Consider the following 57,257-nt stretch of genomic DNA (forward strand, 5'->3'; position numbering starts at 1 on the left):
CGCAGGTAAGGCCGTTGTTAACAAATTGTATCTGGAAAATAGACAGGTGAACGTAGCCAGAAAGGTATGAGACTGTTAAGTTGCAGGTCCTAACTTTCCGTGGTTTGGCTTGAGAACCTGTTTAATGAGTTGTTTAGAAGCTCTAGCAGCTGAGAAGAAGCAAATAGTCGCCCGTTATTCCAAAAAATGTAATGTTAAAGCTGCAGGTCAGCTTTTGACGACGTTTGTCCCCTATATAGCGTTTTGGTACCTGGCTGTCGCGAGCATTTCGGTGTCCTACTGGTTAACTGCGTTGTGTATTGGGGCATTGAGCCTGTTCTTGCTCAGGGTTTTCGTGTTGATGCATGAATGTGGTCACAACTCCCTGTTCGCCACCGCGAAGTACAACAAGGTTGCTGGGTTTTCCCTCGGAGTGCTGTGCGGCATGCCTCAATACGTATGGGGTAAAAACCACGCGTTTCACCACGCCACTAACGGCAATTGGGATGAATACCGGGGTCCGTTGGCCACTCTCTCACTGGCTGAGTTCAATGCGCTTTCCCCAAAGCAGCAGCGGATATACCGGCTGACGCGAAATATTGCATTTGCCCCGATTGGCGGCTTTCTTTACCTGATTTTCAACCCACGTTTGACCTGGATCAAGGGCAATATCGCTCTGCTTGGTTACCTGTTTAAAGAAAAACTCGCAAATCCTGAAGTGTCACTTCGTTCGCTTGCCGCCGGATTTGAGTGTCGCTATTGGAAGTCCGCGGCCGAGTACCGCCACATGACAGCCAACAACCTGGTGCTGCTGTCGCTCTGGGCCATTATGTGTTTCGCGGTTGGGCCAGCCGTCTTTTTCACCATCTATCTGATCAGCCTGTCCCTGGCTGGCGCAGGCGGTATTATCCTGTTTGCGGTTCAGCACAACTTCGAGGATGCCTGGGCGGCTGATAAGACCAGTTGGGATTACAACCGGGCGGCGGTTGAGGGCACCAGTTTCCTGGTACTTCCTGCGTGGCTTAACTGGCTCACCGCCGATATTGCTTACCATCATATCCACCACCTCTCTGCCTCTATTCCCAACTACAATCTTGCGGAATGCCACCATGCCAATGCCCATCACTTTACCGGGGTCACTCGCATTCGCCTGAGAGAAATACCTGCTGCGCTGAGAAACACAATCTGGGATGTTGAGAACCATCGCATCACGGCCATTCCGTCCAACTGATTTGTGGATTAAGGTAGAGATGTTCAAGGCGTTCTGACTTATGGCAGGTGGTTATGACGAAAACACAGACCAATACAGGCAAGCTTGACCGGTTACTGGAAGAGCAGCGCCAGTACATTGCCCAACGTGAAAAAGGCTATCGGGAGAAAGCTCTCAAGCTCTATCCGTGGATTTGCGGGCGCTGTGCGCGCGAATTTGACCGCAGAAACCTGAGTGAGCTCACCGTTCACCACGTTAACCATGACCACGACTACAATCCGCCCGATGGCAGTAACTGGGAGTTGCTCTGTATTTATTGCCACGACGAGGAACACAGCAAGTTCGAGGCATTCGTACGCTATGGGGGCGGTGCAGACTCCAGAACGGAGGCCGCGACGTTTAATCCTTTTGCGGGACTGAAAGACGCCATGAATAACAAGAAGTGAGCTTGTAACACCGCCCGCCGGACGGTTCGATCCATGAACGCGGGCTGGCGGTATTGATGAATTCTGATGCTCAGCTTTGTGAGTCTTTCTTCTCCCGCTTTGCCACTTTTTTCTCTTTTTGCGTTAATGCAGGCTTCTTCTTTGTCTCTTTGATACGCTTCTGTTCTTTGCTCATGTTCAGTACTCCAACCAAATCGGTAGCACACTACACGCAGTCGCGTGTCCTACCCCCCAGAGAGGCCGTTGCTGCCAAGTCAGCGCAGCGACCGGATTCGTATGGAAGGAGAGCCGATATTACCACGAACGTTGCATTGCCATAGCGGGATAAATACGGATGCTTGAACCCTACCTTTACCAGGAAAGCGATTGTTCAGATGACTAAGCCTTTCGCTCCTCACAGTTCCTCGACGGCCAGATCCCCCACTCCCATAGGCCTGTACCTGGTGCCGGTACTGTTTGTCTGGCTTTGGAGTACCGGTTTTATCGGCGCCAAGTACGGTCTGCCATACGCTGAACCATTCACTCTGTTGCTACTGCGGATGCTGTTTACGCTCGCCGTTCTGGCTGTATTGATTAAGATAATGAAAGCCAACTGGCCTTCCTGGCAAGGGGTGGCCCATACAGCAGTGACCGGTATTCTGGTCCACGGCTGTTATCTCGGTGGCGTCTACTACGCCATTCAGGGGGGGATGCCAGCGGGCATCATATCGCTGATCGTTGGTTTGCAACCCCTGGTCACGGCGGTGGCAGCGGTGATTATATTGCGTGAGCCCGTGGCTTTGCGGCAGTGGCTGGGCCTGTCACTCGGCCTTGTCGGCATTGCGCTGGTGTTGGTCGAACAACTTGGCGGTGGAGCGGGCATGGCGGGCTTCCCGTTGTGGACCCTGTGGTGGGCAGCACTGTCGCTGATGGGCATATCCGTAGGCACGGTTTACCAGAAGCGCCATGGTGAGCGAACCGACCTGTTGACCGGCACCTTCATCCAGTATTGTGCAGCGTCTGTGCTATTTGCCATCGGCGCCTTTATGTTGGAGACCCGGGTGGTGATCTGGGATATTCAGCTAGTACTGTCCATGGTCTGGTTGGTATTCGGAGTGTCCATAGGCGCCATTCTGTTGCTTATGCTGCTGATCCGTCGGGGCGCTGCGTCCCAGGTCGCAAGTCTGTTTTACCTGGTGCCACCAGTAACGGCGCTTGAAGCCTACATACTGTTTGACGAACGCCTGGGATTGTTAGCGATGTTCGGTGGAATAGTGTCTATCACCGGTGTGGCGCTGGTCGTCATTAAGCGGAAAGAATAAGTGGCTTGAGCCGGGAGTTCAGGGTGGCAAAACGTTCATTGGTCAGGCGTGGTCTTGGAATACTGGCATGGAGCTTCGCGGGGCTGCTGCTTTTAATGATCGCGGTTCTGGTAGTTTTTCGCTTCGCCAACCCACCTACCACGGCGTTTATCATTGCCCACCAGTGGGAGTATTCCGGCGATAATGTTCGGCAAAAGTGGGTCCGGCTGTCTGATATTTCCCCCTGGATGCCGCTTGCCGTGGTCGCCAGTGAAGATCAGCGTTTTCCCGAACATTGGGGCGTAGACGTCAATGCGATCAAGACGGCTGTTGCTGACTTTCGCCAGGGTGATGGCTTGCGCGGCGCCAGTACCATTACCCAGCAAACTGCCAAGAATCTGTTCCTCTGGAATGATCGTAGTTTTGTCCGTAAGGCGCTGGAGGCGGGGCTGGCAGTTTCGCTGGAAGTGGTCTGGCCAAAGCGACGGATTATGGAGGTGTACCTCAATGTGGCCGAATTTGGTCAAGGTATCTACGGCGTAGAAGCCGCCAGCCAGGCCTATTTCGGAACCAGCGCCCGCTACCTGACGTCAGGGCAGGCGGCAAGGCTGGCGGCGGTATTACCGAATCCGAAGGCGTTCAATGCCGGTAATCCGTCTGCCTATGTGTGGCAGCGGGTAAACTGGATTGAAGATCAGATGAAGCAGCTGTCAGGTTTGCGGTATCTTGAGGAAATCCTCTCACAATAACTCATTCTGTGGGCTTTGATTCAACCAGGCTGCGCACATTAATATCCTGCTGGGGAAACGGAATCACCACGCCAGCCTCATCCAATGCCCGTGTGATCGATGCGTGCAGTTCATGGGCCAGTGGCATGTAATCAAGCAGATCTTCGATGAACACCCGCACTTCAAAATCAATGCTACTGTCACCGAGTCCGACACAGAAGACGGCGGGGGCGGGGTCAGCCACCACTCTGTCGTTGTCTTCCGCAACCTTGAGCAGTATGTCCTGCACTGCATCCACATCAGAACCGTAAGCTACCTTCACATACACAATGACCCGGACAATGGGATCAGACAGCGTCCAGTTGGTGAGGTCCTGGGTTACAAACGTTTTGTTAGGGATGATCTGCTCTTTCCGATCCCAGTCCACCAGTGTGGTGGCCCGGATACGAATCCGTGAAACTGTCCCGGTAATACCGCCGATGGTTACCGTATCGCCTACCCGGATAGGTCGTTCAAACAGCAGGATGATCCCGGAAACAAAGTTGGCGACGATTTCCTGCAGTCCGAACCCGAGCCCAACTCCAAGGGCTGCAACCAGCCACTGCAATTTTGACCACTGTACCCCGAGCACGGCCAGCGCAGCCACCACACCGAAGAACACAATCAGGTACTTTACAATGGTTGTGATGGCGTAGCCGGAACCGGGTTCAAGATGCATCCGGCTTAACACCATGACTTCCAGAGTGCCCGGTAAATTGCGGGCAGCCATGATGGTGCCGATGATCACAATTAATCCCAGAATAAAGTCGCCCAGCGTGATGGGTAGGGTTTCTGCCCCTTCAATGCCGGTTGCAATGGTCCATAGAGTGATGTTATCGAATAGCTGCAAAGCGGGTATGACGCTCGCCCAGAGCAACCACAAGCCGGTTGCTGCCAGCACACACGCAAGAATGCGAAACAGTGACTTACTTTGCTGGCTGATATCCTCGAGGTCCATCTCCGGCATATCCAGCGCGGGTGGCAAACCTTCACCGGAATTCTCTGCCGCTTCTTTGGCTTCGGCCTGCTTGCGCTCGGCCGCCCGCTGTTCTCGCAGCCGCTCCAGAGTCAGGCGGCGTTCCCGTACAGACAGGGCTCGCAGGCACAGGTAGTAAAGCAGTACGTTGAACGCCAGCCAGCAAATGCTGATGAAAATGTTGCGTTCCAACTGAACCGCTGTGTAGTGATAACCGAGAAGGGAGCCAATGGTCAGGACAACAGGGGTGGCCACCGCCAGCACATGGAGGGTCCGAAGAATTTTGTGGTTTACAACATCACTTCTGACCGCCGTCATGATGTGTTGGGCAAAGAGTGCCAGTGCAATAGAGGCGATAATAAACAACAGTCGGCCCAGACTGTCACGATGGACAGTCCCACCAGGCGCTTCTAGTGCGCCCGTCAGTATTGAGACTGGCACCAGCACCCAAAGCAGAACCGGGATCTCGCGGCGAATAGCATCCAGTGTAGTGGCGTTCCATTTGAAGTGTCGTTCGCCGAGACTGTCTTTGCGGGCGACCTTATGGACAAAGCTGAGCAAGAGCGTGACAAAAGCAGCAGCGGTAAATCCGCCCGCCAGCGCGGTCAGAAAGTCGTTGCCCTCCATCAGCAGCAACGAACCCAAAGCAAGCGCCATGACAGCCGGGAGTGTCAGCAATACGCTGCATCCCAAGGCATACAGGGTGACCTGAAACCTGTCCTTGCCAACGTTACCCACGGCTTCGCCGCTGGCTACCAGGCTCTCGCGAATTACCCGGCGACGGCTCACGAGAAGGAGCAACAGAGCCACAAGCAGAACAATCTCTATGCGGCGTTCGGCAAAGGAGGTTTTGACCGCATCCACAAGAGTATTCCAGTGTGCGGGGTTGCCCAGCCACACCACTGCTTGAACCAGCTTGCCTGCAGTGTCTGGGCCGACTGTTTCAGCACTGGGTAGCCAGAATAAACGCTGCTGAAGCAGTGTTTGATAGGCGCGGATGCGGGCTTGTAATGTTTCGACGGTATTGAAGTATTCGTTCAGCACGTCGATGTGCTCGGTAATCGCTTTATGGAGCTGCCTGATCAGTGCGGCTCTCTGCCGCCTAAGTTGGTCCCTGGCTTCGTCCGATGCGCCCAGTATGGCTTCGAATTCTTCCAGGCGGAGCTGTTCTTCGCGCGCGTTGGATAGCCGCTCCCGAATGCCGGTAATCAGACTATCGGCAATACTTTGTTTCTCGAGCCGGTCCAGCCTTTGTCGCAGCAGTTGGGCGTAATCTTCCGTAAGGTTGAGGCCTGCTCGCTCAAGCCGTAATTCGAAACTCTCATACTCATCGTTCAGCCGTGCAAGAATGGATTCGCCGTAGGCCAGACGTTCCTTGCTTGATTCGAGGGCTGCGAGCCGCTGGTCCAGGGAGTCTCTCAAACCCTGCAACTGATGACGGATACCAGCGGACGAGGCTGAGGGCAGCTCAACAGTCAGGGGTTTGGAGGCGTTCTCTTCTATCTCGGGTTGCACAGCAGGTTTGGAGGTTTCGGCAGCTTGCTCTTTCGGGGCGCTCTCCTCGGCGTTAGCGGGAAGCGCCGCAAAAAACAGCAGGAAGGTAGCGAGCAGCCAGAGAATACGGGTAAAAAATGGATGTTTCCGGATTCGGTCGGGCATGACTACAGCGTCCTCTGCTTGGGTGCCGCCCTATTCTAACCATATTAACAGGCTAACCATAACCAGTGCCGGATGTGGGCCACCAGAGGGACTTGTTATGATGTGGAATAAGCGGTTATAAATAGCGGCCTATGCGACTTGATCGAATTCTCAGCAACCGCCCTCGCTTCAGCCGCCGGACTGCCAGCCAGGTTATCGCCGATGGGAAAGTAACTGTGGACGGCAAGGTGTGTCGTGATCCGCGAATCGATGTTAGCCGATTTATGTCGGTCAGCCTGGAAAACGAGCTGTTACAGCAACCGGACACGGCTCATTACCTGATGTTGAACAAGCCAGTAGGTTATCTAAGCGCCACGAAAGACCATAACCACCGGACAGTTCTGGACCTGATTGCGCCGGCCTTGAGGTTCGATCTGCATATCGGCGGGCGGCTTGACCGGGCCAGTTCGGGCTTGCTGATTCTGACCAATGACGGCGTCTGGTCGCGACGGCTAACTGAACCGAAAGTCAAAATCCCGAAGGTGTACCGTGTGACCACCGCGCTGCCAATTACTGACGATAGCATTGCGCGATTTGCTGAGGGTATCTGGTTTGCCTACGAGGGTCTTACTACCTCACCTGCAAGCCTGTTACGACTTTCCTGCGATGAAGCTCTGGTGACTATCTATGAGGGACGCTACCATCAGGTTAAGCGCATGTTTCATGCGGTCGGTAATCGGGTGCTGACTCTGCATCGGCAAAGTATGGGGGATATTCGGCTGGATGGGATGCTGGAGCCTGGGCAGTCTCGGAAGCTGACGTCGGATGAGATCGCCTGCAATCACTCAGGGTAGTCCAGTCCCCGTCGTCCCGGTTGGTTGAAGGTCAAAGGTGCTCGCTATGTCAAACCTCTACCAGATAATGGCGGATCTGGTGCTTTTTTTGCACCTCGCAATTGTACTGTTTGTGATGCTGGGGCTTGTGGTGGTCTTTGTGGGCAACGCTTGGGGTTGGCGTTGGGTTAACAATCCCTGGTTCCGTCTCTCCCATCTGGCAGCTATTGGCGTGGTGGTAGCGCAAGTCTGGCTGGATGTTGTGTGCCCGCTGACGACGCTGGAAATGTGGCTGCGAGACCAGACTGGTGGCGCCGTCTATTCCGGAAGCTTTATAGAGCATTGGCTGCATCAATTATTGTATTACGAGGCTCCCGCCTGGGTATTTACGGTAGCTTATACAGTGTTTGGCCTGCTGGTGCTTGCGACCTGGTGGATTTATCCGCCGACCCGTGGTCGGCGATAATCCCGGCATGGCGACCCGAGCTGGTTGAATACACTTCTCCTGTTTAATCTTGCAGGCGTAATGTTTTAAGCCTTTCTATCACTTTGGGCGACGACTAGACTCACGTTGTCAGGGTTAAAATATAAGGTCGCTTGTCATGAGTGTAGTTATCGCAGCGTGGTCTGGAACAATGTTTAAAACTGCCGCCTGTGTCCGTAAACGTTCGCTACTGCTCATGCTGGTGGTGGCGGGGCTGGGGCTTGGCGGTTGCGCCAGTAACCAGTCGCTGAAAGGCCAAGGCCACCATGGCTACGCTACTGATATTCCCGAACATTGGCCCAGCGAAGGGGATTCGACCCTGGTCGATGAGCTTGAGCGGGTGTTTCAGCGTTACGAGGGATCACCTTATCGTTACGGCGGCATGACAGCCGATGGCTTCGATTGTTCCGGCTTTATCCTGACTGCTTACCGTGAGGCGCTGGGTCAGCAACTGCCTCGTACCACCAGCCAGATGCTGGCTGCTGGCCGGGCGGTCAGGCTGGATCAGATTAAACCGGGCGACCTGGTATTTTTCCGGATCGACGGTAAGGAGCAGCACGCCGGCATCTACATGGGCGGCATCCGTTTCATCCACGCGTCTTCCTCGGTCGGAGTGACAGAATCTTCCCTGAGCAGCCACTACTGGCAAAACCGCTTTACTCGGGCCCGCCGTTTCCGCGAATGAGTGGGCGAGTTAAAAACCTCTTCTAAACAAATGTCTGAATGTGCCACTTTCCCGATATCACCATGGTTTCGTAGTCTTCGGTGAACTCACCGATGATCATCAGGATCTTCTTGCCACTCATCTCGATCTCCTTTTGCCTGTTAGTCGTGCATACCGGTGTTGCCGGTTCAACTCAAGGTATCAAGAAGGATATGAAAGCGGGTATGAGAAGGATACATACAGTGTAGGTGGGGCTAATCAGCACTGACTTCGATTACCTTGCCCTGGACCATATGCCCGGGGCGGGCTTTACATCCTGATCCTGCTTCTTGTGGCCGGGCAGCGCTGCCGATTCGCCCGACCGGCCCATGACCAGCCACCGGACCCAGGGCTGCGTGAGCGAGCCATACGCAAAGACCCGATGCGTGACAGACGCCTCTAAACAACGCGCGCTTAGTGAGAACAACGAGACTTAAAAGCTGTTACCCTTTAATTCAGGTTGCCGGTTTGGACTATCAAAGGGTTGTTTATGGAAGATCTGAAGCGCTCGCGGGTAACGATCATTGTTGTAAGCGCCATTGCTCTGTTTTTTTTGATTAACTTTTTCACCCGCTACCTTTTGGGTTTCAGCGGGGTGGTTGTTTCGCTGATTATTGCGGCAGTAATCGCAGCCTATATCAGTTGGTCCGTTGCGCGTGCGCTCGGACGTCTACCAACCAATGATGAACGCTCCCGGGCCTTGTGGTTTTACATCGGGTTTCTGGGAGCGTTGTTCCTGGCGTGGGGGCTTTATGTGTCAATACTGACGGGCTTTGATGGAGCCGCGATTGCGATTCTGTTGCTGCACTTCCTGCCTTATCCTGCGCTGGCGCAGCTTTTTCTCACTGACCGTTTTGTTCGTAAATTTCTCAATAGCAAGGAGACCCCTGGGCGCTAAGCACGCTCAGCCTGTCCGGCCAAACATACGCTCAAAGAAGCCTGACGAGCGGACGTCCGGAATGGGCAGATCGGCTTCCTCTTCCATTGCCCGTCGCCAGAACACCGCAGGGTCATCGAGGTGCGCTGCTTTCACTTTATCCGTCTCTTTAAACGAATTATGGTCACCGGCCAAGCCCAGTTCAATGAGTTCAAGGCTCCACAGGTAAACAGCGGAACGGATAATGCGTAGCATTTTACAGTAAGACACCCGACTGATGGTGATCGCCAGATCTCCGGTCTGATTGATTTGGGACCGAAGCAGAGCCAGCCGCTCTGGGGAGAGGGTAATCTGGTTGCCGGTGCCCTTTTTGCAGTTCATGCAGACACGTTCAGCTACTTTCACACCTTCACTGAGGTCGACACAACCGAAGTCAAGATTCTGCTGTTCATCAACTGGTGCGGGTATCCAGCCGTATTGGGGATACTTGGCCATGATGTGGCCCGGGATCTCGCAGCGGTATGGCGGCAGGGATTCACCTTCGGAGTACCCCTCAAATTCTACCCGAAGCCAGGCGGCCATCTTGCGGTGGCGTAGCATCATAGCCAGAGTGATGGCTGCCGGCATTATTTCCAGAAGAGGGTCGGCCTCGTCTCTGATGCGTTCTTCAAGATGGTTAACTGACGCTGACATCACGCACTCCTCGCATGATCGACATGGCTTTCTGGATAATCCGCGCGGCCATTGAATTTATTATTGGTGAAACCATTTGCTACACGCAGCAAGCGGTTTAGTCTTGAAGGTAGGCCCGCTTATACTTTCGTTCAATTGCAAAATCGTTGCGCTTCGTAACATGCAGTAAAGTGAGGTTAACGTCTGTGAGAGCAAGTCGCCAAAACAAGGTCTTGCCTGAGCGCCTACGGTGTCACATCCCTGCATTGGTGCTCTCAAAGATTTTGTCTGCAGAGGCCGCCACAAAACCGGAATAAAGCTGACCGTCGGGTTTCGGATAACGTCGCGCGAACTCGTAAAAGCAGCTGGGAATGGTCCGGGTCTGATCCCTGAAGGTGACTTCGATCCGGTCCGCCATGGTAGACGATTGCTCCAGTAGTTCTTCAGGTGAGCCTTTCACTTCTCCGCCGGAGCTGTTGATTACGTAGCCCTCACCTTTGAGCACCTCGTTAATCTCTTCAACCGTATGGAAACGGGCCAGTTGGTTAACGCTGACGGTGAAGTGGTTGGCGCGGTAACCCCAAGCCGCCATCCAGGCAGCGTATTCACTCTCGTTCAGCAATTGCTGGTAGGCGTCGTAGTCCACCTGCCAGTGAGTGCCAGAATGGAGAAAGTTATCAGCACTGACCGAAGCTGGCTCTACCTGGTCGACCAGCTTGTGAACAACGGCCTGTAGTTCGGGCGAACATTTCTCCACCAGGAGCTCCGAGATAAACACTTTCGGGGCAGTGGGGTCGTCATGCTCGAAATGCTTGGCGTAGAGTTTCTTCGCTTCAAAGTGATACTCACCACCCTCGGTGTAACCCAGGGCGAGAAAGTGCTCAGCGAGCTTGCTCAGGTTCACCTTCTCAAGGTTGAAGGTGCGAAGCGCTATATGGTCGTTGACAATTTCGCCCCCCTGAGTATCTGCCAGGAGGCGATGGATCTCTTCAGCGGAAGGAGTTACCTGGCGATAGTTATCCCACAGGTGGCGAAACAGGGTTGTTCTGTCTGAGTGCATTCTGTCACTCCTTGATATGAAAGTTAGTGGGCGGAAACTGCCGCGTTGAATGCCATTCCTGACACTGTCGCAGCGTCCGGCAAAGTGCGCGCCACAGTCGCGGATAGCCGAAGGCATCGCGCAGATGCTCCATTCTTCAAGCCGAGAGCAGCCGCCAGCTTTGCCGGTAGTTGTAGCAGGTTATGCTGGGGCAGGTAAGTGGCCTGATCGGTCACTGTCGCCCGGAACTCGCTGGTATGGGTATTCGCAATGGCCAGTAATTCACGTGGGTTTTCAGCTTTTTTGTGCCGGCTTAGCAAGGGAGTACCCGCATTGATGATCTGCACCTGGCATTGAAGTGAATTGGCAACGCTGCTGATCTGGCTGAATTCCGCCTCAACGGTCGGTCCGGCATCAAACAGGTCGACATAGCCTTTATGGCGAAAGCCTTCGCTCTCCAGCATATGGAGTGCTGGCCGGGTGTCCTCATGAACCTGACCGATAACCGCTCGGGCCTCTTTACTGAGTAGCTGAGTGTAAAGGGGGTATTTGGGCATCAGTTCGGCGATAAAACCATTGTTGCCGGTCCCAACCAGTTCGGTCACTGCGGCAAAGTCCAGGTCGATAAAGTGCTCGTTGAGCCAGTTCCAGAAGGGAGAGTGGCCATTTTTGGTTGAGACCCCCCGCATTTCGGCAATGACGGTGTTAGCAAAACGTTCCGGGTGCTGCGCCATAAAAAGGAAGCGGACCTTTGACAACAGTTTGCCTGCATGGATGCGGCGAAATCGTGGACGCAGGAAGAGCGTGCAAACCTCGGTACAACCGGTGTAGTGGTTACACATGTTCAGAACGTCAATGCGTTTGAAGATACCCAACTCGCGGGAATGATGCACCAACTGGCTCTTATGATAATGATAGAGGGGGCTGTCGAGACCCGCGGCGGCCTTGATACCCGAGATTCCCATAACATCGCCGGTCAGCTCATCTTCCAGCACAAACAGATAACTTTGCTGACCGGGGGTTTTCACATCGGTACCGAAGCTGTCGATGGACTGCTGGATTTTTCCGCCCAGATAGTCGATATCGTCCATCAGGGAAGTAAACCCCGGACCGGATTCGATCGCCATTTGATGTAAAGCTGGCAGATCCTGGTGAGCGATAGGTCGAATGATCATGGCTGGCCTCCTCTTGGCGCCAGTATGAGCGGTCTGTATGTCGTTTTGAAGTTACAAATTTAGCGAAATAGTGCGACTATTGTTCAAAATAATCTGAATATTGACCAATATGATAAATCATCAAGACCAAAAGTTACTTATGCTGTTGCGGCAGGATGCCCGCATGAGCGTGTCTGATCTTGCGCGGGCGATGGATATGTCCCGTTCCACGGTGCAAAACCGTATCGCCAGGCTTGAAGCCGCCGGGGTTATTCGGGGCTATGCGGTTGAAGTAGGCGGTGAATACACGGCCAATCAGGTTGAGGCTCACGTTTCTATCAAGGTTCATCAGAAGCTCACAACCCGAACCAATTTGGCACTTGAGCAGATTGGACAGGTAGCTCAGCTCTATTCCGTGAGTGGCGAGTATGATCTTATCGCCATCGTGCAGGCTCAGTCGCTTGAGTCGCTCAGCGCCGTACTGGACGAGATCGGAAACCTGGAAGGGGTAGAGCGGACCAATTCGGCCGTGGTGCTGGAAACTCGATTTCGACGATAGTTTTCAAATCCATTGAAGCACTTTACTCCAACCTGAGCGTGTTAAAACGATTTGGTGGCCGAGTAAACGCCTCAAGCCTTGGAAAAATGCCCGGCAAAGCGCCATACTGTTGGTCTGGATATTAATGACATGGCCAATGGAGACGAACGCATGAGCAGCAACAAAGAGTTGCAGGCATTGAAGGAAAAATACGTCGCCGCTGGTGCAGCAAGCCCGAATGAGCAGTTTGCTGATCACGCGAAGAACGCTGAATTATGGGATGCCGACGGTAAGCGGATGATTGATTTTGCTGGCGGCATAGGCGTACTGAATCTGGGACACCGCCACCCGAAAGTGGTTGAAGCGGTAAAAGCCCAGCTCGATAAAGTCATGCACACCTGCCAGACCGTCATGCCCTATGAGGGCTATGTAAAAGTGGCTGAAAAATTGAGCCAGATAGTACCGGTTCGTGGCCACGCCAAAGTAATGCTGGCGAATTCCGGTGCCGAGGCGCTGGAAAATGCGTTGAAGATTGCCCGTGCCGCCACTGGCCGGACGAACGTGATTTGTTTCGATGGCGGCTATCACGGTCGTACATTCATGACTATGGCCATGAACGGCAAGGTTAATCCGTACCAGACGGATTTTGGCCCGATGCCGGGCACCGTTTTCCGCGCGCCGTATCCGGTGCCTTATCACGGTGTGACCGAAGATGAAGCGCTGCGTGGCCTGAAAATGGTCATGAAAACCGATGCGAATCCGAAAGACACCGCCGCGATCATTATTGAGCCGATTTTGGGCGAGGGCGGTTTCTATGCGGCACCTCATACCTTCCTGAAGGCGATTCGTGAGATCTGTGACGAGCACGGCATCATCATGATTGCGGATGAAGTGCAGAGCGGGTTTGGCCGTACCGGTAAAATGTTTGCGATTGAACACAGTGGTGTTGAGCCGGACATGATGACCATGGCCAAGAGCATGGCCGATGGTATGCCGATATCGGCGATTGTCGGCACTGACAAAATTATGGACAGCTGTGGCCCCAATTCTCTCGGCGGTACCTACACCGGCAGTCCAACGGCTTGCGCTGCAGCATTGGCGGCGATGAAAGTCTTTGAGGATGAAGATATTCTCGGTATGAGTCAGCGTTTGGGTGAGAAGCTTCAAAGCCGGTTTGCCGATTGGCAGGACCGTTTCAGCCATGTCGATAACGCCCGTAACGTTGGGCCAATGGCGGCGTTTGAGCTGGTAACCGACAAGGCCAACCGTGAACCCCGTGCTGATCTGGCCGCTGCCGTCACCAAGAAGGCTAAAGAGAAGGGCCTTATCCTGTTGAGCTGCGGCATGTATGGCAACACCATTCGGTTCCTGATGCCAGTTACGATTGAAGACGATGTGTTGGAGGAAGGCCTGAAAATCGTTGAAGAGGCGCTTAGCGAAGTGTCCTGATCTTGAGCCTACCTAACTATGCTGGCCAGCCGCTCTGTTCTGGTCAGCATAGTGCCCCTTCAGCTTGCCACGTATCGTGACCGAACTTCTCCCAGCATACCGTCAATATCTTCATCCAGATAACACGGATCAAAACCTGCGACCTTTTTCAGCCCCTCCAGATCAAGCAGTTCAATGCCGCCGTGCCCGGGATTGATCAGACCTTCCTCTTTGAGCTCATGAAACGTCCGGTTTACATGGACTGCACTCAGACCCAAGGCGTCTGCGAGCAGCCCCTGGCTCAGAGGTATCTTGTAGTGGTTGCTGATATCGACATTTGTTTTTGCCAGCCGTTGCGATATTTCAACCAGAAAGTGCGCCAGTTTTGCTTTGGCAGATCTCCGACCAAGGTTGACCAGCCGTTCCAGGAGAATCGACTGGTCCCGTGAAGCAATCATGAAAAATATGTTGCTCAACAGCAGCGATTGAGAAAAAACATCTACCATTCGTTTTTTTGGAAACGGGCAGATCTCTGCATCGGTCAAGGCGTTCAGCCCAGAAATTCGTTTTCGAAAAGCGAACTCCCGAAGCCCCACAATATCTCCTGGCACAAAAAGATCGAGTACTTGGCGGGTGCCGTCTTCCATATTCCGGTAGGCGTATACCCACCCTTTGCTGACCGTATAAAAATGCTCGGTTGGAGAGCCTTGCTGCCAAACGGACTCATTTTTGCGCACGGCTCTGGGTGCTTTTTCGAGAGAATCCAATAATTCTTTGTCTCCATCAGAGAGTGGTGAATAGTACTCGAAGTGCTTGATAATACAACTGGAACCCATAAGATTTTCTCTCTCATCCCCATGTTCTGATCGTGGTTTAACCTATGTTATGTCGTCGAACTTGTCATGGTGTTAAATTTCTTTTCACATTATATACACGAATTGTAATGGAACGCTGACGCAATGTTACGAAACATCAAGCTAGGTTCCTCCTTTGGTATACGCCGGGGTAATGGCGTTCTACCGATGAATGTTTTGCCAATACCGAGCGATTAAGCCTCGGGGGAGAATAATCATGCACTCGTTGCAGCTATTTAAAAAGTCCAGAGCCTATCGGGAAGAGTTCGACTTAATCCCCCCTATTGACCAGTCTGCTAATTCGAACTGGCTCGATAGATACTATAACTATCTGTTTTACATTATTGTTATTGGAGTGCCTGTTATTTCGGCTTTGTTTTGGACGAGTTTTGAAAATTTAGGCTTGGCCCCGGCAGAGCCCTGGCTATCACTCTACGTGCCAGCCAGTATTTTTATTGCTGTTATGGCCATGTTGCTAGCGTTTGCAGGCTGGATCTATCGCATGCAGCGAATGACAAGAGCGGGAGCACCGGCGGCACGAATGACGCCCACCATCCCACTGGGAGCGCGTCCAGAAGCAGAACCTTTCCAGCGTAAGGATACCTCAGCCGTCGTAGCACCCAAGTCGCAGAGAGAGGCAGCAGTATCCGACCTAAGGAATGAGGCTCCGCAGTCGATGGGGCAGGAGCCTGCGCGACGTCTTAAAGTTCTGGTGGCGGACGATGATGCCTGTAACCGAATGACGCTACGGAAGCAGTTGTTGCAACTTGGGGTGGAGTCCAAGAGTGCCCAGGACGGCATGGCCGCTGTGGAAGCCGCGATGTATGAGCACTGGGATTTGATTCTTATGGATGGTCAGATGCCTAATATGGACGGTATCGAAGCTGCCAAGCAAATCAGGACGAATTCCCGTGTAAATGCGGATACCGCAATTATCGCAGTGACGAGTAACACCTGCCACGGCTACCGGGAGCGGTGTCTTGCGTCCGGGATGAATGGCTTTTGTAGTAAGCCCCTGAATGCAGATGGTTTGCAGCAACTTATCGAGAATTATGTGAAAAAGGAAGAGTCCTGAGTGGGGGCTCTTCCTTTGTTCTGACTGCAGCAGTGAAGTGGGATGGCGGCACCGGCTGCCACCCACATTCATCTCAGCTCTGAGGGGCCGTTGGGCCTTGCCAGGCCAGTTTGTTACGAAGCTGTCTATAGACGGTTTTCAGGTTTCTGCCGGTAAAATTTACCGCCTGACGTGCAGCTGCCCTTGTGTACTGTGCCCGGACATCCGTGCTGTTGTGCAGGATGCTGGAGGGTACAGTTTGAAGGGTGCTTTGGTTCTGGTAGTTCATGGTGGTTTACCTCCTTTCTCGCTGCATTGAAGTCGTCATCGACTTGTTATGCGTACTTTAAAGGTTTATTTTTGCAGTCTAAATACGTTAAAACTCATACTTAACTTGCAAAAATGCAGCGACAATGGACTGGGATTACCTTCGATACATACATGCTTTAGCCTCCGGCGGCACTCTTGCCCGGGCTGGCGACATTCTTGGTGTTCATCAGACCACCGTGTTGCGCCGCCTTGATCAGATGGAAGAACAACTCGGCGTGCAGTTATTCGAGCGCACCCGGGACGGGGTTCAATTGACGGCGGTGGGAGAGACCGCGTTCAATGAGGCTGAGCGAATGCGTCAGGACATGGACAGCCTGGAGCGAAAGTTGATGGGCCAGGACGCCAGGCCCGCCGGAAAAGTTCGACTGGCAACCACGGATACGCTGCTGAGCTGTCTGATAAATCCGATTCTCAGTGAATTTGTGGCGGTTTATCCGGGTATTCAGTTGGAGGTGACGACCGGCAATGAAGTGCTTAGCCTCAGCCGCCGGGATACCGATATTGCCTTGAGGCCTACGAACGAGCCGCAGGAGACGCTGATTGGCCGCCGAATTGGCGTGATTGAGTCCGCCATATATGCCTCAGCTGATTACATTAATGATCACCCGCCCTTTGATCCCGAAAATCCTGAAGCCGAAGCCTGGGTGGTGCCTGATGACAGTTTCAGTCACCTGGCAACTAACCGTTGGTATCGTAAACACCTGAAAGACACCCAGCCGGTTATTCGTTGCAACAGTTTGTACGGGATGTATTCAATGATCTGTTCTGGCACCGGTGTGGGCGTGATTCCGTGCTATATGGGCGATAGCGCGCCGGGTTTGAAACAGTTGTCGCCGCCGTTAGAAGGTGAGGGAACAGACTTGTGGCTGCTGACCCATCAGGATTTACGGCAAATGGCGCGGGTAAGAATGGTTCTGGAGTTTCTGGCGGATAAATTGCGCGAGCTTCAGCCCTTGCTTGAGGGTCGGGTTCGGGAGGGACACTAGTTCTGCCAGCGTTCCATTATCCGGGCGTAGGTTCCGTTCTCGATGATGATCTCAAAACCCTCCTGAAACAATCTGGCCGCATTTTCCCCCCCAGGGTGTGCCTTGGAGAAAAAAGCGAACAACGGCACTTCACCGATAAGCCCCACAATTTCAAGACGATTCCCCGCCATGGTATTGCCGGACTCGCGAATGATGGTACGGCCAATTTTCTCTGTCACCAGGGCGTAGTCTGATCTTCCCAATGCCAGCATCTTCAGGCTGCTCGCATCCGAGGGGGCTTCAATTTTCCGAACTTCGTCATTGGTGTCGATAGCGTCAGTGTAGAAAAACCCCCTGGTTACCGAGACCTTCTGGCCCTCCATGTCTTTGGCGGTAAGACTTTGTTTGCTGAAGCCCGCTCTGGCCCAGATCGCCAGCCGTACCACACTCAACGGCGTGGAGTGCCAATAGAAGTCAGACTCATTGGACTCATCAATAGCGCCGGTAAAACCGCCGACTACGTCTCCGCTTTCAACCAGGAAAAGCACTCTGGAATAGGGGCCTATCCGGAAATCGACCTCTATACCGACGGCATTGAACGCTGCCAAAGTCACCTCCGGCACCAGTCCGACCAGTTCACCCTCGACCTCAGCGGAGAATGGATAATAATCCTCCTCGGCAGCCAGTGTCAGAGTTTTCGCTGTTGCACTGCCAATCGCCAAAAAGAACACAAGCATACTGCGCAAAATCATGTCTTAGCCCGGATTAGATATTCTGTCAGGGTGATGAATCGAAGTGCTTGCAATCAGATTACACCAGTCTGACATAATTCACATTGCTAACAACTTCGAGGAGCCTGGTATCCGCCAGGGCCCACGCGCTACTATCCTCATCCAGATTATTTCCATGATGAGGTCCCATGGCCCGTTTTAACCAGATAGGTACCGCTAAAATTCCAGGCCAGGGCACCGAACTACGGCTGCTCCAGCGCAATGACGAATTTTCAATCCGGATTGTCGGTGATACCGGTGAGCTGATGAACAGCCGCTTGCACGGCTCAGAAGATGCCCTGGCAACTCTGGCTTGTCAGCGCATTGCCGATATAGCCCGGCCCCGGATCCTGATAGGGGGGCTCGGCATGGGGTTTACACTGGCGGCTGCCCTTCAGGCAGTAGATGATGACGCTGAGGTAACCGTTGCCGAATTGGTACCTGAAGTGGTGGAGTGGAACCGGGGCCCGCTTGGTTCAGCTGCGGGTCATCCGCTATCAGACCCGCGGGCCCGGGTTCATGTCGGTGACGTCGGCGAATTGTTGAAGGCCTCTGCGGGGGCCTGGGACGCTATTTTGCTGGATGTGGATAATGGGCCGGAAGGCCTGACCCGCAAAGAGAACGACTGGCTATACTCGATTCCCGGCCTGACGGCTGCTCAGGCAGCGTTGCGCCCGGACGGTTTGGTGGCGTATTGGTCAGCTGGACAGGATCCTGCCTTTACCGAGCGTTTGCGCAAAATCGGATTTGCAGCCGAGGCCATTACCGTTCGGGCTCATCGTCCCGGTAAGGGCGCCCGACATGTTATTTGGCTGGCCTGGTAGCAAGACGTCTTGTGTTGGCAGGTGTCGGTCTCATACCGCCCCCTGCTGGAAATGATATGCTGGGCGCCCATTTATTTCAGGAGCATTCAGCAAACCCATGAGACTCATCATTCGCTATTTCTTCCGTACCCTTCGTCTGGTCCTGACCCCCTTTATGTTGCTCAGTGAAAAACTCAGCACGCCCAAAGGTGCAGCGCGTTCCGTCGAAGACCAGGCTGAGGTCGACCGTGCCTGTCAAAAACTGGCACTTTACCAATTCAGTGCCTGCCCATTCTGCATCAAGGTCCGTAAGGAAATCGCCCGGCTTGGCTTGAATATAGAAACCCGTGATGCCCAGCATGACAGTAAACACCGCGCTGCGCTGGAGGCTGGCGGTGGACGGATCAAAGTGCCTTGCCTGCTCATTACTCATGAAGAAAGCGAGCCTGAGTGGCTGTACGAATCGGATGCCATCAATACCTGGCTGCAAAACCGCTTTCCGGTTCACGCCTGAATCCAATCGGTAATCCGCGGAATCTCTATCTATGGCAGACCTCGGGTGGTGAATCTGATAGCGCTCTGGCTGGCTCCCGAGCCGGGTTGTGGAAGACATCTCATGGCTGGTCCTTGCCAGCTTTGGGGGGCAGCCTGAGTTATCTCAGCCCTGCTGATTACACTGGGTTTTGCTTCCTGAGTGGAAGGCGTACTCGTGGTCTGTACGAGTTGGCATTAACTGACCTGACCTGATTTGTTTGTTTTTTGTACTGTCTGATGGGCATCGCAGAATTCCTTGTTAGAATAGCCCAGATTTGTGGCTCCTCAGTCTTTAGCCGACAACAACTTCCTCTAGTGGAGACTTAATCATGGCGATCAGGCAGGATTCGATTTGATGATTGATCTGCATCTACCGACGTTATTGATTATGACCGTTGGCGTTAACGGGCTACTCGGTGGGTTCATGTGGATAATTTACCAGCTGCGAAACTACCAGCGGTGCTTCGTCTACTGGTCGCTCTCCTGTGGGATTTTTGCCCTCGGGTGTCTGATGGCGGGAGCTGGGACGGTTATTGATTTGCCGTGGCTGACCGTATTTTCCGCCCATACAGCACTGATGTTGTCGCCGCTGATGATAGTGCTGGGTTTGCGGTCATTTCTGGGGCTCAAGCCGCTCGCGCAACTCATGGTGCCAGCGTTGGCGGTCTGGGTGCTATTCGAAATCCTTATGGTTGCCAGCGCTAACAATGCTGAAGTTGCCCGCTTTCTTACCGCCTTGATAATGGCAGGTTTGCTCTTTTACGGGTTTCATTTATTGGGCAGGGTGGCCGTGCGCTCGAAATGGCCCGTGGGTATTCTACGGGCCTTTATGATGGTCCATGCCTGCCTTATGGTGGTTCAGCTTGGGGTGATGGTCTGGTCTCATGCCATCGGGGTGATCGCTGGCGTCACCGATATTCTTGAGTTTATCCTTGTAAGCCACATCGTGCTTGCCACCAGTACTGCGCTGGCGTTCCCCCTGCTTGCCTTTGTGCAGGCAGAAGAGTCTCTGCGAACGCTGGCGGAATACGATGAGCTCACACAGCTCTATAACCGGCGAATGTTTCTGCATCTTGCTAACATAGCATTTGAGAACTGTCGCCAGAAGAACTTGCCTTTTACCGTGTTGATGATAGATCTCGACTACTTCAAGAAAATCAATGATACCTGGGGCCATGCGACTGGCGACCTGGTATTGCAAGTGGTCAGCGATACCTTGCGTCGGGAACTTCGGGACCAGGATATTATTGGACGCATGGGGGGCGAAGAGCTGGCGATTGCTTTGCCTGCTACGGCGGAAACCCAGGCCAAAAGCATTTCCCAGCGATTACGCGGCCGCATTGAGGAAGATGGCAGCGTCATCGATGGCTTGGAGATCCAATTGTCAGCCAGTATCGGGGGAGCGCATCGACAGGACGGTGACGAGGATTTCGCCAGTATGCTGGTGCAGGCCGATTCCGCTTTGTATATGGCCAAGGCCAGGGGTAGGAATCAGGTTCAATTTGGCCCCCTTAATAGCGAAGCGGCTGCAATACCTGCCTGAAGTCCGAGCCCCGCCGTTTTTAAGAGGGTGTCCGGATTTTAGAACTGCCAGTTCACTCCCATGTTTATGGTTCGGCCTGGCGCCGGTTCGAAATAACCTCTTTGTTCGACCGGCCGGTCGGTATTGGCGTTGATTCTCAGGTTGCTGAAGTAGTCTTCATCGAACAGGTTGCGAATGCCAGCGTAGACCCCCAAAGTCTGTTCGCCAAACCGGAAGTCGGTGCCAGCTCGAAGACTGACCAGCCAATAAGCGTCGACTTCGGTTTGATTACTATTCTCTGCAAATACGTCTCCGACATACTGGGTTTCGAGGGCTGCGAAACGTCCCGCCTGGCCCCGCCATTTTACTTCGTTGACCCACTGCTCGGAGGGTAGCCCTGGCAGCTTGTTGCCGTTGGCATTGTTGCCTTGCTCGTCTGTAAAATCTTGCAGAGTGTAGTCGGCCAGGGTCAGCGCTGAGGTGACGCTCCAGGCGTAGGACGGCGTCCAGTTGACACCGAGTTCAACGCCTTCCCTTTCGGTTTGCCCGGCGTTCTCGTAAAAGGTCTGACCGCCTCGGTCGAATGGCACGATTTCGTTATCAACCTCAATGGAAAAAATCGCGAGATCGTAGGTGATGCTGGGGCCGAGGGTGCCGCGTACGCCGAGTTCCCGGTTCAGGGCTTCCTGGGGCTCGATATCGGGATTGAAGCCACCGGAGCCGTCCGGATTGGCGAACTCGGTAAAGGTCGGGGACTCGAAGGCCGTTCCCACAGTGGCGTAAACCTGCTGTTGGGCGGCAATGCGGTAACTCAGGCCCGCCATACCGCTGACCTCCCGGTAGGTGCGGCTGCCGGAGTCGTCACCGTCGGAGGTACGTTGATCATCAACCGCAAGGCGCAGGTGGTCGTACCGAAGTCCCAGTGACGCGCTCAGTTTTGGAGTCAGGGCCAGATCGCCCTGGGCAAACACGCCGGTCGCCGTAGCGGTCTGATCTTCTTCCTGAGTCTGTCCGGTTACTTGGCCGGAGGCTGCGACGCTATAGCGCCGCCGGTCATCTTCCTGCCGGTTTACGTCTATTCCGAACGCATAGTTTAGCGGCTTGCCGGCCAGTTCAGCCTGGTGTTCGTATTGGGAGCTGGCACCGTAGAACTGTCGGTCAAATGCTATCAGGCTGGGGCCGGGGAAGGGCAATTGCTGCTCGAAATCCCGCCGGCTGAAAAAGGTGCTGGTCGTCAGGGTTCCCGGGCCTACGGTCGGGTCTCGGTAAATAAGCCCGAGGGTTTGCTGGTCCAGGTTCTGGCCGGAATCGAGCCGGTTGGCAAAATTGGTGGCCTGGGTGCGGTCTTCGTCCACCTGAGCTTGTGTCAGGCCGCCCGGGTCCTGAGCCTTGGGCGTATCGACGGCGTTGAAGGTAGCTGTCAACGTTTGGCCCTCCTGCCACTCATGCTCAAGACGGCCGTTGAACAGGGCTTTTTCAACTTCACTCTGATCCCGATAGCCTTCGTAATCCAGCCAGGAAAGGGTCGCGCTGCCGCTCATCGGTCCCTCCGAGCCATTAGCCTGGATGGTGCCCTTGCGATAGCGGTCGCTGCCCGCATCCAGCTTCAGCCGGGCACCATTGGGCCGCTCATAGCCGCGGGCGGTCGTGACGGCAATCACGCCGCCTGCCGCATTGCCGTACTGAACCGAGGATGGTCCACGGATCACTTCAATACGCTCTGCCGAGTCCAGATCAATAGCGTCAACCTGGGCCTGCCCGTCCGGAAGCGTGTAAGGAATGCCATCAACTCTGATTTGAATGCCGCGAATACCGAAGGGAGAGCGTGCGCCGAAGCCCCGAGTGGATAAGCGCAGGTTCTGGGCAAAGTTATAACGATTCTGGAAAAACAGCCCTGGCACCGTGTTTAGTGACTCATCGAGCTGCAACCGTTGGTGGCCCTGGCGGATTTCCGGGCCATTAATCACAGAAACTGCGGCAGGAGTTTCATAAAGGTCCCGGCTCAGCCTGGGTGCAGTGACCCGAATCGTGAGTTCATCCTCAGCGGGCGCTGCCTCTGGGGCCTCTTCAGCCTGGACCGGGACGATAAGCAGTTGGCCGGAGAGCAGCATGCCCAGCCACTTTCCTGAATGTTGTGGTCTCATGATGTCGCACCTCATTTGCGCAAGAACAGATTCAATAGAAAAGCAGTACGACGCTATTCCGACATTTACACAATGTTTACCCACCGCCAACGGTACTTGACACTGGAACCTGTAGCCTTAACGGTAGACATCACCGAAGAGGACAGGCCGTGAAATGTCTATTGATCAGCGTTGTAGCAGTCACATTTCTGGGAGCGTCCGGTACGGCTCTGGCAGCATCACCACTTGGAGAAACGTCGCCCCCGGGTATTAGTAAACAGTTGGAGCGTGCTTATTCACTCGTCCGCTCGGATCAGGATGGGTTCCTGAAGGTACAAAACCAGCATGGGCGACACCGTTATGATGATCGCGGCCACAGGCCGTATCAGAAATACCGTCACGGATGGTCCCGCCAACCCGGGTACAGCTTTGGAAACTACAAACAAAAACATTACGGCCAGAAAAAATATGGCTATGGAAAACGCTGGCACTATAAACATCAATACCGCGGACATCCAGAACTCGGTCGCGGGCATCGTCAGGGATATTCCCGTTATCATTATTACGACAAATACCATAATGACCTGTCCATTCGCTTACAGTTTGGTTCAGGCGGGCTGATTCATTACCGGTCCCGATAAGCTGGCGAGCCATCTGCCGGATCAGTAAGTTCATCGGAGGCTCCCTAAAACACCGAATGAAATGAAACCCGCCGCCAGCCAATCAAACTGCTTCACATACTCCTCATAGGTCGCCTGTGAGTCAATCTCCAGCGCCGCGTTATTCAGTTATGCCAGCAGCTCTGGGTTGCTGTTTCTGACCGCGAAACCGGCATTGACCTGCTGCACCTCCCAGTAATAAAAATTGGCGCGATGCTTCTTCACCTGAGTAAAAATAGCCGCACGCTCGAAAACCACAGTGTTGATACGACGTAACAGCAGCAGCCAATCAATGCTGTAACCGGTTTTCCCTTCAGTAATAAGCGGGGGAAAGGTTCCAAGCCTTCGTGTGTTGGATAAGGAACGCGACATTTCAGTGTAGCAATTCGTTCCTGAATGCGTTTGGGGGATTACAAAAAGTTACCAGCTCTTGCCCATGCGGGTTAAATCAGCAAACATCTGGGTTCATTTGATAACATACCTACATAACTAGGGAGGGTTGGGCATGACGATTCTCAGTGAACTGCAACAAACCATCGAAGATATGATTGATGCTGATCGGGGCATTCTGGCGGCCGATGAAAGTACCGGAACCATAGCGAAGCGGCTGCAGGCGGTAGGGGTAGTGTCTACGGAGGAAAACCGGCGCTGGTACCGGTCGATGCTGCTTTCCTCGCCCGATGTCGGTCGTTACTTGTGCGGGGTGATTTTCTACGAGGAGACCCTCGACCAGAAAGATGACGAGGGGACTTTACTACCCGAACTTGCTGCCCGTCAGGGGATTATCCCCGGTATCAAGGTCGACCTTGGAAAAGGCCCTTTGCCCGGTGCCCCCGGAGACATGATTACCTATGGGCTGGATGGTTTGCCTGAACGGCTCGCCCGTTATAAAGAGCAGGGCGCTCGCTTTGCCAAGTGGCGAGAAGTTTATCCGATCTCCGATCACAACCCGACCGCCCTGGGTCTAACGGCGAATGCCGAAATGCTGGCCCGCTATGCCGCTGCCTGCCAGGCTGCTGGTATCGTACCTATCGTGGAGCCTGAGGTGCTGATTGATGGCGGCCATACAATGGCTCGCGCAGCAGAGGTGAACGAGCATGTCTGGCACGCAGTTTTCCAGGCGTTGTTTCAGCATGGGGTGAGCCTGGAACACATGATTCTCAAACCCAGCATGATTACGCCGGGTAAAGATGCTGGTAACGCCTCCTCGGCTGAGGTTGCCGAGATGACGTTACGCATTCTCCGCCGTACCGTGCCGGTGGCTGTGCCCAGTATCAACTTCCTTTCTGGCGGCCAAACCCCGGAGGAGGCCACCGCTAACCTCAACGAACTCAATCGGCAGCGCGGCAACGCCCCCTGGCGTCTGAGCATGTCATACGGCAGGGCATTGCAGGAGCCCGCGATGAAGGCTTGGGGTGGTAAGGCCGAAAATCGGGAGCAAGCGCAAGCCGCGTTCCTCAAACGGGCCAGATTGAACAGCCTTGCCCGTCGGGGGGAATACAGCGAGAGCGAGGAAGCTGCGGGCTGAGCTGACTCAAGAAGTTTGTAACCGGGGCGCGCTGGCCGGTTCTTCACGGATCGGCCAGTGCAGGGCTACAGCAACCAGGCTAAGAGCAACGCCTATCCACCATAAGCCATCGTAGGAGCCGGTGGTGGTGTAGATCCAACCGCCCAGATAAACACCACTGAAACTGCCGACCTGGTGACCGAGAAACACCACGCCATAGAGAGTTGCCATGTATCGAGTGCCAAACATCACCGCGACCAGTCCGGTCGTTGGTGGTACGGTGGCGAGCCAGAGAAAACCCATCACGCAACTGAACACGATAATTGACTCGATCGACATCGGGAACACAAGCAGGCAGGTGATGGCTACCGCTCGTCCCGAATAGATGCCAATCAGAATCAGCCGCATGGACATCCGCCCGGATAGAAAGCCAGCGCCTAGCGCCCCGAAGATATTACACAACCCGATTAACCCGATTGACCAGGCTGCTACTGATGGATCAAAGCCCTTGTCGGTCAGATACCCTGGCAGATGTACCGTAATAAACGCCACATGGAACCCGCACACGAAGAAGCCGACAGTCAGTAGCCAGTAGGAAAGGTGACCCCTGGCGAGAGTGACCGTGGCGCGGAGCGTTTCGACCCCGGCCTGAGGCGTGCCGCTGGCCGCCGGATTGCCCGTTTTGGCCGCAAGAGGCATCACCAGGAGTACCATTCCCAAAGCCATCAGGGACATGACATTCAGGGCGCCGCTCCAGCCAAAAAGATCAATAAACTGTTGCGCCAACGGTGCCATCAGGAACTGACCCATGGAACCGGCGGCGGTGCCCACGCCCAGTACCCACTGTCGCTTGGACTCGCTGACGGCTTTTGCCATCAACGGCAGTACCACGCCAAAACCAGTGCCCGCGACACCCGCGCCAATCAACAATCCCGCACTGCTGTGTAATACCCAGATGTCGCTGACCCCGGAGGTCAGCCAGAGTCCCAGAGCATAAAGAACGGCCCCGCCGACAATAACGACAACGTTGCCGAAGCGGTCAGCCAGACCACCTGCGAGTACCGCAATAACGCCCCAGGCCAGATTCTGGATGGCGAGTGCCAGCCCCAGTACATCCCGACCCCAGCCATTTGTTTCCGCAATGGGCGCGACAAAAAGACCGAGGCTGGAGCGCAGCCCGAAAGCAAACATCAGCAGGACGGAGGCGCAGACAATAATGGGCCAGGTTGATCGGGGTATCCGGTCAGCGGTCATAAGTAACATCCAGAGATGACAAGAATCGGATAGTGATATTGCCCCACAATGGCATACTGACGCCATACCAGGCTGCCACGGAAAGTACATGATGACTAAAGACCAACGGCTCCATGAACTTTGCCGCTATATAGAAGCCCACTGCGGCGAACCTTTGACACTGGAACACCTCGGCGGACAGGCTCATATGAGTCCTGACCACCTCCAACGCCGATTCAAGGAAGTGATTGGCGTGACGCCGAAGCAATATGCTGACGCCTGTCGGCTGCGTACTCTTAAAGATGATTTGCGCTCAGGTAACTCTGTTACGGAAGCTGTATTCTCAGCTGGGTTCGGGTCGACCAGCCGGGTCTACGAACGGGCAGCCTCCCATTTGGGTATGACCCCAGGACAGTATCGATCTGGCGGCAAAAATCTCGAGATATCCTGGGCTGACGCGATCACACCCGTCGGTCATTTACTCATGGCGGCGACTGATCGGGGATTGTGTTTTGTTGAGTTGGGAGACGATGTGAAACGGATGCATGAACACCTTGCTGCCGAGTTTCCCGGGGCCACTTTGACGGGCATGCCCGCTGGCGGATCAGAGCCGTTCTGGCAATGGATGACGGCGCTTTGTGACACGCTTGAGGCTGCCAGAAGCACGGCGGACCTGCCGATGGATATCCGCGGCACCGCCTTTCAGTTACAGGTATGGGATTATTTGCGGCAAATCCCGCGGGGAGAACTCAGAACCTATAAAGAAGTGGCTGAAGCGATCGGCCGCCCGAAGGCGGTCAGGGCGGTCGCCAGTGCCTGCGGGGCTAACCGGGTTGCGCTTGCAATTCCCTGTCATCGCGTTATCCGCGGTGACGGCGGGCTCGGGGGCTATCGCTGGGGAATCGAAAGAAAGCGCCAGTTGTTATTGATGGAGACGCCCTGAACCTTCGACGCCCCGGTTATATGCAGGCTTCGAACAACGCCCGGGTATTGTCGGCATCCATCTTGACCGGGTTACCGCCTGCGCTGGGGTCTTCCAACGCCATGCGGGTCATCTCATCAATTCGATCTGTGCCTACTCCCAGTTCCCGGAGTTTATCCGGCACTTTCAATTCTTGTCTCAGCGCAAGAATGTAGTCGGCAAAACCTTCGAAGCCGCCACTGATATCGAGATAGCGGGCAATGCTTTCCACTTTGGTGATGATGGCAGGTTTATTCATGGCAATAACCGATGGCAGCACGACCGCATTGGTCAGGCCGTGATGGGTGTTATAAATCGCCCCCACAGAATGAGAAACCGCATGGGTGGCGCCCAGTCCTTTCTGGAACGCCACGGCTCCCATGGCGGCAGCGGCCATCATCTGGCCTCGGGCTTCAATGTCGGTGCCATCGGCGAAAACCTTTGGCAGGTTTTCTTTAACCAGCCGCATGCCTTCCAGCGCGATGCCCTGGCTCATGGGGTGGAAGTTTGGCGAACAGAATGCTTCGAAGCAGTGGATAAAGGCATCCATGCCGGTGCCGACAGTAATCACCGGTGGCATTCCGACGGTCAGCTCCGGGTCTGAAATCACGATGGCGGGCAGGATCTTCGGGTGGAAAATAATTTTCTTCACGTGATCCCGGCTGTTAACAATGACACTGGCGCGGCCAACTTCAGAGCCCGTTCCTGCGGTGGTTGGTACCGCAATAATCGGCGCGATGGCATCGGCGTTCGCCCGCGTCCACCAGTCGCCGATATCCTCGAAATCCCATACCGGTCGGGTCTGTCCGGCCATGAAAGCGATCAATTTGCCGAGGTCCAGCCCGGAGCCACCGCCAAAGGCGATGACGCCATCATGGCCGCCGTCCCGGTACGCTTTAACGCCAGCTTCCATATTGAGTTCGGTCGGGTTGGGGTCGACCTCTGCAAACAAGGCCCGGCCCAAACCGGCGGCTTCCATCAGGTCGCGGGTGGCGTGGGTGATGGGCAGGTTGGCGAGGCCCTTATCCGTCACCAGCAGGGGCTTTCGGATGCCGACAGCCGCACAACTTTCAGCAAGCTCGGCGATTCTGCCCGCGCCAAAACGGATGGCGGTCGGGTAGGACCAGTTTGCGGTCAGAGTCATATCAGGACCTCTTCAGATAAAAAGATTTGGGTCGCGTCAGGTTGTGATAGCCGATCACTGACAACCCGCCGCCACGCCCGGTCTGTTTACAGCCGGTCCAGCACAACGCCGGGTCGAGATAATCGCAGCGGTTCATGAAGACGGTGCCGGTGTCGATCTGGTTCGCAATACGCTCTGCGCGGTCAATGTCCCGGGTCCATAACGAGGCGGTCAGGCCAAACTCGCTGTCGTTCATCAGCGCGATTGCTTCGTCGTCGCTGCCAACCCGCATGATGCCAACCACCGGGCCAAAGGATTCCTCCCGCATAACGCGCATGGAGTGGTCTACATCCACCAGGATTTGTGGCATCAGATAGGCGCCACCCTGATTCGGAAACAGTGCCGGGTCGATTAGCGCTTTGGCGCCTGCTGCGGTGGCTTCTGAGGTTTGCTCACGGACGACATCCGCAAACCGGGCGTGGGCCATGGGCCCCAGGGTGGTGGCTTCCTCCAGCGGGTTACCCAGCTTATAGGCGCTGACGATAGCGACGGCCTTTTCCACAAAGCGGTCAAACAGGCTGTCGGCCACGTAGATTCGTTCAATACCACAACAACATTGGCCGGCGTTGAACATGGCACCGTCGATCAGGGTATCCACGGCAGCGTCCAGATCGGCATCGTCCATCACGTAGCCGGGGTCTTTGCCTCCCAGTTCGAGCCCCAGTCCGGTAAAGGTCCCCGCTGCTGCGCTCTCAATAGCCTTGCCGCCGGATACGGAGCCGGTGAAGTTGACGAAACCGAAGGCTTTTTCCGCAATCAGGTCGGCAGTGGTGGCGTGGCTCAGGAAAACATTCTGGAACACGTCTGCTGGAATACCGGCCTCGTGGAATGCCCGCGCAATATGTTCGCCCACCAGGGGCGTTTGTGAGGCATGCTTGAGAAACACGGCATTACCGGCGATCAGGGCCGGAACCACCGTGTTAATGGCGGTCATGTAGGGGTAATTCCAGGGCGCGATAATCAGTACCGTGCCATGAGGGTCCCGTTGGATATAGCGCTTGTGTGTGTCACTGTTTTCTATTTCGATCGGCGCCAGGGCGGTTTCTGCGATATCGGCCATGTAGTTGGTGCGTTCGTCAACGCCGCCAAACTCACCGCCGTAACGCACCGGCCGGCCCATCTGCCAGGCCAGCGTTTCGACCACTTCAGCGTTCATGGCGCCAAGATTCTCGATACCGGCCCGCACCAGTCGCGTGCGTTCTGCAAGAGGTCGCAACGCCCATGCTTTCTGGGCCTTAACCGCTTCTTGAACCGCTGACCGGGCCTGGTCCAGTGACAGGGTCGCGCGCTCGGCATAAACACTGCCGTCGACCGGGGAAATACATTGAATAGAGTGGCTCATAAAACTCCTATGCCTGTTCGAATCCGCGTTTGACTTCGTAATCGGTAACCACCCGATCAAAGTCTTCCTGTTCCCACTCGGCACAGCGTACATAGTGGTCCACTACGTCGTCGCCCATAGCTTCCCTGAGCATGACGGAATGCCTCAAGGCTTCCGTGGCCGCGCGCAACGTGGCGGGAATACTGTGAGAGCCTTCAGCGCCGTAAGCGTTGCCATTGAATTCTGGCTCCAGCTTCAGCTTACCCTCGATGCCGGCAATATTCGCGGCAATTTGTGAGGCCAGGGCCAGGTAGGGGTTCAGGTCTGAACCGCCGATCCGGCATTCAACCCGGACCGCTTCAGAATCTGGCGCCACTACCCGAAAACCGGCCGTGCGGTTGTCTACCGACCAGACCGTGCTGGTGGGCGCAAACGTGCCTTCGGCGAAGCGCTTGTAGGAATTCACATAGGGCGCCAGAAAGAAGGTGGTTTCACCAGCGTGGGCAAGCAATCCGGCCAGAGCATGCTCCATGGTTTCTGACATGCCGTGTTTACGGTCAGGGTCGAAGAACACCGAATTGCCGTCCTTGTCCGACAGGGACTGATGAATATGGCTGGAGGAGCCCGCGGACCGGTGGTGCCACTTTGCCATAAAGCTCACGCTGCGCCCGTGTTGCCAGGCCATCTCCTTGACCGCGTTTTTTACCAGCACGTGAGTGTCTGCCATATCGAGCGGGTCAGAGTACTGGATGTTGAGCTCAACCTGCCCGGCGCTCGCTTCGCCCTTGCTACTTTCGACCCGGATGCCCGCACCATACAGGCCATTGCGAATAGGCCGCATGACATCTTCTTCCCGGGTAGTCTGGAATATATGGTAATCCTCGTTGTAAGGGCTCATTGGGGTCATGTCCCGGTACTTCTGGTCTTTCATCTCCTCGAAGGTTTGCCGGAAGATGAAGAACTCCAATTCGGTGGCGGTGGTCATGGTCAGTCCCATGGCCTCAAGCCGCGCCAGCTGCTTTTTCAGTACCGCCCGGGGCGAGTGGGGAACTGGGCCATGGCTGGCATGGTCGAGCAGGTCACACAACACAAAGGCGGTGCCCTCCAGCCAGGGCAGTTTTCTGAGGGTTCCCAGGTCGGGCTTCATTACATAATCGCCATAGCCTGCGGTCCAACTGGTAGACGCGTAGTTCTCCACCGTGGTCATGGCCAGATCGGTGGCCACCAGATACTTGCAACAGTGGCTTTCCTGCCAGGCGGTCTCGATAAAATACTGAGCCTGGAAACGTTTGCCCATCAACCGCCCCTGCATATCAGGAATGGCTGCCACGACGGTGTCGATGGTGCCTTCAAGCACACATTCGGTCAGCTCTTCAAAGGTCAGGTTCCCCGCCATAAAAACTCCGTTTGAGTCACCGACGCGCACTGGCGTCCGAAATGAGGAGGGCCGTCAATCCCGGTTCAGGAGGACGGCCCCGGGCCATTAACTGTAACGATAGGGCCGCCCGGCTTTCTCCATGGTGGCATTGTAGTCCTTGAGGATCTTGACCACTTTCGCTTTGGTTTCGGATTCCTCTGCGATCTCGTCCCAGAATTTAACGGCAGCCTTCTCGACCTGGGCCCACTCGGCATCGGGTATGGTGGTGAGCTGCATCTTGGTACCTCTGACCCGGAGCTCCGCTTCGCCGCCCCAGTACCACCATTGCCGATAATAATGGGAGCTGTCCATAGTGAGCTTGAGCAGTTCCTTGAGGTGATCAGGCAGTTCGTTGTAACGGTCCATGTTGGCGAAGAAAGACCCCGCCCAGGCGCCGGAAATGTTGTTGGTCAGGAAGTAGTTGGTCACATCCGCCCAACCGACGGTGTAATCCTCGGTGATGCCCGACCAGGCTACGCCGTCAAGTTCACCGGTCTGCACGGCAACTTCGATATCTTCCCAGGGCAGGGACACCGGCACTACGCCGAATTGAGCCATGAAACGGCCTGCAGTGGGGAAGGTGAAGACCCGTTTACCTTTAAGGTCTTCCAGGCTGTTGATCGGTTCTTTGGTGGCAAAATGACAGGGGTCCCAGGCCCCGGCGGATAAATGTTTCACGCCGACCTTGCTGTATTCTTCGTCCCAGATTTTGTTGAGTCCGTACTGGTTGAACAACACCGGTACGTCCAGGGAGTAGCGACTGGCAAACGGAAAATAACCGCCGAATACGGTCACTTCGGTGGGTGAGGCCATGGAATCGTCATCGGACTGCACTGCATCGATAGTGCCCTTTTGCATGGCCCGGAACAGTTCCCCGGTGGGGACCAGTTGGTCAGCGTAGTAGAGTTCGATCTGCATCTCGTTGCCAGCAATGCGATTGAAACTATCGATGGCGGGTTTGATCACGTGCTCGCCCAGGGCTGGCCCAGCGTAAGTCTGCAATCGCCATTTGATCTTGGGTTCGGCGGCATAGAGGCTGTTGGGAGCAATAGCGGCAGCACCGGCCAGGGTGGCGGCGGATGCCAGGAACTTGCGGCGTGAGGTCATGGTTCTCTCCTTGATTATCACTCTTATTGGAAACCTTGAGGGCTTCCCGGCTTTCCGGCCCCAGCCTGTCCTGGCGTTACAGCATGCCTGTCGTGGCCAAATCCGGTTCAGTTATTTGTTATAAACGTACTCCGGTAACCAGAGGGCGATCTGCGGAAACATCATGATCAGAGTCAGTGCGAACAACATGACCGCCACAAAGGGCAGGATGGAACTGTAGATGTCCCGCAAGGTGATTTCCGGCGGTGCCATCGCCCGCATCAGGAATAAATTATAGCCAAACGGTGGCGTCATGTAGGCAATTTGGGTGGTGATGGTGTAGAGCACCCCGTACCAAACGAGATCAAAGCCCAGCGCTGCCACCAGCGGCACATAAAGCGGTGCCACGATGACCAGCATGGCGGTATCGTCCAGAAACGTGCCCATCAGCAGGAAAGAGAGCTGCATCAGGATCAGAATCATCCACGGATTCAGGCCCAGTTGATCGGTAAACAGGTTATCAATGGCGTCAACCGCGCCGAGGCCATCGAAGACAGCGCCAAAGCCCAGGGCCGCCAGAATGATCCACATGAACATGCAGGAGATGGACAGGGTCTGGCGCACTGAAACTTCAAAAACCTGTTGATTCATGCGGCCTTTAAGGATGGCAGCGACAAAAGCGGCCATGGCGCCGATGGCAGAGCTCTCAACCAGGCTTGTCCAGCCGTTGATGAAAGGCACCATCATGCTGGCGAAGATCACTACTGGTAAGGCACCCGCGCGGAGGAGGCGAAGTTTCTCACCAAGGCTAACCTGACGTTCTTCCAGGGGTAAAACCGGCCCCAGATGGGGTTGAATGCGACAGCGTATCGCAATATACAGAACAAACATTCCCGCCATTAGCAGGCCCGGGAACACGCCAGCCAGCCACAATTGCCCCACGGGCTGGCGGGCGATCATGGCATAGAGCACCAACACGACTGAAGGTGGAACAAGAATGCCAAGGGAAGAGCCGGCCTGAATCACGCCGGTTACCATGCGTTTGTCGTAACCCCGGCGGAGCAACTCGGGCAACGCAATGGTAGCGCCGATGGCCATACCCGCAACCGACAGGCCATTCATGGCGGATACCAACACCATCAAACCAATGGTGCCGATAGCCAGACCGCCGTGAATGGGGCCCATCCAGACATGGAACATGCGGTAAAGATCATCGGCAATTTTGGATTCCGACAATACATATCCCATGAAAATGAACATCGGCAACGTCAGCAGGGGATACCAGTTCATCAGCTTCATGGCGGCTGAAAAGGGTATATCCGAGCCGCCGACACCCCACATGGTAATGGCGGATACTGCAGCGACAGCGCCAATGGCCGCAAATACCCGCTGGCCGGTCATCAGCATCAGCATCATCGTGGAAAACATGAATAGCGCGATCATTTCCTGGGACATCAGATCGACTCTCCACGAATGCGGGCGATATCCTTGAAGAACTCGGAAAACGCCTGCAACAGCATCAGGAAAAAACCGATGCACATCACCAGTTTGATGGGCCACATATACGGTCGCCAGGCGGTCGGGCTACGTTCACCGTATTTCATAGAATAGCTGGTGCTGTCGTAGGCGCCGTACAGCAACACTCCAAGAAAAAACATCAGGAAGAAAATGCTGAAGGCGTCAAACCACGCTTTCTTCTGGTCAGACCAACTGCCGTAGAGCAGGTCCATCCGTACGTTGGACCCGAGTTGAATCGAGTAGGGCCCGCCAAGAACGTAATAGCCCACCATGGCGAACTGGGCAGCCTCAAGTGTCCAGAGTGACGGAAGAAAGAATGTCTTGGAGATGGAGGACCACAATAGAATGCCGACCATGAGGAAAATGCCGTACATCACTACCCGTCCGACGCGGTAATTCACAGCATCCACGACACGAACGTAACCGCTGATGATCGGGGGCATCAAATTCCCTCTTTACGGGGTACTCGGGTTGTCAGTGCTTTCCATGTAGCCAGCAAAAGACCTGCCAGCATGGCTGCCATGGCGTCTTGTTGAACCTGGGTGCGAATGAGGTCGTTACGGATTTCAATCATCACGTTCATCACGCCGGTCTTGAGTCCGTGAGCTTGTAACGTGTGGGTAACGCCGTCGGCCGGGCCATAGGGGTCGTTGCGGCGAAACTTTAGTGGGCTGTGTTGCGGCGCCAACTGCAGCAGGGTATCGGCAAAGCGGGTATCACTATCGTGCAGGATGCCGATCTCGGTGGTCCGTTGTTGCTCGCGATAAACAGGGCTAAAACTGTGAATAGTGGCCATAACCGGCACTGAACTGGTGCTTTTCGTAGTGGCCAGGGTTTCTGTCAGCAGAGCCTGAAAAGGCTCGTAGTAATCCTGAATTCTCTGCTCTCTGCCGTGTTGAGTGAGGTTCAGGTTACCGGGTATGTCATACACCTCGCTTTTGCGGGGCATGGCATCTTGCGCTGTGGGTGGCCGGTTACAGTCGTACACCAGACGGGAAACCGTAGCGGCGACAAGCCGGGCATCAAGGGTGCGGCTGAGCCTCTGGGCAACCGCCAATGCCCCGGGGTCCCAGGCAATGTGTGCGGTGCGCAGTTCTGGCGGCAGGCCCAGACTCTCGAACTCAGGAGGTATGAAACAGGATGCGTGCTCGCAAACGAGTAAAAACGGAGAGCTTCCCTGACTGTTAATCAGTCTGGCGGGCTCGCTCCGTTCTTGTGGGATCGGGACTTCGGGTCCGGTATTGCTCTGGTGATTTTTCACTCAAGCCTCCCTGTTCCCTTAGAGAATTCGTCATACCTCGGAATCTGTCAAATACTTTGCTGATTTAGTCTTCGAATAGCTTTCGAGCAATTCGGCGAGGGTAAAGACTTCGCCGCAGAGATCGGGGAAGTAACCCGGTAACTTGTTTACTTCGGCAACAAAGTCATCGGAGCGAATGAGCTGCAGGAATTGTTTGAGGTTGTCATTGCCGAGTCGATCGCGATGGCATAACAGCAAATAGTACTCGGTGGTGAGCGGAACAAAGTCCAGGTCAAACTGACGGGCCGCTGCTTCAACACCGAAACCGGCATCGGCCATGCCGGCGGCCACGTAGGCGGCCACTGCAGAGTGAGTGAATTCTTCGCTGTCAAAGCCGTTAATTTGCTGTCCGGAAATGGATTCCCGTTCCAGCAGCATATTGAACAGGGCGCGAGTGTCTGAACGGCGTTCGCGGTTGATAAAACGGTGGCCTGAATGCATAAGGTCCGGGAGCCCGGTAATACCGGTTTTTGATTCGCTGCGGATCATCAGGCCCTGACGTCGGGTGATAAACCGGATAACCCGGATTTTGTCCGGCGGCAGCAGGTCTCGGTAATGCTCAAGGACGCGATGGGCAAAGAGGGGGTCGGTCGGCAAGTGAAAACCGGCCACATCGCTTTCACCCCGATTCAGGGAGATCAGGGCCTCTTCGGGGCTTGAATACTGCAGGTTGAGTTCAAAACGGGCCTGGAACTTTGGCAGCAGGGCCACCGCAAAGCCATGACTGGCCTGCATGCGAAGTACCTGATGGGTGCCTTCGAGTAATTGTTGCATTTGCATGTTTAATTCGGAGGCCATGCTATCAATCTGGGGTCCCAGTCGTGCCTGCACCCGCTCGTGGGACCAGACCAGTTTTTCGCCGAGAGGAGAGAGGGTGGTGCCCTGGCCCTTGCGCCGGACAACCAGCGGTAGGCCGAAGAAATCGCTCCATTTATTGAGCAGATTCCAGGCGTGGCGGTAGGAAATATCCGACGCCGAGGCTGCGGCCGTCAGACGGCCAGTTTCACGGATGCTTCGCAGGAGCACGAACATGACAGGCTCGAATAGCTGACCTTCCTCGGTGGAGAAGGACCAAATTGGTGAAATCACGAGTCTTTTTTTATGCATAAGAATTCATATTTATAGTGAGTTACGAGAGTGCTATTTTCACTGAATCCAGTATCAAATCGATAATACATAAGAATGATCATGCATATATCTGAGCAAAACAAGCGTACCGCCCAGGCTTCGGTGTCACCAGGATACGAGGAATGGACTCCCGCCCTTGTGCAACAGGAAATCGACGCACTCAAATATAAACCCGGTGCCATGTTGCCGGTATTGCATGCCATTCAGGACAGGTTTGGCTACATTCCTGAAGCCGCAGTTCCAATCATCGCGGAAGCGATGAGCCAGACCCGTGCCGAAGTGCATGGCATCATCAGCTTCTATCATCACTTCCGCAGCCACCCGGTGGGCACCCATGTAGTTCAAGTATGCCGGGCAGAAGCCTGCCAGGCTATGGGGGGTCGTAATCTGGAAGCTCATGTCAAGCAGCGTCTGGGGGTGGATTTTCATCAGACCAGCAAGGACCAGGAATTTACTGTCGAGCCGGTTTACTGCCTCGGCAACTGCGCATGCGCACCCTCAATTCGCATCGGCGACGAGATTGTTGGTCGCGTCACGCCCGAAAAATTCGACCGGCTGGTTGATCAGCTAACCACCTCCATCCTGGAGCTGAAGTAATGACCATCAGAGTGTTTGTGCCCTGTGATACCACTGCGCTTTCCATGGGCGCTAACTCGGTTGCGGCGGCTATCCAAACGCAAGCCGTTGCCCTTGGGATCGATATTGAGTTGATTCGCAACGGCACCCGGGGCCTGTTCTGGCTGGAGCCGATGGTTGAAGTGGAAACACCCGAGGGGCGGGTCGCCTTCGGTCCGGTGGAGACACAGGATGTTGAAGGGTTGGTGACCTCCGGGTTGTTCGACGGTGCTCAAGCTCATCCGCTGGCGCTGGGATTGACGGAAGAAATCCCCTACCTGAAGAAACAGCAACGCCTGACGTTCTCCCGCATTGGTGTGACGGACCCGCTTTCAATTGAAGATTATCGTGCCCATGACGGCTTCCGTGGCCTTGAAAAGGCGCTTGCCATCCCGCCCCAGGCAATCGTGGATGAAGTCACGGCCTCGGGCCTGCGAGGACGCGGTGGAGCCGCCTTCCCAACCGGCATTAAGTGGCAGACGGTGCTGGATGAAGCGCCAGGTCAGAAATACATTGTCTGCAATGCGGATGAGGGGGACTCGGGCACCTTCGCTGATCGCCTGACGATGGAATGCGACCCCTATATGCTGATCGAGGGCATGACCATTGCCGGGCTGGCGGTTGGCGCGAGCCAGGGCTACGTATACCTGCGATCCGAATACCCGGTGGCGCATCGTATATTCAAGGCGGCTCTTGAACGAGCCTATGAGGGTGGCTACCTGGGCGCAGACGTTTGCGGCAGCGGCAGGCACTTTGATCTGGAAGTCCGTCTTGCAGCCGGTGCTTATATTTGCGGTGAAGAAACGTCGTTGTTGGACAGTTTGGAGGGCAAGCGGGGTATGGTGCGAGCCAAGCCTCCGCTGCCTGCTAGAAAGGGGTTGTTTGGCAAACCCACGGTGGTCAATAACGTACTCTCCCTGGCGGCGATTCCGTTCATTCTGGACAAGGGAGGCCAGGCCTACGCTGACTACGGGATGGGTCGCTCCCGTGGCACCTTACCACTGCAACTGGCGGGTAATGTGAAGCGTGGCGGACTGGTCGAGCTGGCGTTCGGCATCACCCTGCGTGAACTGATGGAGGGTTTCGGTGGTGGTACTTACACCGGGCGCCCTCTTAAAGCGGTGCAAGCTGGCGGCCCACTGGGCAGTTATTTACCGGAAAGTCAGTGGGACACCCGGATTGATTACGAAGAGTTTGCGGCGCTGGGCGCTGTGGTAGGTCATGGTGGGGTGGTGATGTTCGATGATTCGGTGGATATGGGTGCTCAGGCGCGGTTTGCGATGGAATTTTGCGCTGTTGAGTCTTGCGGTAAATGCACCCCTTGCCGAATTGGCTCCGTTCGGGGGGTCGAGGTTATCGACCGTATCCGGGCAGGTACGAACCGCGATGCTAATCTTGAATTATTGAGCGACCTCTGCGAAACCATGGTGGACGGCTCGCTCTGTGCGATGGGCGGCATGACGCCGTTCCCGGTACAAAGCGTGATGAGGCATTTTCCCCAAGACCTGTAAGGCTGACTGAGCGAGGCCAGATTATGTTGCAATATTACGATCCCACCAATCCCGCGAAAGGTTCTTTCGATCCGGACAAGGATTACGGTACGCCTGCGCAGTTATCTGAGAAACCGGTGTCGGTTGCCATCGACGGGGTGGAGATTGCTGTGCCGGAAGGCACTTCAGTATTGAGGGCAGCAGCGCTCGCTGGCATCAACATCCCCAAGCTGTGTGCATCTGACAACCTTGAAGCTTTCGGTTCGTGCCGCATCTGCGCGGTTGAGATTGAGGGTCGGCGCGGAACCCCGGCTTCCTGCACCACGCCCGTTGCTGAGGGAATGAGCGTCACCACCCAGAACAGCAAACTCGGCAAGCTCCGTCGCAACATTATGGAGCTGTATATTTCCGATCACCCCCTGGACTGCCTGACCTGTCCTGCCAACGGCAATTGTGAGCTTCAGGATGTCGCGGGTGCGGTGGGGCTTCGGGAAGTGCGTTACGGGTTCGACGGTGAGAATCATCTGGATGCCAGAACCGATGAGTCCAACCCCTATTTCAGTTTTGACCCCAGCAAATGCATTGTGTGTTCACGGTGTGTGCGTGCCTGTGAAGAAGTGCAGGGCACCTTCGCGTTGACCATCGATGGCCGCGGTTTCGACTCCAAGGTGTCCGCCGGTCAAATGGAAGATTTCATGGATTCCGAATGTGTGTCCTGCGGTGCCTGTGTTCAGGCCTGCCCTACGTCGACACTAATGGAAAAGAGCGTCATCGAGGTCGGTCAGCCGGAGCACAGTGTGGTAACAACCTGTGCCTATTGCGGTGTTGGCTGTTCTTTCAAAGCTGAGATGAAAGGCGATGAGCTGGTGCGCATGGTGCCCTACAAAGGTGGCGACGCCAATCATGGCCACTCCTGTGTAAAAGGCCGGTTTGCCTTCGGTTATGCCACCCACAAGGACCGTATCAGGGAGCCAATGATCCGGGACTCCATTGATCAGCCCTGGCGTACGGTGTCGTGGGAAGAAGCCATTGGGTTTGCGGCTGGCCGGCTCAAGGATATCCAGGCCAAATACGGTCGCGAAAGCGTTGGCGGTATTACCTCGTCCCGATGCACGAACGAGGAAACCTACCTGGTTCAGAAGTTGATCCGGGCAGCCTTCGGTAACAACAACACCGACACCTGTGCCCGGGTTTGTCATTCCCCCACCGGCTTTGGTCTCAGAACCACCATGGGTGAGTCGGCGGGTACCCAGACGTTCGATTCGGTGATGAAAGCCGACACCATCATGGTTATTGGCGCCAACCCCACCGATGCCCATCCGGTGTTCGCGTCCCAGATGCGCAAGCGCCTGCGTCAGGGAGCCAAGCTGATCGTGGTGGACCCCCGCCGGATAGATCTGCTGAAAACACCCCACGGCGGAGAGACTTTACACTTGCCTTTGCGTCCGGGCACTAACGTGGCGCTGATTAATTCACTGGCTCACGTGGTGATCACCGAGGGCCTGGAAGATCAGGCTTTCATCGACGCTCGCTGCCACGAAAAGGCTTACAGCAAGTGGCGTGAGTTTATCAGCGAGGCGCGCAATTCGCCGGAAGCCATGGAGACCGTCACCGGCGTGCCTCCCGCCGACGTTCGCCGGGCGGCGCGCCTCTACGCCGGGGCTGGCAATGGTGCAATCTATTACGGCCTGGGGGTAACCGAACACAGCCAGGGCTCCACCATGGTAATGGGCATTGCCAACCTGGCGATGTCCACGGGCAATATTGGCCGGGAAGGCGTCGGTGTTAACCCGCTGCGGGGCCAGAACAATGTGCAGGGTTCCTGCGATATGGGGTCCTTTCCCCATGAACTGCCGGGCTATCAGCATGTGGCCGATGACGCCATTCGGGCAAAATTCGAGGCGTTCTGGGGTGTGAAATTGGACAACGAGCCGGGTCTGCGGATTCCCAATATGTTTGATTCCGCTATTGCTGGCACGTTCAAGGCGATGTATGTGCAGGGCGAAGATCTTGCCCAGTCCGATCCCAATACGCATCACGTGGAAGCAGCGTTGAAAGCTCTCGACTGCCTGATTGTGCAGGATATCTTCCTCAATGAAACCGCGAAGTTCGCTCATGTCCTCTTACCCGGTTCCACCTTCCTCGAAAAGAACGGCACCTTCACCAACGCCGAGCGGCGGATCAACCGGGTACGCAAGGTGATGGCACCGGTCGCAGGCAAGGAAGACTGGGAGGTGACCGTCGCCCTGGCAAATGCCCTGGGGTATCCCATGCACTATAACCACCCATCCGAAATCATGGATGAAATAGCCCAGTTGACGCCGACCTTCACTGGAGTCAGTTACCAGAAACTGGAGGAACTTGGCAGTATCCAGTGGCCGTGCAACGACGCATACCCGGTTGGTATGCCGACCATGCATACGCTGGATTTCCCGATTGGCAAGGGTAATTTTGCTATTACTGAATACGTCGCCACCGACGAACGGGCGACGCGCCGCTTCCCCTTGTTGCTGACTACCGGTCGCATCCTGTCTCAGTACAACGTCGGGGCGCAGACCCGGCGGACCGACAACAAACGGTGGCACGAAGAAGATGTGCTGGAGCTTCACCCCAGCGATGCCGAGCTTCGTGGTGTTAAGGAGGGTGACTGGCTGGGGATCAGCAGCCGTGCCGGGCAAACCGTACTGCGGGCCAAAATCAGCGAACGCATGTTACCCGGAGTGGTGTTTACCACCTTCCACCATCCGGGCAGTGGCGCTAACGTAATTACCACTGACAACTCTGATTGGGCCACCAATTGTCCAGAATACAAAGTCACGGCAGTGCAGGTGGAAAAGGTCACCCAGCCCTCGGAATGGCAACAGAACTTCAAACAGTTCGACAAACGCCAGCATGCTTATCTGGAGCAGCCAGCTGACAATATCACGGCTGGAATGAAGTAGTTTTGGCGGCGAAGACTGACAATCCGGCGCTGGTCAGGACTGCGGTTGATGTGCGCGGGCTCGGCCAGCCGGGCGGGTCTGTTCACGGAATGACAGACGATGTGGTGGCCCAGGAAACGCCGGTGGCCATGGTCTACAACGGCATCTCTCACGCGGTGATGTTGGCATCCCCGGCTGATCTTGAGGATTTCGCACTCGGTTTCAGTCTGACGGAAGGCATCATTGAAAGCCCCGGCGAGCTTTACGACCTGGAGGTTGAGCAGGCTCCGGAAGGGCTGTCAGTCAGCATGCGTATCAGCAACGAACGCTTTGCGGTCCTGAAGGCCCAGCGTCGCAATATGACCGGTCGCACCGGTTGTGGGCTCTGTGGTACCGAGTCGCTTGAACAGGCGATTCGGCCTATCAAATTACTGAGGGCTGGTGTTGTGGTCAGCGACGCAGCGATTCAGCGAGCCGTGCAGTCGTTGCGGAACCATCAGCCTCTGCAGGCAGAGACCGGAGCTACCCATGGGGCTGCTTGGTGCAATCTGGCGGGCGATATTCTGGCAGTGCGCGAGGATGTTGGCCGCCACAATGCGTTGGACAAACTGATTGGCTTTCAGCTACGGACCGGCAGCGACTTGCAGCAGGGTTTTGCCCTGATTTCCAGCAGGGCCAGTTTCGAGATGGTGCAGAAGAGTGCGGCGGTGGGCATCGGTTGCCTGGTGGCAGTCTCGGCCCCCACGGCGCTGGCTGTAGCGCAGGCCCGCAAGGCTGGCCTGATGCTGGTGGGCTTTGCACGCCCGAACAGACACGTGATCTATCATCCGGGCGAGGCGTCCGGATCGTCATAACTTTATCGGGGAGAGCTCACCGTGAGCGATCAGCAACTGAATAATCTGATCAAAATGATCAACCAGATCAGTGTCAATAATCAGCACCACGATAGTGATCATCAGGCTGCAGAAGCGGTAGCAGCGCACCTGATGAAATTCTGGGCCCGGTCGATGAAACAGCTGATCATCAGTCACCTCGATGAAGGTGGCGAAGGGTTACTGCCGGTCTCCCGGATGGCGGTGGAATTGTTACGGGAAAAGGCAGCGGCGTAATGGCGTTTTGGTTTTTTGAAGGCACGTATTAATTGGCAAGAAAGTAAGCGGGTAGGTCTTTCCAAAACCGTGCGGAGCCATGGATGGCGGAGCCCGAGCGTACACGGACGTATTTACAGCGTGTTTTGGAAAGACCTACCCGCTTGCTTTAGACACCTCTATCCTGTTCAGTAGTCAGCCTTCACAGGGCACAGTATTTCAGGGCATTGCTGTGGGTCTTCTTCGGATTCCCGCTTTGCATCAATCAGTCCGGAAAATCGCTTTTCATCCAGCCTGTAGGCACATTCCGCAGCCGCATTGGCTTCGGTGTCACAGCCCTGCTTCTTCAATGCATGGGCCAGATTATTCCAACCTGACGCCATATCCGGAAACCGTTCCACCATCTCGCTGTATTGAGCCGAAGCGGTTTGCCAGTCTGATTGCTGATAGGCCACGTTACCAAGACCCAGCCAGGCCGCAGGCTGATCGGGCCATGTCTCCGTTGCCGTGCTGTAGGCGGCGCGAGCGGCTTCGAGTTGCCCGGTGGATTCCAGGTCGCTGGCAGCGGTCAGGTACTTTAAAGGTTTGGCGGTGGCGGGCAGACGGTTCGGCGGCAACATTACGGCTGACCATTTCTCAGCCCGCTGCCAGGTGGTGAGGAATACCCGGAGCGATTGTTCGTGGGCCTTGCGAGTATCGGTGTGGAGGATTACAGCGTTGCGAACCTGATCGAAGCCCATGACGACTGCGAAATGCCATTGTGGCCACCAGCCGAAACCCAGATTTTGCATGACCAGAACCGGATTGCCAGCGGCCACTTCGGTCAGCAGATCGGTAAGGTTCGGGTCCAGGGGGTAAACCAGCAGTTGATGGCTGCGTGCTGCCGCCACCATTTCGACTTTGAGGGTGCCCTGGCGTTCGGGTATATAGACTTTCTCCACCAACGCGTCGGGGTCAGAATTGTGGCCCTGGGTGTTGAGCATGGTGGCGAGTGCAGCGGGGCCGCATTGGTATTTTTCCTGGGGGTAGAAGGGCACATCCGTGAGCAGTTGCCGTTCCTGAAAACTGCCCGATTGAGATGGCGGGGCCTCGGGCCATTGGGGTGTGCTGGCACATCCGGCCAGCACCGCCACGACCAGTAAAAAGCTGACCGTGGCCCATTGCCGAATTAAGACTATCAACGCGCTGTTAGCGAATGCAGTTGATAAACGGATAGATATTGGTAGCACATAGCAAATCGGTCACAATGAAGATAACCAAAAACAGTACGATGACACCGACCACGCCTTCACCCGTAGGGGCCGTTGCTAGCTGTTGCTCAAAATCAGCCAGTTCTGCCGGAGTCAGACTCTGAATGCGGTTTTCGACTTCTGATTCACTCACACCCATGCTGGCCAGAACGTCTTTTACTTCTTCTTTTTCCAGCATGCTCATCAACGAAGCGCGGTCTATATCAGCTCGCTGTTCAGTCAGTACTTCACCTGTTCCGACCATCGCTGCGGAGGCAGGTACAGCCCAGAGGGTGGTCATCATCATGGCAAACGTCATTACGATAGATACCTGACGAAGATAAGATCTAATTGCCTGCATTGAACTGCTCCTGTTTGAGTTGTTATCACATACGTCGATGTTGTCTGAGGGATAGACAGTAACCGCTATGACTTCGACACTCTACTGTTCCGTGTCGTATTGGGAGAATACCTTGGTATTACAAGCTATAAAACTGCTGTTGTGTGTGCCGACTGTAACTCCGAAGATTACTTCGGTAACTCGCACTGCGGAGCAGAGCTGCATTGATATGAACTCGAACACCCTGGGCCTCACACAGACTGGTACAGTGGTGATTGGCAAAGAGATATTTGGTGAGGTGACAAGTGACCGGTGATCTGTTTGCTACACATCAGGATGAACCTTACGCGGAGAGGCTCGGGGACTGCACGGTCTGGCTTCACGGCTTTGCGTATAATTCTGCCAGCGCCCTGGTGAGGGCGATTGAGGAGATTGCGCGAGAAGCCCCGTTTCGCCAAATGATCACACCGGGTGGCTTCCGGATGTCAGCCGCGATGACCAATTGCGGGCGCCTGGGGTGGGTAACCGACCGCACCGGCTATCGCTACACCGAGCATGATCCGCAGACCGCACGGCGCTGGCCTGAAATGCCGGATTGTCTATTGGAGTTGGCGACCAGTGCCGCTCAAGAGGCAGGCTACTCCGGCTTTGCGCCGGATGCCTGTCTGATTAATCGTTATCTGCCTGGTAGCCGGATGTCGCTGCATCAGGACAAGAACGAAGAGGATTATTCCGCCCCTATCGTGTCGGTATCACTTGGGCTGCCAATGGTATTTCAGTTTGGGGGTATGGCTCGCAACGACAAACCGGCGCGTTTGCCCCTGAGTCACGGCGACGTGGTGGTTTGGGGCGGGGCCGACCGGTTGCGATACCACGGAGTGAGCCCCCTGAAATCTGGATATCACGAGCTAACAGGTGACTGCCGTATTAATCTGACTTTCCGAAAAGCGGGGGCCTGACGCCCGGAGAACGTTTGCCGTTTCAATTGGCGTCTGATACCCGTTCCACGATGGGAGTCTCGCTCCATGTCGACCGGTCCATCCACGGGTCACGCAGCCCAATATGTCCGATTCCAGGCAGCTTGATGGCCAGAGCCAGAGGGTCGATTCCAATATTAAGGCCGAGGATGTTTAGTTCAACGCCCTCCCGAACGCTGGCCATCAGTCCGAAATAACCGTTGAGGGAGAACTGATAGCCCGAACCACTGGGAGCTTTGGCAAAGACTCCGTCAGCGAGATAGTCTTTTCCAATGGCGATATTGGGCAGTGCTACGTCCAGTTCCGGAACCTGCCGGATGACCCAGGCTACGAAGGTATTGCTGTTGGGGCCGGGCCAGGCGTTGTATTCGTTAGGATACGGATAGGCCGCGATAACTGATCCGATATTGGTGATGGCGGATTCTGCCTGCTTACCCCGGAGGTCTGCCAGCAGCATTGGTGGGTTGCCATACCAGGCGTTATCTGGCGCGCCGGGGCGGGATCGCACGGCCTGATAACCCCAGCCGGTGACATCGTGTACCACGTAGGTAGAGGCCCCGCGATCTTTGGTTGCAATCCAGGTATGGACCGCAAAATGGCCACGCCAGTTATAGGCTCTTGCACCATAAACCTGAACGACGGCTTCTTCTGTCTGTGCGGGTAAGGGCGCAATACCCGCGCTGGTGCGATCTGTGTCGCGCCAGCTCTGGCCTGGCTGAGAACTGCAAGCTGCGATCAATGCCGGGCCTGCCAGCAGAACCAACAAAAATAACGTGGTTCTGATGAGCCATCGAAGGGGTCTGATCATTCCAGGGGTACCTCGAACTGCATGCGTTGTTCGGTGTTTGAATTTCGACCAGTATACGTCGCATGCAGCTCCCGGTATCAATGGGTAGCATTACCGATAGGTATTACTGTGGTTTCGGGTGAGGTGTCACCAGAACCACGAGAAGGCTAACGACTGCGGAAGCGGCGAGAGCACCGGCAAAGGGTCCCAGGGTTGGAATCCCGCCGGGGAAGCTGGCAACCACAAGCCCTGACATCAGGTTGCCCCCTGCGGCCCAGCCCGGTAATACAGCACCCAAAAGCCCTGCCAGAGCACCAGTAATAGCCGCCTTCGTGGTCATCCTCGACCACAGGCCCATCAGTACCGGAACCACGGCAGTGGCGCAGAGCAGGTCGGCAATGAGGAATAGTCTGAGTACCGAAACGCCCTGGAGTGCGATGATAACCACGGGCACCATCAGTGCCACCGTTACCCAGCGTGCGCCAGTCAGGGACAATCCTTTTTTCTCAGTGACTGCCAGGGAAGCCATGGCGTTTTGCAGGGTATCGACGGAGGAGGCTACCAGCGTGAGCGCCAGCACGAGAGCAGGGATTGTAAGCCACGCGGGGGCATTGTTGAGCAGTGCAAAGAATGGAATCGGTGGCGTTCCAAGGTCGACGCCACTCATGGCAGCAGCAATGCCCAGGCCGCCAACCACGGCAACCACAACAACAGTTATAGCACCGCCTAGCAAGGCACCACGGCCAAGAGCCGCATCGCTCTTCGCCGACCACAGGCGTTGCCAATAGCCCTGGTGAAAGAGGTTGGCGGCGGTAACGGCAATAATCAGCGTGAGCGCAACGCTCAGTGCGCTACCCACAGGGATCGACGGCAATACTGCGGTATCCGCCATCGCCGGTAACTGTCTGAGCGCTACAAAACCGACCACGACAAGCAACAGAATCAGCAATAGCCCCTGCCATCGATCAGTCATCAGGCTGGCCCGAAGGCCACCCCAGGCGGTGTAGATCAGTGTAGTAACCGCAACGCCAATCACGGCAATGCCGCCGTTGATACCGGACAACAGTGAAGTAATGGCTCCTATGGCAGTTAATTCTGCCGTCAGGAAGCAGAGCATGTAGAGCACCGAGATCAGCGAAACCCAGCGCCGAACGACATTGCCGTAACAAGCCTGGGCAAACTCACCGATACTTCGGCCTTCGGGAAGGTAGCGTCTGATCGCGGGACCGCAATAGGCAAACACGATAAAAGGCAGTGCAGCGCCGATGGCGTAGCCAGCCAGGGCGATGGGGCCGACCAGCGCCCCGACTTCGGGTGGCGCGAACAGGATCCAGCCCCCCATTCCGGAGGCCAGAAATGACAGCCCGAGGGCTTTGGCGCCCTGGGAATTTCGGGCGGTGACGTAGTCGTCCAGCCCGCCATCAGCCAGGCGAGCCCGTAATCCGAGCCACGTAAACAACAGCAGGGCTGCAGCCAGCGCCGCAACGGTGGTGTAAAGCATGTCGCGCTTCCTCCGCCGGTATTAACCGGATCAGGTTCCAGGGTTTAGGCACTGCCCCATCAGATTGTTTAAGTGTGGTGGGCAGTGGTGCTGTTTCTCAGCCCGGACCGACATGTTTGCCGGCGAGACTCCCCTGGCGACGATGAGTGTAAGGTGGTTTCTGGTATTCGATTTTCGAGGTTCTATAGTGCCACAATCAGACCGCACTTGTTTATGGCTCTTCCTGTTCCCGGTAGGGAAGCGCCTCCAGGGCGGCTTGGCGGTAGGTTTCGACTTCGCGAGCTTCTTCCCGGGTGAATTGGGCAATGGCGTCTGCAAAGGCAAGGTTGGCGACCCAGTGCCAGGAGTGCGTCAACACAGGCTCAAACCCCCTTACGAGCTTGTGCTCGCCTTGGGCGCCCGCGTCAAAGCAGTGGAGACCCTGCGCTATGGCCAGCTCAATGCCCTGATAGTAACAAGTCTCGAAGTGCAGGTGGTTGTACTCCTCAAGGCACCCCCAGTAACGGCCATAGAGTGTGCTTTCACTGGTCAGAAACAGCGCTCCGGCGATCATATCATTATCTTTGACGGCCATAATGATGTGGAGTTGGCCCGGCTGGTTCTGACGCAATGCCTGAAAGAATTCGAGGTTCAGGTAGGGACGCTGGCCGCGTTTCAGATAGGTGGCCTTATAGAACACATAAAAGGCGGACAATACGTGGTCTGGAAGACTGGCACCGGGGAAGTGCCGGAATTCGATGCGCTGGGCTGTCACGGCGCGCCGCTCCTTGCGTATGGATTTGCGTTTACGGGAGGTGAGCGTCGCCAGAAAGGCTTCGAAATCCTCATAATCATAATTGAACCAATGGAACTGACAGCCCAGCCGATGCATGCGCCCCGGCGCGTCGAGCAGGCGCTGATCCGACTGGTTGGGGAACAGAAGGTGCCAACTGCCAGCGCCGACCTCGGCTGCCAAGGTGTCCAGCGCTTCATTGAGTTCATCCGGGCTGATACGTTCGCGCTCATGTTTATCGATTAGCAGCCGTGCACCAACGGACGGGGTAAATGGCACCGCGATAAGCAGCTTGGGATAGTATTCAAATCCATAGCGTTGATAGGCTTCGGCCCAGGCCCAGTCAAAGACGTATTCGCCCCGTGAATGAGACTTCAGGTAGGCAGGGGCGACACCCACCTGTTTACCACCCCGATAGAAAACCAGGTGAGACGGTGTCCAGCCAGTTGCAGTAACAGTGCAGCCGGTGTCTTCCAGCGCTTTTAAGAAACTGTGACGTAAAAATGGATTCCCGGTACTCTCAATACTCTCGGTACTCTTAATACCTCCGGTACTCTCAATACTCTCGGTACCACTGAAGCCATCCCAGATATGGGCGGGTATCTCAGTTATGGAATTAACAGCCCGGATCGTGAGGGGGGTGGCAACAGATTCTGCCATGATGAGGTAATGCTCCTGAGTGCGTTCAACACTCTATACCATACGCGAGAACCCCGGTGGCGATCACGGGGGTTGCCAGCAAACAGATATCAGAACTGAACAGCAGCTTTGAAAAAGTAGTGGGTTCGGTCGGCGTAGACCTTAATGCTATCACGGAGACTGTCGTAAAGATTTTGTAAAGCGCAAAAGTGACCGGATGGCCGCTGTTTGAGCCCGTGCTAGACTTCGAGCACCTATGTGAGAGATCACCTATGCAGAACCGAATCCTGCTTGTAGAAGATGATGAAGAACTCCGCCAGCTTCTGGCTCGTTATCTGACCGGCCAGGGCTTTACGGTTCGTGAAGCAGCCAATGGCAAGGACGGTCTTTCGCTGGCTGCAGAGAACCATTGCGACATCGTGGTCCTGGACATCATGTTGCCTGATATCAATGGCCTGGAAGTGCTGCGGCAATTGCGAGCGCAGACTCATTTACCGGTTGTTCTTTTAACGGCCCGGGGAGACGAAACCGACCGCATTGTCGGGTTCGAGGTCGGCGCCGATGACTATATCCCGAAACCCTGCAATCCCCGTGAGCTAGTCGCCCGCCTGCAGGCCATTTTGCGTCGAGTGGCCTGGGATCAAGCTACGGATCTGGATGCTTCCCGTATATACGGCGACTTGCGGGTGGAGCCGGTACAGCGCCGGATTTATCAGGATGGGGAGGCGTTGGACCTTACGGCTACCGAGTACGAGGTGCTTCAGGTGCTGCTGGCCCACATCGGCAGTGTTGTTCGCAAGACCGACCTTATGCAGTGGGCCCTGGGCCGCCGTTTGGCGCCTCATGACCGCACGCTCGATATGCACATCAGCAATCTGAGACGCAAGCTCGGCGGCGATGAGCCGCCTCGCATCGAAACTATTCGCGGTCTGGGCTACAGCTATCGGGGTGCGTTGTGAGGCAAAAGCTCTCTTTTCCCATGTTCTGGCGAATTTTTCTGCTGATCTGGCTGGCCATGGCGCTGACCGTCGTTGTGAGCAATATCGCCACCCGGGAACTGATGGACCGGGAGCGTCTGGCTATCGAGCGCCAGGAAGGTCTGCGCGAAATAGCGCTTGAGGCCATTGCCATCCGTGAAGGCACGGGGGAAGACCAGGGGCGTGGAGCGGCCTGGCGTTTTCTCAAGGAGCAGGGCAGAAATCTCGATTTACATCTGATTCTCATCGATTCGTCCGACCAGGAAGGTGAGGCTCGAAGTGACGCCCTGCCCAGTTCAATCAGAGAGCGCATGGGCGGTGGCTGGCATAGGGCGCGTCCCGCGGTGATTGACATTGATAACGGCTATCGACTGGTAGCCTGGCCTCGTCTGGGGAGTGAAGGCTGGCTGGACCCGCGGCTGTTTCAATGGTTAGAGATGGTGCTGGGTTTTGTGATTATTACCCTCGCGTGCTGGTGGGTGGCGCGTCGTATTTCGAAACCTTTGCGACATGTTGAATCAACGGCCCGCGCCATTACGAGCGGCGATCTTTCTCTCCGGGTCAGCCCTGGCATTGTGGGGCGTCGGGATGAAATAGGCGCACTGGCGAAGGCGTTCAACGGCATGACGGAGCAACTGTGCGATCTGCTCGAGCGGCAGAAGCATCTGTTGCGGGACATTTCCCATGATTTACGAACTCCGCTCACCCGGCAGAGAATTGCCATTGAACTGGCCAGCGAGAACGCGGAAGCCGAGCCGGAGCTTATGGCCAGCATTCTGCGCCAGAATGAGCGACTGGAAGCCATGACGGCGCAGATACTGACGCTCTACCGGGTAACTGAAAAGGGCTCCGATTTTGCACGGGAGCCGGTCCGCTTGGTCACGGTACTGAACAGAGTGTTGCAGGATGCGGCTGATTATGCCGAGCACCGGCAAGTGGATTGTGAGCTCAAAGCTGGACCGGAATGTCAGCAGGTGACCGTGCTTGGCGATGAAGGGCTGCTACAGCGTGGATTGGACAATGTGTTGCAGAACGCTCTGGATCACACTGCGCCGGGACAGGTGGTCAGCATTACGCTATCGGCCAGTGCTGGAACACTGAGGTGTGAGATCTCGGATACCGGTCCTGGCGTGCCGCCCGAGGTGTTGCCCAAGTTGTTCGAGCCATTTTACCGAGCCGACGAAGCCCGGAGCGGACAGGGTTGGGGGCTTGGTTTAGCGATTGCCAAAGACATAATGAAAGCCCATGACGGTCATATCTCTGCCACCAATGGCAAGAACAGCGGCCTGATTGTGTCTTTGAGCTGGCCGATATTTACCGGCCCGGCATGAAGTCGTTATCACTACAGGTGAGATTCGAAAAGTGGATTACAGTTTCGACACTGGAATGCGTGTGATGCCTCTTCACAGGTAATCTGTGCGTATACTGTTAAACAATAAACCATTGAATGGGAGTGAGAGCAGCTATGCGTGTATTAGCGGCCACCTTGATGATTATTATGTTGTCCGGTTGCGCCAGCAATGTGGTGACGGATTACAACTCGGCAACCGTATTCGGTAATTACAGCTCTTGGGCCTTCGCCGACAACAAGGACGATTCCGGCTTTGTGTCGCTCGATGGCGCCCGCGTTCAGAGCGCGGTGGAACGTGAGCTTAATCGCGAAAACATGACCAGGATGGCGAACGAGGAAGCAGATCTTCTGGTGTCCTATCGCGTTGAAAAAGTCGATCGCCTCGATACCACCGGGTTGTCTTACGGTCTGGGCCTCGGTCGTGGCGCGTTCGGTTTTGGATTTGCCACGGCACCTCCGGTGCGTGAAATCCAGGAAGGCAAACTGGTGGTTGAACTGGTGGACTCCGAAACCTCCCAGGTCGTATGGCGCGGTGCCAGCAGGCGTTATCTGAATGAGGACCAGAGCCCCGAGTATCGTCGGGAACTGATTGACGAAGTCGTTGCCGACATGTTCGCCAAGTATCCGCCAGAGATTTGAGTTCAGATGCCTGATCTTGGGAGCTGTTACCTGTGAGTTGGGTGACACTTGGGCGGTATTCGATGCCTTTGGAGGCGCATCTCGACCGATCGCGTCTGGAATCTGAAGGTATAGACGCCTTCGTAGCAGATGAGCACACCGTTAACATGCAGTGGATGTTGTCAAACGCCATTGGCGGTGTTCGTTTGCAAGTGCAGGAAGACGATTTATACCGGGCCCGGAGAATCCTGGCAGAGGATCGCTCCGGCCTGATCGACGATTTCCCTGAAAACGGGCCTGCCCACGAGCAGGGCGCCCACCACTCAGGCTTATCTGATTTGGCCTCAAAACGTCGCAAGCGCGGCTTCTTTGCCATGTTGCTGGCATTGTTTATCGGTTCCTGAACACTGCTGCTATAGTGTTGCTCTCACATCATTTCCGGCTATTTACTTCGCATAAAGGGCTCGTAGCCAATCATGCCATCACACTGGCATGGCACATGCTTTGCGCTATGGCTGCGGGCGAAGCTGACAGGATCGCATTATGAAAAACCGCAACCAGGGCGGCCTGGTATTTTCGACAGAGCGGGGCCGGATGTGCCCCGGTTGCAGCCAGCCGATAGATGACTGTACTTGCAAGCAATCTGCCCAGCCAGCGGGGGATGGCGTTGTGCGGATCAGCCGGGAGACCAAGGGGCGCAAAGGAAAGGGTGTCACACTGATTACCGGGGTACCGATGAATCCTGATCAACTCAAGGCGTTCGCCAAGGTGCTCAAAGCCCGTTGCGGTGTCGGTGGCACGGTGAAAGACGGAGTGATCGAGATACAGGGCGACCAGCGGGATACGTTGATGCCGCTGTTGCAGGAGAAAGGTTGGACGGTTCGCCGTTCGGGACACTAGGACGCAAATCGGGAACTTACCCACTACAATGATTGATTGATCATTTTAGAAAAAGTGGAGGACAGGCATGCATATTCTGGTCATGGGCGCGGGTGTTGTGGGTGTTACGACAGCCTGGTATCTGAGACAGGCTGGCCACGACGTGACCGTTGTTGACCGTCAGAACAAAGCCGGGGTAGAAACCAGCTATGCCAACGGTGGCCAGATTTCGGTATCTCATGCGGAGCCTTGGGCAAACCCCTCTGCGCCGCTAAAAGTGCTGAAATGGCTCAGCCAGCCTGATGCGCCGCTGTTGTTCCGGTTTCGTATGGACCCCGCCCAGTGGCGCTGGGGGCTGCGTTTCCTGATGGAGTGTACCCCTGCCCGAACCGCTCATAACATCCGCCAGATGGTCAATCTCGGCACCTATAGTCGCAGCTGTCTGCAGGCGCTGCGTAAGGAAACCGGGGTTGATTATGACCATCTCGAGAGGGGCATCCTGCATTTTTACACCGACGAAGCAGAATTCCAGGGCGCGCTTGAGCCCGCCCGGCAGATGCGAGAGCTTGGTTGTGACCGCCAGGTAATCGATGCGGCCAAGGCGGTTGAGCTGGAACCCGCACTGGCGCCGATCCGCGATCGAATCACCGGTGCGACCTATACTTCGGAAGATGAGTCTGGGGACGCGCGAAAATTTACTCAGGCGCTGGCCGAGAAAGCCGCGGCGGCGGGTGTTGAGTTTCGTTATGGCACCGAGGTGGTGGGGTTTGATAAAACCCGAGATACAATCATAGGCGTTCATACGCTGTGCGAAGGTTTCCACGAAACCCTTCGAGCCGATGGTTATGTTCTCAGTATGGGCAGCTACAGCGCGCCAATGGCGAGAGCTCTGGGACTGACCCTGAACATCTATCCCGCCAAGGGTTATTCCATCACGGTGCCAGTGAAGAATGCGGATGCTGCCTTCAATGTCAGCTTGACCGATGATCAGTACAAATTGGTGTACTCACGCCTCGGCGACAAAATGCGGATAGCCGGTACTGCTGAGATTAACGGCTACAGTCGGGATATCAACATGACCCGCTGTCAGGCGATCGTACGCCGCACCGCTGAAATCATGCCAGAGGCTGGCCATTGGGATCAGGCTTCGTTCTGGACAGGCCTCAGGCCGACAACGCCCTCCAACGTGCCTTACATCGGCAGGAGTCACTTCAGAAACCTGTACCTCAATACTGGGCATGGCACACTGGGGTGGACGCATGCCTGCGGTTCCGGCGCAGCCATTGCGGACATTATTACCGGCCGGAAGCCGGAAGTGGATTTCGCGTTCACCGGTCTTACCCGCTGATTATTTATAGAAAAAAGGCGACTCAAAGCACGAAGGCGGTGAACCAAAACGTCATTTGCAGCCTACTCTGTTAACCTGCTCATTCTCTCGATGCGAACGGAGTTTCTGCATGATTACAGTTCACCACCTTAATAATTCCCGCTCACAACGCGTTCTCTGGTTGTTGGAAGAGTTGGGAGTGCTTTATGAGATCAAGCGTTACGAGCGCGATCCCAAAACCATGCTGGCGCCTGTGAGCCTCAAGAAAGTACATCCGTTAGGCAAATCGCCGGTGATTAGCGATGGCGACCTGACTGTCGCAGAATCCGGTGCCATCATTGAATACCTTGCCCATACTTATGGCAAAGACTCGATGCTGCCAGAGGGTGGCGGTCAGGCGTGGCTCGATTACACCTATTGGCTGCATTACGCCGAAGGGTCGCTGATGCCCCCGCTGGTGATGCGCCTGGTGTTTGAAAAGGTAAAAACCAGCCCCATGCCGTTTTTTATCAAACCGGTGGCGAAAGGGATTGCCGACAAGACCAATCAGATTTTCATTGGCCCAATGATTAAAACCCACATGGATTTTGTGGAATCCCATCTGGCAAAGAATACCTGGTTCCTGGGGGATAACCTCAGCGCGGCGGATATCCAGATGAGCTTTCCGCTGGAAGCCTCAGTGGCCCGGGGTATCGTCGGCAAGAACCGGCCCCATATCACGGCGTATGTCGAGCGTATGCACGCTCGACCTGCCTATCAGAGAGCTCTTGAAAAAGGGGGAGAATACGATTTCGCCTGAGTAGGCGAGCTGGGGGAGCCGGCGTCTACGGCTCCCCGTCCGGTTAGTGGTCTGACTCTTATTTCAGCTGATCCCGAATCAACTTCTTGTTGATCTTGCCAACGCTGGTCTTTGGTATGTCGTCAACAAAATCAATGTGTTCCGGAATCGCCCACTTATTAATTTCTCCACTTTCAACAAACTGTTGCAGATGCTTCTGAATGGTGGCTGCATTCGCATCTTCTCCCGGTTTGAGAACCACCAGTGCGTGCGGGCGTTCCCCCCATTTTTCGTCCGGCAAACCCACCACAGCAGCGCCAGCAATGGCCGGGTGCTGGCTGATCAGGTTTTCAAGATCCAGCGATGACAACCACTCACCGCCGGTTTTGATAACATCCTTGATGCGATCCTTGATGACCAGGGTATGGTTGGCCTCAATGCTGGCCACATCACCGGTATGGAGCCAACCCCCGGACCACAGGTCTTCGCCTTTCTCGGGCTCCTTCAGGTAATTCTGGGTCAGCCAGGGCGCGCGGGTGACGACCTCGCCCTTGGCGTCGCCATCCATGGGCAGGCTCTTGCCGCTGTCGTCGAGAATACGGATATCCACTAATGGCACCGGGATACCGGTTTTGGTGCGTTTATCGGACTGCTGCTCCAGCGGCAGGTCGAGGTCCTCTGGTTGCAGATGAGAGGTAGTCAGCAGCGGACCGGTTTCAGACATGCCGTAACCGGTGTACATATGAATGCCTAGTTTGGCGCCAGCCTTGCAGAGCCCTTCGGTGAGCGCGCTACCGCCGATCAACACGTGCCAGCCGCTGAGATCGGCCGTCTTGATGGATTCGCTCGCCATCAGCATCTGCATAATGGTCGGTACACAGTGGGAGAACGTCACTTTGTGCTGTTTTAACAGGTCTACCAGCATCTCGGGCTCATACTTGCCCGGGTAAACCTGCTTGATGCCCAGCAACGTCGCCACGTAGGGCACGCCCCAGGCATGTACGTGGAACATCGGTGTGATGGGCATGTACACGCTCGAGGACCGCATGAGGGGGCGCTCGTCGTAGGTGGAAAGGGCGCTCGCCATCACCAGTGTGTGCAAGACCAGTTGCCGGTGGCTAAAGAACACCCCTTTGGGGTTACCGGTAGTACCGGTGGTGTAAAAGGTGGTGGCAACACTGTTTTCATCAAAATCAGGAAAGTCAAAGTGGGTGTCGGCCTTGGCGAGCAGGGCCTCGTATTCACCATGACTTTTCAGGCTGGTGGCTTTCGCCTGTTTCTCATCGGTCAGTTGGAGATAGCCTTTTACCGTGGTCAGCTCGTTACTGACCTGCTCCAACAACGGCACGAAGTCATCATGGACCATCACCAGATCATCTTCAGCATGGTTCATCGTGTAAACGATCTGCTCTGGCGATAACCGAACGTTGACTGTGTGCAGTACCGCGCCAATCATCGGGATCGCAAAGAAACATTCCAGATAGCGGGGCGTGTCCCAGTCCAGTACCGCTACGGTATCGCCCGCCTTGATGCCAGCATTGGTCAGCGCGTTGGCAAGACGGTGAATGCGTTCTACTAGGTCGGTGTAAGTGTACTTGCTGCGATTGGCGTAACAGATTTCCTGGTCTGGTGCGTACCGGGGCGCTGACAGAAGCAGTTGCTTGATCAGTAGCGGGTACTGGTAAGCGTTATCAGCTGCGGGAAGAATCTTGGTCTGAGCCATTGTGACAATACCTCTGGTTCTCGTGTGTTGGAGTTGTAGCGAGACAGGGCATTAATCTGACACAGTTGACCTGAAACCGGAACCGTTCATGAGGCAAAATCCGCAGGGGGAAGGTATTTCCCGGCGGATTAGTAGAATGCAGGCCAAACGTGGTTTACTGCGGTTTATTCGACTCTATTCGTAGGTGCAGAGATAAGCAGTATCGATGTCAGATTTAACCTGAAAGCTGGACTGCCCGGCGACCTGAAAGCCTTCACCAGCGCCGTAGACCATCCACTCAGACATGCCTGGCAGCAGAACCGTCAGCGCGCCGCTGATAACCGTCATGGTCTCTTTCTGGCTGGTACCGAATTCGTACTCGCCCGGACTGATCACCCCAACGGTCGCAGGTAAGGTAGAGGATTGAAATGAAATGGATTTTGCTTTTCCATCGAAGTACTCGTTAACCTTCAACATAGAATGTCTCCTGAAATTGGGAAGGCCTACTATACGGCAATTTAATCTTGTGAAAATGACAAATATGACGAAAATTCAGAGCGACTCCCAACCGCAGAATCCGGAACAGCAAAAGTACATAAGTTCACTGCGTCGGCTCGATCGCTATGCCCAGATGCTGGATAGCAAATTCAGGATTCCCTTCACCCGTATCCGGTTCGGCCTTGATCCGGTGATTGGGCTGGTGCCCGGTGTTGGCGACGTGGCAGGCCTCGGCTTGTCGCTTTATCTGATTGGCGAGGCCATTAAAATTGGCGCCGGAACCAGAACCATCGTAAAAATGCTGGGCAATGTGCTGGTTGAATTCGTGATTGGCCTGGTCCCGTTGTTCGGTGATGCCTTTGATCTTATGTGGAAAGCCAATGACCGCAACGCGGCACTTGTAAGAGCCCATATCGAGCAAAAGCTGACGCCTTCGAAACCTCGCAGGCGCTGGCTGTCCTATGGGCTAGTGACGG

56 protein-coding genes and 1 riboswitch (1 of these 57 only partly in view) are annotated in these 57,257 nt (G+C 55.3%); of the genes, 31 read left to right on the plus strand and 25 right to left on the minus strand.

The window, feature by feature from the left end; genetic code table 11:
* Positions 1–214 precede the first annotated feature (214 nt).
* The 4 genes from WEB64_RS01525 to mtgA all read left to right on the plus strand — a co-directional run bounded on the left by WEB64_RS01525 (position 215) and on the right by mtgA (position 3,664).
* Entirely contained in the window at positions 215–1,210 is a 996-nt protein-coding gene (locus WEB64_RS01525; RefSeq protein ID WP_368062145.1) for a fatty acid desaturase, read from the plus strand.
* 53 nt (positions 1,211–1,263) lie between these two features.
* The gene (locus tag WEB64_RS01530; protein ID WP_368062144.1) at positions 1,264–1,635 is read left to right on the plus strand and encodes a YajD family HNH nuclease; all 372 of its coding nucleotides are present in this window, start codon (positions 1,264–1,266) and stop codon (positions 1,633–1,635) included.
* Between the two features lie 374 nt (positions 1,636–2,009).
* On the plus strand, positions 2,010–2,936 hold the full coding sequence (locus WEB64_RS01535) for a DMT family transporter (protein WP_368062143.1): 927 nt from the start codon (positions 2,010–2,012) through the stop codon (positions 2,934–2,936).
* 23 nt (positions 2,937–2,959) lie between these two features.
* Positions 2,960–3,664 carry a monofunctional biosynthetic peptidoglycan transglycosylase gene (gene mtgA, locus WEB64_RS01540; RefSeq protein WP_368062142.1) on the plus strand — a complete coding sequence of 235 codons (705 nt, stop codon included), beginning with the start codon at positions 2,960–2,962 and terminating at the stop codon, positions 3,662–3,664.
* 1 nt (position 3,665) lies between these two features.
* Here mtgA and WEB64_RS01545 read toward each other — a convergent pair whose 3' ends face one another.
* On the minus strand, positions 3,666–6,317 hold the full coding sequence (locus tag WEB64_RS01545) for a mechanosensitive ion channel domain-containing protein (RefSeq protein WP_368062141.1): 2,652 nt from the start codon (positions 6,315–6,317) through the stop codon (positions 3,666–3,668).
* 131 nt (positions 6,318–6,448) lie between these two features.
* Between WEB64_RS01545 and WEB64_RS01550 the strand changes: the two genes are divergently transcribed.
* From WEB64_RS01550 to WEB64_RS01565, 4 genes are all read left to right on the plus strand, one after another.
* Positions 6,449–7,150 (plus strand): pseudouridine synthase, encoded by a 702-nt coding sequence (locus tag WEB64_RS01550; protein WP_368062140.1) that lies wholly within the window; start codon positions 6,449–6,451, stop codon positions 7,148–7,150.
* A gap of 46 nt (positions 7,151–7,196) precedes the next feature.
* Positions 7,197–7,595: a DUF2784 domain-containing protein gene (locus tag WEB64_RS01555; protein WP_368062139.1), complete on the plus strand. Its 399-nt coding sequence runs from the start codon at positions 7,197–7,199 to the stop codon at positions 7,593–7,595.
* Positions 7,596–7,731: 136 nt separating this feature from the next.
* On the plus strand, positions 7,732–8,298 hold the full coding sequence (locus WEB64_RS01560; protein ID WP_368062138.1) for a C40 family peptidase: 567 nt from the start codon (positions 7,732–7,734) through the stop codon (positions 8,296–8,298).
* A 508-nt stretch (positions 8,299–8,806) separates the two neighbouring features.
* Entirely contained in the window at positions 8,807–9,214 is a 408-nt protein-coding gene (locus tag WEB64_RS01565; protein WP_368062137.1) for a hypothetical protein, read from the plus strand.
* Between the two features lie 6 nt (positions 9,215–9,220).
* On the opposite strand, the gene WEB64_RS01570 is transcribed toward WEB64_RS01565, so the two are convergent.
* The 3 genes from WEB64_RS01570 to astA form a co-directional block, all read right to left on the minus strand.
* Positions 9,221–9,886, minus strand: a complete 666-nt coding sequence (locus tag WEB64_RS01570) for a hypothetical protein (protein ID WP_368062136.1) — start codon at positions 9,884–9,886, stop codon at positions 9,221–9,223.
* Positions 9,887–10,118: 232 nt separating this feature from the next.
* The gene (locus tag WEB64_RS01575) at positions 10,119–10,925 is read right to left on the minus strand and encodes a DUF1338 domain-containing protein (RefSeq protein ID WP_368062135.1); all 807 of its coding nucleotides are present in this window, start codon (positions 10,923–10,925) and stop codon (positions 10,119–10,121) included.
* A 23-nt stretch (positions 10,926–10,948) separates the two neighbouring features.
* Positions 10,949–12,079 carry an arginine N-succinyltransferase gene (astA, locus tag WEB64_RS01580; protein WP_368062134.1) on the minus strand — a complete coding sequence of 377 codons (1,131 nt, stop codon included), beginning with the start codon at positions 12,077–12,079 and terminating at the stop codon, positions 10,949–10,951.
* Between the two features lie 109 nt (positions 12,080–12,188).
* Between astA and WEB64_RS01585 the strand changes: the two genes are divergently transcribed.
* Positions 12,189–12,617: an Lrp/AsnC family transcriptional regulator gene (locus WEB64_RS01585; protein ID WP_368062133.1), complete on the plus strand. Its 429-nt coding sequence runs from the start codon at positions 12,189–12,191 to the stop codon at positions 12,615–12,617.
* Between the two features lie 150 nt (positions 12,618–12,767).
* Positions 12,768–14,045, plus strand: coding sequence for a 4-aminobutyrate--2-oxoglutarate transaminase (gene gabT, locus WEB64_RS01590; protein WP_368062132.1), 1,278 nt, complete (start codon positions 12,768–12,770; stop codon positions 14,043–14,045).
* 59 nt (positions 14,046–14,104) lie between these two features.
* Here gabT and WEB64_RS01595 read toward each other — a convergent pair whose 3' ends face one another.
* Complete coding sequence (locus WEB64_RS01595) at positions 14,105–14,860, minus strand: Crp/Fnr family transcriptional regulator (RefSeq protein WP_368062131.1); 756 nt, start codon at positions 14,858–14,860, stop codon at positions 14,105–14,107.
* A gap of 235 nt (positions 14,861–15,095) precedes the next feature.
* Here WEB64_RS01595 and WEB64_RS01600 point away from each other — a divergent pair, with 235 nt between their 5' ends.
* Positions 15,096–15,953: a response regulator gene (locus tag WEB64_RS01600; protein WP_368062130.1), complete on the plus strand. Its 858-nt coding sequence runs from the start codon at positions 15,096–15,098 to the stop codon at positions 15,951–15,953.
* A 392-nt stretch (positions 15,954–16,345) separates the two neighbouring features.
* Positions 16,346–17,248 (plus strand): LysR family transcriptional regulator, encoded by a 903-nt coding sequence (locus tag WEB64_RS01605; RefSeq protein ID WP_368062129.1) that lies wholly within the window; start codon positions 16,346–16,348, stop codon positions 17,246–17,248.
* On the opposite strand, the gene WEB64_RS01610 is transcribed toward WEB64_RS01605, so the two are convergent.
* Positions 17,245–17,979 (minus strand): substrate-binding periplasmic protein, encoded by a 735-nt coding sequence (locus tag WEB64_RS01610; RefSeq protein WP_368062128.1) that lies wholly within the window; start codon positions 17,977–17,979, stop codon positions 17,245–17,247. The two genes, WEB64_RS01605 and WEB64_RS01610, sit on opposite strands and share 4 nt — an antisense overlap.
* 167 nt (positions 17,980–18,146) lie before the next feature.
* Here WEB64_RS01610 and WEB64_RS01615 point away from each other — a divergent pair, with 167 nt between their 5' ends.
* The 3 genes from WEB64_RS01615 (at position 18,147) to WEB64_RS01625 (ending at position 20,877) form a co-directional block, all read left to right on the plus strand.
* The gene (locus WEB64_RS01615; RefSeq protein WP_368062127.1) at positions 18,147–18,821 is read left to right on the plus strand and encodes a spermidine synthase; all 675 of its coding nucleotides are present in this window, start codon (positions 18,147–18,149) and stop codon (positions 18,819–18,821) included.
* 97 nt (positions 18,822–18,918) lie between these two features.
* Complete coding sequence (locus WEB64_RS01620) at positions 18,919–19,314, plus strand: glutaredoxin family protein (protein WP_368062126.1); 396 nt, start codon at positions 18,919–18,921, stop codon at positions 19,312–19,314.
* Between the two features lie 375 nt (positions 19,315–19,689).
* Positions 19,690–20,877, plus strand: coding sequence for a diguanylate cyclase (locus WEB64_RS01625; RefSeq protein ID WP_368062125.1), 1,188 nt, complete (start codon positions 19,690–19,692; stop codon positions 20,875–20,877).
* Between the two features lie 38 nt (positions 20,878–20,915).
* On the opposite strand, the gene WEB64_RS01630 is transcribed toward WEB64_RS01625, so the two are convergent.
* The 3 genes from WEB64_RS01630 to WEB64_RS01640 all read right to left on the minus strand — a co-directional run bounded on the left by WEB64_RS01630 (position 20,916) and on the right by WEB64_RS01640 (position 24,010).
* The gene (locus tag WEB64_RS01630; protein ID WP_368062124.1) at positions 20,916–23,000 is read right to left on the minus strand and encodes a TonB-dependent receptor family protein; all 2,085 of its coding nucleotides are present in this window, start codon (positions 22,998–23,000) and stop codon (positions 20,916–20,918) included.
* Between the two features lie 249 nt (positions 23,001–23,249).
* Entirely contained in the window at positions 23,250–23,654 is a 405-nt protein-coding gene (locus WEB64_RS01635; RefSeq protein WP_368062123.1) for a hypothetical protein, read from the minus strand.
* A gap of 113 nt (positions 23,655–23,767) precedes the next feature.
* A complete protein-coding gene (locus WEB64_RS01640; RefSeq protein ID WP_368062122.1) occupies positions 23,768–24,010 on the minus strand; it encodes a hypothetical protein in 243 nt (80 codons plus the stop codon).
* Positions 24,011–24,143: 133 nt separating this feature from the next.
* Here WEB64_RS01640 and WEB64_RS01645 point away from each other — a divergent pair, with 133 nt between their 5' ends.
* Positions 24,144–25,166 carry a class I fructose-bisphosphate aldolase gene (locus WEB64_RS01645; RefSeq protein WP_368062121.1) on the plus strand — a complete coding sequence of 341 codons (1,023 nt, stop codon included), beginning with the start codon at positions 24,144–24,146 and terminating at the stop codon, positions 25,164–25,166.
* 6 nt (positions 25,167–25,172) lie between these two features.
* Here the strand turns inward: WEB64_RS01645 and WEB64_RS01650 are convergent, their stop codons facing one another.
* Positions 25,173–26,399: an MFS transporter gene (locus WEB64_RS01650; RefSeq protein WP_368062120.1), complete on the minus strand. Its 1,227-nt coding sequence runs from the start codon at positions 26,397–26,399 to the stop codon at positions 25,173–25,175.
* Positions 26,400–26,487: 88 nt separating this feature from the next.
* On the opposite strand from WEB64_RS01650, the gene WEB64_RS01655 reads away from it, so the two are divergent.
* Positions 26,488–27,321: a bifunctional transcriptional activator/DNA repair enzyme AdaA gene (locus tag WEB64_RS01655; RefSeq protein ID WP_368062119.1), complete on the plus strand. Its 834-nt coding sequence runs from the start codon at positions 26,488–26,490 to the stop codon at positions 27,319–27,321.
* 16 nt (positions 27,322–27,337) lie between these two features.
* Here the strand turns inward: WEB64_RS01655 and WEB64_RS01660 are convergent, their stop codons facing one another.
* The 8 genes from WEB64_RS01660 to WEB64_RS01695 form a co-directional block, all read right to left on the minus strand.
* Positions 27,338–28,483 (minus strand): iron-containing alcohol dehydrogenase, encoded by a 1,146-nt coding sequence (locus WEB64_RS01660; RefSeq protein ID WP_368062118.1) that lies wholly within the window; start codon positions 28,481–28,483, stop codon positions 27,338–27,340.
* Between the two features lies 1 nt (position 28,484).
* A complete protein-coding gene (locus WEB64_RS01665) occupies positions 28,485–29,864 on the minus strand; it encodes an aldehyde dehydrogenase family protein (protein WP_368062117.1) in 1,380 nt (459 codons plus the stop codon).
* 7 nt (positions 29,865–29,871) lie between these two features.
* A complete protein-coding gene (locus WEB64_RS01670) occupies positions 29,872–31,239 on the minus strand; it encodes a glutamine synthetase family protein (protein WP_368062116.1) in 1,368 nt (455 codons plus the stop codon).
* 87 nt (positions 31,240–31,326) lie between these two features.
* Positions 31,327–32,367 (minus strand): TRAP transporter substrate-binding protein, encoded by a 1,041-nt coding sequence (locus WEB64_RS01675; RefSeq protein WP_368062115.1) that lies wholly within the window; start codon positions 32,365–32,367, stop codon positions 31,327–31,329.
* A 111-nt stretch (positions 32,368–32,478) separates the two neighbouring features.
* Positions 32,479–33,801: a TRAP transporter large permease subunit gene (locus WEB64_RS01680; protein ID WP_368062114.1), complete on the minus strand. Its 1,323-nt coding sequence runs from the start codon at positions 33,799–33,801 to the stop codon at positions 32,479–32,481.
* Positions 33,801–34,307, minus strand: coding sequence for a TRAP transporter small permease subunit (locus tag WEB64_RS01685; protein ID WP_368062112.1), 507 nt, complete (start codon positions 34,305–34,307; stop codon positions 33,801–33,803). Before WEB64_RS01685 ends, WEB64_RS01680 begins: the two co-directional genes overlap by 1 nt.
* Positions 34,307–35,125: an N-formylglutamate amidohydrolase gene (locus WEB64_RS01690; RefSeq protein ID WP_368062111.1), complete on the minus strand. Its 819-nt coding sequence runs from the start codon at positions 35,123–35,125 to the stop codon at positions 34,307–34,309. Before WEB64_RS01690 ends, WEB64_RS01685 begins: the two co-directional genes overlap by 1 nt.
* A 30-nt stretch (positions 35,126–35,155) precedes the next feature.
* Positions 35,156–36,271, minus strand: coding sequence for a substrate-binding domain-containing protein (locus WEB64_RS01695; RefSeq protein ID WP_368065508.1), 1,116 nt, complete (start codon positions 36,269–36,271; stop codon positions 35,156–35,158).
* An 81-nt stretch (positions 36,272–36,352) separates the two neighbouring features.
* On the opposite strand from WEB64_RS01695, the gene WEB64_RS01700 reads away from it, so the two are divergent.
* The 5 genes from WEB64_RS01700 to WEB64_RS01720 are packed head-to-tail and all read left to right on the plus strand — an operon-like array spanning position 36,353 to position 42,427.
* Complete coding sequence (locus tag WEB64_RS01700; protein WP_368062109.1) at positions 36,353–36,889, plus strand: formate dehydrogenase subunit gamma; 537 nt, start codon at positions 36,353–36,355, stop codon at positions 36,887–36,889.
* On the plus strand, positions 36,889–38,418 hold the full coding sequence (locus WEB64_RS01705) for a formate dehydrogenase beta subunit (protein WP_368062108.1): 1,530 nt from the start codon (positions 36,889–36,891) through the stop codon (positions 38,416–38,418). Before WEB64_RS01700 ends, WEB64_RS01705 begins: the two co-directional genes overlap by 1 nt.
* A 23-nt stretch (positions 38,419–38,441) precedes the next feature.
* The gene (gene fdhF / locus WEB64_RS01710; protein WP_368062107.1) at positions 38,442–41,339 is read left to right on the plus strand and encodes a formate dehydrogenase subunit alpha; all 2,898 of its coding nucleotides are present in this window, start codon (positions 38,442–38,444) and stop codon (positions 41,337–41,339) included.
* A gap of 2 nt (positions 41,340–41,341) precedes the next feature.
* Complete coding sequence (gene fdhD, locus WEB64_RS01715) at positions 41,342–42,172, plus strand: formate dehydrogenase accessory sulfurtransferase FdhD (RefSeq protein WP_368062106.1); 831 nt, start codon at positions 41,342–41,344, stop codon at positions 42,170–42,172.
* 21 nt (positions 42,173–42,193) lie between these two features.
* Positions 42,194–42,427 carry a formate dehydrogenase subunit delta gene (locus WEB64_RS01720; RefSeq protein ID WP_368062105.1) on the plus strand — a complete coding sequence of 78 codons (234 nt, stop codon included), beginning with the start codon at positions 42,194–42,196 and terminating at the stop codon, positions 42,425–42,427.
* 167 nt (positions 42,428–42,594) lie between these two features.
* Here WEB64_RS01720 and WEB64_RS01725 read toward each other — a convergent pair whose 3' ends face one another.
* Together WEB64_RS01725 and WEB64_RS01730 are read right to left on the minus strand one after the other, a co-directional pair.
* On the minus strand, positions 42,595–43,587 hold the full coding sequence (locus WEB64_RS01725; RefSeq protein ID WP_368062104.1) for a PA2778 family cysteine peptidase: 993 nt from the start codon (positions 43,585–43,587) through the stop codon (positions 42,595–42,597).
* Between the two features lie 7 nt (positions 43,588–43,594).
* Positions 43,595–43,954 carry a PA2779 family protein gene (locus WEB64_RS01730; protein WP_368062265.1) on the minus strand — a complete coding sequence of 120 codons (360 nt, stop codon included), beginning with the start codon at positions 43,952–43,954 and terminating at the stop codon, positions 43,595–43,597.
* 326 nt (positions 43,955–44,280) lie between these two features.
* Here WEB64_RS01730 and alkB point away from each other — a divergent pair, with 326 nt between their 5' ends.
* Positions 44,281–44,934: a DNA oxidative demethylase AlkB gene (gene alkB, locus WEB64_RS01735; protein ID WP_368062103.1), complete on the plus strand. Its 654-nt coding sequence runs from the start codon at positions 44,281–44,283 to the stop codon at positions 44,932–44,934.
* Between the two features lie 22 nt (positions 44,935–44,956).
* Here the strand turns inward: alkB and WEB64_RS01740 are convergent, their stop codons facing one another.
* From WEB64_RS01740 to WEB64_RS01750, 3 genes are all read right to left on the minus strand, one after another.
* Entirely contained in the window at positions 44,957–45,760 is an 804-nt protein-coding gene (locus WEB64_RS01740; protein WP_368062102.1) for a DUF3750 domain-containing protein, read from the minus strand.
* A 103-nt stretch (positions 45,761–45,863) separates the two neighbouring features.
* The gene (locus WEB64_RS01745; RefSeq protein ID WP_368062101.1) at positions 45,864–47,240 is read right to left on the minus strand and encodes a sodium:solute symporter; all 1,377 of its coding nucleotides are present in this window, start codon (positions 47,238–47,240) and stop codon (positions 45,864–45,866) included.
* A riboswitch (TPP riboswitch) is annotated at positions 47,230–47,385 on the minus strand. (Overlaps the previous gene by 11 nt.)
* Before the next feature lie 66 nt (positions 47,386–47,451).
* Positions 47,452–48,672, minus strand: coding sequence for a GNAT family N-acetyltransferase (locus WEB64_RS01750; RefSeq protein ID WP_368062100.1), 1,221 nt, complete (start codon positions 48,670–48,672; stop codon positions 47,452–47,454).
* 251 nt (positions 48,673–48,923) lie between these two features.
* Between WEB64_RS01750 and WEB64_RS01755 the strand changes: the two genes are divergently transcribed.
* The 7 genes from WEB64_RS01755 (at position 48,924) to WEB64_RS01785 (ending at position 54,602) form a co-directional block, all read left to right on the plus strand.
* Positions 48,924–49,610 (plus strand): response regulator transcription factor, encoded by a 687-nt coding sequence (locus WEB64_RS01755; RefSeq protein WP_368062098.1) that lies wholly within the window; start codon positions 48,924–48,926, stop codon positions 49,608–49,610.
* Complete coding sequence (locus tag WEB64_RS01760; RefSeq protein ID WP_368065509.1) at positions 49,607–50,959, plus strand: sensor histidine kinase; 1,353 nt, start codon at positions 49,607–49,609, stop codon at positions 50,957–50,959. The genes WEB64_RS01755 and WEB64_RS01760 overlap by 4 nt, the downstream gene beginning before the upstream one ends.
* A gap of 134 nt (positions 50,960–51,093) precedes the next feature.
* Positions 51,094–51,618: a DUF4136 domain-containing protein gene (locus tag WEB64_RS01765; RefSeq protein ID WP_368062096.1), complete on the plus strand. Its 525-nt coding sequence runs from the start codon at positions 51,094–51,096 to the stop codon at positions 51,616–51,618.
* Positions 51,619–51,650: 32 nt separating this feature from the next.
* A complete protein-coding gene (locus WEB64_RS01770; RefSeq protein ID WP_368062095.1) occupies positions 51,651–52,001 on the plus strand; it encodes a DUF2007 domain-containing protein in 351 nt (116 codons plus the stop codon).
* 139 nt (positions 52,002–52,140) lie between these two features.
* Positions 52,141–52,497, plus strand: coding sequence for a translation initiation factor Sui1 (locus WEB64_RS01775; protein WP_368062094.1), 357 nt, complete (start codon positions 52,141–52,143; stop codon positions 52,495–52,497).
* A 67-nt stretch (positions 52,498–52,564) separates the two neighbouring features.
* On the plus strand, positions 52,565–53,824 hold the full coding sequence (locus WEB64_RS01780; protein WP_368062093.1) for a D-amino acid dehydrogenase: 1,260 nt from the start codon (positions 52,565–52,567) through the stop codon (positions 53,822–53,824).
* 109 nt (positions 53,825–53,933) lie between these two features.
* Positions 53,934–54,602: a glutathione S-transferase gene (locus WEB64_RS01785; protein WP_368062092.1), complete on the plus strand. Its 669-nt coding sequence runs from the start codon at positions 53,934–53,936 to the stop codon at positions 54,600–54,602.
* A gap of 58 nt (positions 54,603–54,660) precedes the next feature.
* Here the strand turns inward: WEB64_RS01785 and WEB64_RS01790 are convergent, their stop codons facing one another.
* Together WEB64_RS01790 and WEB64_RS01795 are read right to left on the minus strand one after the other, a co-directional pair.
* Positions 54,661–56,304 (minus strand): fatty acid--CoA ligase, encoded by a 1,644-nt coding sequence (locus WEB64_RS01790; protein ID WP_368062091.1) that lies wholly within the window; start codon positions 56,302–56,304, stop codon positions 54,661–54,663.
* 174 nt (positions 56,305–56,478) lie between these two features.
* Positions 56,479–56,760: a pyrimidine/purine nucleoside phosphorylase gene (locus WEB64_RS01795; RefSeq protein ID WP_368062090.1), complete on the minus strand. Its 282-nt coding sequence runs from the start codon at positions 56,758–56,760 to the stop codon at positions 56,479–56,481.
* Positions 56,761–56,824: 64 nt separating this feature from the next.
* Here WEB64_RS01795 and WEB64_RS01800 point away from each other — a divergent pair, with 64 nt between their 5' ends.
* Positions 56,825–57,257, plus strand: the 5' portion of a protein-coding gene (locus WEB64_RS01800; RefSeq protein WP_368062089.1) for a DUF4112 domain-containing protein. 62 nt of this gene lie beyond the right edge of the window; 433 of the gene's 495 nt are visible here — the first part of the coding sequence; it begins with the start codon at positions 56,825–56,827; the stop codon falls past the right edge of the window.

Source organism: Marinobacter sp. (genome assembly GCF_040882185.1).
GTDB lineage: Bacteria > Pseudomonadota > Gammaproteobacteria > Pseudomonadales > Oleiphilaceae > Marinobacter.

Coding starts and splice junctions, on each gene's coding strand:
- WEB64_RS01630 (WP_368062124.1), bottom strand. CDS start 23,000: ATGAGACCACAACATTCAGGAAAGTGGCTGGGCATGCTGCTCTCCGGC.
- WEB64_RS01545 (WP_368062141.1), bottom strand. CDS start 6,317: ATGCCCGACCGAATCCGGAAACATCCATTTTTTACCCGTATTCTCTGG.
- WEB64_RS01600 (WP_368062130.1), top strand. CDS start 15,096: ATGCACTCGTTGCAGCTATTTAAAAAGTCCAGAGCCTATCGGGAAGAG.
- WEB64_RS01530 (WP_368062144.1), top strand. CDS start 1,264: ATGACGAAAACACAGACCAATACAGGCAAGCTTGACCGGTTACTGGAA.
- WEB64_RS01610 (WP_368062128.1), bottom strand. CDS start 17,979: ATGATTTTGCGCAGTATGCTTGTGTTCTTTTTGGCGATTGGCAGTGCA.
- WEB64_RS01645 (WP_368062121.1), top strand. CDS start 24,144: ATGACGATTCTCAGTGAACTGCAACAAACCATCGAAGATATGATTGAT.
- WEB64_RS01685 (WP_368062112.1), bottom strand. CDS start 34,307: ATGCCCCCGATCATCAGCGGTTACGTTCGTGTCGTGGATGCTGTGAAT.
- WEB64_RS01705 (WP_368062108.1), top strand. CDS start 36,889: ATGACCATCAGAGTGTTTGTGCCCTGTGATACCACTGCGCTTTCCATG.
- WEB64_RS01615 (WP_368062127.1), top strand. CDS start 18,147: ATGGCCCGTTTTAACCAGATAGGTACCGCTAAAATTCCAGGCCAGGGC.
- WEB64_RS01655 (WP_368062119.1), top strand. CDS start 26,488: ATGATGACTAAAGACCAACGGCTCCATGAACTTTGCCGCTATATAGAA.
- WEB64_RS01660 (WP_368062118.1), bottom strand. CDS start 28,483: ATGACTCTGACCGCAAACTGGTCCTACCCGACCGCCATCCGTTTTGGC.
- WEB64_RS01750 (WP_368062100.1), bottom strand. CDS start 48,672: ATGGCAGAATCTGTTGCCACCCCCCTCACGATCCGGGCTGTTAATTCC.
- WEB64_RS01785 (WP_368062092.1), top strand. CDS start 53,934: ATGATTACAGTTCACCACCTTAATAATTCCCGCTCACAACGCGTTCTC.
- WEB64_RS01605 (WP_368062129.1), top strand. CDS start 16,346: ATGGACTGGGATTACCTTCGATACATACATGCTTTAGCCTCCGGCGGC.
- WEB64_RS01700 (WP_368062109.1), top strand. CDS start 36,353: ATGCATATATCTGAGCAAAACAAGCGTACCGCCCAGGCTTCGGTGTCA.
- WEB64_RS01790 (WP_368062091.1), bottom strand. CDS start 56,304: ATGGCTCAGACCAAGATTCTTCCCGCAGCTGATAACGCTTACCAGTAC.
- WEB64_RS01650 (WP_368062120.1), bottom strand. CDS start 26,399: ATGACCGCTGACCGGATACCCCGATCAACCTGGCCCATTATTGTCTGC.
- WEB64_RS01670 (WP_368062116.1), bottom strand. CDS start 31,239: ATGGCGGGGAACCTGACCTTTGAAGAGCTGACCGAATGTGTGCTTGAA.
- WEB64_RS01550 (WP_368062140.1), top strand. CDS start 6,449: ATGCGACTTGATCGAATTCTCAGCAACCGCCCTCGCTTCAGCCGCCGG.
- WEB64_RS01595 (WP_368062131.1), bottom strand. CDS start 14,860: ATGGGTTCCAGTTGTATTATCAAGCACTTCGAGTACTATTCACCACTC.
- WEB64_RS01680 (WP_368062114.1), bottom strand. CDS start 33,801: ATGTCCCAGGAAATGATCGCGCTATTCATGTTTTCCACGATGATGCTG.
- WEB64_RS01730 (WP_368062265.1), bottom strand. CDS start 43,954: ATGACGTTTGCCATGATGATGACCACCCTCTGGGCTGTACCTGCCTCC.
- WEB64_RS01565 (WP_368062137.1), top strand. CDS start 8,807: ATGGAAGATCTGAAGCGCTCGCGGGTAACGATCATTGTTGTAAGCGCC.
- astA (WP_368062134.1), bottom strand. CDS start 12,079: ATGATCATTCGACCTATCGCTCACCAGGATCTGCCAGCTTTACATCAA.
- WEB64_RS01585 (WP_368062133.1), top strand. CDS start 12,189: ATGATAAATCATCAAGACCAAAAGTTACTTATGCTGTTGCGGCAGGAT.
- fdhF (WP_368062107.1), top strand. CDS start 38,442: ATGTTGCAATATTACGATCCCACCAATCCCGCGAAAGGTTCTTTCGAT.
- WEB64_RS01675 (WP_368062115.1), bottom strand. CDS start 32,367: ATGACCTCACGCCGCAAGTTCCTGGCATCCGCCGCCACCCTGGCCGGT.
- WEB64_RS01625 (WP_368062125.1), top strand. CDS start 19,690: ATGATTGATCTGCATCTACCGACGTTATTGATTATGACCGTTGGCGTT.
- WEB64_RS01635 (WP_368062123.1), bottom strand. CDS start 23,654: ATGAACTTACTGATCCGGCAGATGGCTCGCCAGCTTATCGGGACCGGT.
- WEB64_RS01755 (WP_368062098.1), top strand. CDS start 48,924: ATGCAGAACCGAATCCTGCTTGTAGAAGATGATGAAGAACTCCGCCAG.
- WEB64_RS01555 (WP_368062139.1), top strand. CDS start 7,197: ATGTCAAACCTCTACCAGATAATGGCGGATCTGGTGCTTTTTTTGCAC.
- WEB64_RS01570 (WP_368062136.1), bottom strand. CDS start 9,886: ATGTCAGCGTCAGTTAACCATCTTGAAGAACGCATCAGAGACGAGGCC.
- WEB64_RS01620 (WP_368062126.1), top strand. CDS start 18,919: ATGAGACTCATCATTCGCTATTTCTTCCGTACCCTTCGTCTGGTCCTG.
- WEB64_RS01665 (WP_368062117.1), bottom strand. CDS start 29,864: ATGAGCCACTCTATTCAATGTATTTCCCCGGTCGACGGCAGTGTTTAT.
- WEB64_RS01775 (WP_368062094.1), top strand. CDS start 52,141: ATGAAAAACCGCAACCAGGGCGGCCTGGTATTTTCGACAGAGCGGGGC.
- WEB64_RS01575 (WP_368062135.1), bottom strand. CDS start 10,925: ATGCACTCAGACAGAACAACCCTGTTTCGCCACCTGTGGGATAACTAT.
- WEB64_RS01695 (WP_368065508.1), bottom strand. CDS start 36,271: ATGCATAAAAAAAGACTCGTGATTTCACCAATTTGGTCCTTCTCCACC.
- WEB64_RS01745 (WP_368062101.1), bottom strand. CDS start 47,240: ATGCTTTACACCACCGTTGCGGCGCTGGCTGCAGCCCTGCTGTTGTTT.
- WEB64_RS01560 (WP_368062138.1), top strand. CDS start 7,732: ATGAGTGTAGTTATCGCAGCGTGGTCTGGAACAATGTTTAAAACTGCC.
- WEB64_RS01765 (WP_368062096.1), top strand. CDS start 51,094: ATGCGTGTATTAGCGGCCACCTTGATGATTATTATGTTGTCCGGTTGC.
- gabT (WP_368062132.1), top strand. CDS start 12,768: ATGAGCAGCAACAAAGAGTTGCAGGCATTGAAGGAAAAATACGTCGCC.
- WEB64_RS01740 (WP_368062102.1), bottom strand. CDS start 45,760: ATGATCAGACCCCTTCGATGGCTCATCAGAACCACGTTATTTTTGTTG.
- WEB64_RS01795 (WP_368062090.1), bottom strand. CDS start 56,760: ATGTTGAAGGTTAACGAGTACTTCGATGGAAAAGCAAAATCCATTTCA.
- WEB64_RS01780 (WP_368062093.1), top strand. CDS start 52,565: ATGCATATTCTGGTCATGGGCGCGGGTGTTGTGGGTGTTACGACAGCC.
- WEB64_RS01640 (WP_368062122.1), bottom strand. CDS start 24,010: ATGTCGCGTTCCTTATCCAACACACGAAGGCTTGGAACCTTTCCCCCG.
- WEB64_RS01535 (WP_368062143.1), top strand. CDS start 2,010: ATGACTAAGCCTTTCGCTCCTCACAGTTCCTCGACGGCCAGATCCCCC.